The following is a 56,461-nucleotide window of genomic DNA, read 5'->3' on the forward strand; positions in this document are numbered from 1 at the left end:
GGGCAGCCGGGTACGTCGCCGTGCGGCGACGTACCCGGCAGTTCCGGTCATTGCGAAAGCACGCATGGGCGCGCACCGCGCCCGTCCGGGTCAGGCGCTGCCAGCGCAGCCGGCCGCCGGTCAGGGCCATCACCAGCGACTGGATCACCACGAGGTACAGCTGAACGCCAACCCCGGCGCCGGGCGCACCGGGCCGCCGGCGCGATGATGGCGTTCATGGGTATCGAGTTCGTGGTGGATCCGGAACTTGGCGGGGATCTGCGCCGGCGGATCGTGGCGCTCTGGGTCGAGGTCACCAACGCGGGCGGCGCGGTGGGCTTCGTCGCGCCGGTCACCGCCGACGAGGTGCGCCCGGTCGCCGACGCCTCGCTCGCGGCCGTCGCGGACGGCACCGACCGGCTGCTGATCGGTCTCGACGGCGGTGAACTTGTCGCGCTGCTCTTCGTGGCCAGCAACCGGTTCGTGCTCAAGGACCACTGGCGGGTGCTCAAACGCGTGATGGTCACCCCGCGCATCCAGGGGCGCGGCTACGGCGCCGCCCTGATGCGCGAAGCTGAGAAGGTCGGCCGCCAGATGGGTCTCGCGGCCTTCCAGGTCACGGTGCGCGGCGGCGAGAACATCGAGGGCTTCTACGCCCGGCTCGGCTACCGCGAGGTGGGCCGGCTGCCGGGCGCGCTGCGGGTGGCCCAGGACGACGACCGGGACGAGATCCTCATGTGGTTGTCACTCGGCTGAGGACCGCGCAGGCCGCCGGGCGGCGACGCAGCTGGGGGGTGATTGCGTCGCCGCCGGCGGCCTGGCAGCCGCGCACACGCAGGTGGGTGGGTCCGGGTGCGCGGCGGGGGTGGGGCGCGGAAGTCTCAGTCGCAGCCGGCGGCTCCGGCGGCCAGGTCGACCGGTGCCTCGGCGGGCGCCTCGGTGGCGGCCGGTGCCGCCTCGGTCGACTCGAGCAGCGGGGCCGCCGAGGACGCCGCGGGGGCCGCGGACGACAGGCTGGGTTTCGGGGTGGCCTTCTTCTTCGCGGAGGTCGACTCGGCCCCGGGCGCCTTGACCGCCGAGCCCGACGACCCCGACCCGGTCAGGCGGGCCGTCGTCTTCTGGGTGGTGCCGGGCGACAACCTGATGCCCGAAACAGTGGTGCTCCGCCCGTACACGTCAGTGATTTTGATCTTGAATGGACCGCCGCCCGCGCCGGCGTCGATGATCCAGTAGTTGAAGTCCTCGCGATGCGTGCTCTTGCCGTTGACGGTGACCGAGGCGAGTTGGTTGGCGTGATTGTCGATCAGCACGGCCAGCCAGAACTTCGACGAGCCCTCCTTGACCCGGACGCTGATCGGGCCGGGCGTCCCCGGATTGGTGACCGTCTTGTAGCTGATCGGGATGATGCCGTCGATCTCGGCGCCGATCTTCTTGAACGCGGTCCGGCTCAGGTCGATGTGCCCGGGCCCGCACTCGGGGCACTGGTCGGTGACCTTGACCCGCACCTTGCCCTTGGGGCCGGACACATCCAGGTATGAGCCGCAGGCCGCACCGTTCGAGTATTCGTTCGGGCCGAGCGCCACGAACAGGTCGTCGGCCGGCGAATTCGGGAACGAGCAGTTGCCCATGCTGGCGGCCAGGTCGTAGAACGTCGCCTTGCCCTTCTTGGCCGACGTCGACGGCGGGGCGGCGCAGGCCGAGCCCGAGTTCTGCAGCAAAAGCGCGACGCCGAGAACCGCGGACAGGAGCACGGCGCCGCCGGCGGCGAGCCAGCGGGGCGAAAGCAGACGAGGTCCGGTCACGGTGACGGATATTGCGCGGCCGGACCCGTACGCGGCAACGTTCCTAAGAGAGTCCTAAGACATAAGCGACACGAGTCACCGGAGAGAGTGACCGATCAGGTCAATACGGTGACCGGGTCACCAACACGCAGTGATCCACCGTTCGGGTCCATCGGGATCAGCGCGCGGGCAAACAGGAGCCCCCGCGCGAACCTCCGATACCGTCCCAACACGAAGAGTGGCTGTCGGCCCCTCTCCGCGGTGTCCTGATCGATTGTGGTGACTACGCACCGTGGACAAGGGTTGGCCACCCGCAGTGTCAGGTCGCCGATCCGCAGGCGCTTGCCGGTCCACTCGTCCTCGGCCCACGGCGCGGCGCCGGCGATCACCACGTTGGGCCGGAACCGGGCCATCGGCACCGGGTCGTCGCCCGACTCGACCAGCCAGTCGTTGAGCGCGGACAGCGACGCCTCGTTGGCGGCCAGGAGCGGGAAGCCGTCGGCGAAGTTGACCGGATCAGTCGCGTACTCCCGATCGGGAATCGACCGCCCGGTCGGGTCGGCCTGCCAGACCAGCCGCGCCGGCCGGCCCAGGAACGCGCTGACCCAGGCCGCAGCATCGCCGGAACCGGCGACCCGGGCCGGCGCCGCGGCGTGCGCGCGGAAGACCCGGACGAACTCCCCGGACCCGTCGACCGACCCGTCGACCGGCTCGTCGACCACGAACGCGGGCCGGCCGGGCGCGACGAGTTCCAGGCCACCCGGCCGCTCCCGCACGGTGAGCAGGGCGATCCGCGGTTCGTCCCGCTGGGTCAGCCCGACGCCGTCCGCGTCGACCAGCAGCCAGCGCCGGTCGCCGGCCAGGCCCCAGGGCTCGACCACCGCCGCGTCGTGCTCGATCCGGCGACACCCTTTGACCGGGTACGTGAACAACCCCGTGATCCGCATACGCTCATGCGACGTCGCGCAGGACGAGGCCGTCAAGCATCGCGGCCGGTCCGCCGCCGAACGACAGGACCCGGTTGCGCACCGGGCCGGGTAGCCGCGGCAGCAGACGCATCGCCTGCGCGGACAGCCAGACCTGGGCGGCGGTGCGCGGCACGATCGCGTTCAGGATGGTCGGCCCGATCCGCCGGCTGTGCCGGACCGGCTCGGCGAGCACCGCCTCGTACCTCGCCAGGGCGCCGTCGATGCCGTTCCGCAATTCCGAGGCGAGCACGTACGCACCGGCGGCCGCGAGGCTGGTGCCGCCGCCGACCGCCGGCCCCGGGCCGTACCCCGCGTCGCCGACCAGCGTGATCCCCGCCCGCGACCACGAGTCCATCCTGATCTGCGAGATGTCGTCGAGGTAGAAGTCGTCGGCCGCGTCGAGGTGGTCGAGCACCGCGCTCACGCGCGGGCCCAGCGAAGTGCCGACCAGCTGGCGGAGGACCTTCCGCTGGGCGGCCGGGTCACGCCGGTCGTGCGGGATCTCGTCGGGCGTACGCGCGAGAAAGAGCGCCCGGCTCAGGCCCGGCACCAGCGTGGGGTAGACGGTGGCGGCGAGCCCCGGCGCGGTGAACGCGGCGACCGTGGGCCCGGTCTGCAGCACGTCGGGCACGGTGTAGACGGCCAGGTAGGCGCCGAGGAAGTGGCGGTAGTCGCGCTCCGGCCCGAAGGCCAGCTCGCGCACCCCCGAGTGCAGCCCGTCCGCGCCCACCACCAGGTCGGCGTCGACCGTGCGGCCGTCGGAGAGCAGCGCCGAGGTGCCGTCCAGCCGCTCGATCACGGTCCCGAACCGGTAGTCGACATCGTCCCGGGTGGCCTCGTACAGCAGGCCGGCCAGCGTGCCCCGCATGATCTCGACGTGCTGGTCGGCGATGCCGCCGACCAGGTCCGCGGTGGCCACGGTGATCGGTCTTCCGCCGGGCCGCAGCAGGGTGATGCTGTCATTGCGGGTACGCGCGGCGCGTACCCGGTCCGCCAGGCCCATCCGCGCGATCACCTCGACGGCCGGCCCGAACAGGTCGACGGCATGGCCGCCGTCGCCGGCCCGCATGTCGGCGGCCCGTTCCACCACGGTGACCCGCCAGCCGTAGCGGTTGAGCCAGTAGGCGAGCACCGGTCCGGCGACGCTCGCGCCGGAGATCAGAGCATGCATGGTCCCTCCGTTTGTTTACCTATCGGTCAGTAAACAACCCGGAGTCAATAGAATCCCCTCGTGCCACGAGCCCGGACCACCGAGACCGCCGACCGCATCCGCGACGCGGCGCTGGAGCTGATCGCCGAGAAGGGCCTGCACCAGGTCAGCCTGCGGGAGATCGCCGAGCGGGTCGGCATCACGAAGCCGGCGCTCTATTACCACTTCGCGTCCCGCGAGGAACTCGTGCGCAGCCTGGTCCAGCCGTTCATCGACGACGTGGAGGTGGCACTGGCCCCGTTCGGCCCCGGCGCCGGCCCGCGGGAACTGCTCGGTGCGTACTTCGACGTCACGTACCACCACCGCGACGTCACCGCCATGATCATGCGAGACCCGAGCATCCTGGCCGTGGTCGACCTGACCACCGCCGTCGCACAGTGGCGCCGCCGGATGGTCGCGATCCTGGCCGGCCCGGCGCCGTCGCTGGCCATGCTGGCCCGGGCTCAGATGGCGATCGGCGGCCTCGGCGACTGCACGGTCGTGCTGCCGGACGCGCCGGCCGCCGAACTGCGCGAGGCGGTTCTGGACGCCGCCTGCGACACCCTGGGCTGCGACACCCGGGGTCACACGCAGGAGATCATTTCGGACAGCCGCCAGCCCAACGCTTCGTCGTAGAGGTAGGTCAGCACGCCGGTCACGCCGCCCTTGTCGTCGGTGAACGTGAAGTCGGCCTGCTCCGCCGTCTCGCGCGCCACGTTCAGCTTCCCGGCGAACGCACCGCCCTGCGCGGCCGCGAACGCGACCGCCTGCTCCTTGGCCGGCCGCTCGTCCCGCTTGGTGTCGTCGTGGTCGACCCGGGTCGAGGTGGTGTTTCCACCCGCGCACGCCAGCAGCGACTCGGCCGACGACGGCGGCGCCGCCTGCGGTTGCGGCCCGGCATCGGCCTTCGACTCCGCTCCCCCGCAGCCCGCCATCCCCGCGGCGGCGACCAGAAACACCACGGCGGCTATCCGCAGCCGACTGTCCATCGACGACTCCTCCTACCATGCAGGGCGTGACGCGCAGGTGGATCTTCCCGGTCGCGGCGCTGGCCGTGTCCGGCAGCGTCGCACTTCTGCTGATCAACCCGACGACCCGGCGGATGCCCGAGGTGACGGCGGCCCGCTCGCAATGCCAGCAGTTCCCCGCATCCACCTCACCCGCCGAGACCGCGCTGATCCCGGACCGGCGCTACCACAGCCTGCAACTCTGCCCCGCAGCCTCCACCACCGCCTGGACCCCCACCAAATTCATTGATAAACGTGAATCTATCAACCTCGTGAGACGGCTCAGCAGCCTCCCCACCACTCCCGGCGAAGGCCCCTGCCCCGACCCGCCCACCGACCGGTGGGACCTGATCCTGAGCAGCGGCCTGGAGAGGCTGACAATCCGCCTCGACCTGGGCCGCTGCGACACCGTCAGCCGAGCCGGCGTCCTCCGCTACGGCGCCACGGCGCTGCACCGAGACCTCACCACCCTGATCGACGACGGCGGCACCTGACGGCGCTTCCGCTGCTTGAGGTCGCGCTTCCGGGGACCGCCCCGCCCGGTGGCACGGCGCTCGCCCAGCCCTTTTTGCCGCAAACGTCCCCAGCTGGCGCGTGTCCCCGGCGGCCCATCAGCGTCCGGCTAGCCGCCGTCATTGCGGGACGAAAGGGTCGCCGGAACACCGTGCCGCCGAGCCTCTCTGGAGAGGCTCGGAAGCGGGCGTCCGTCCTACGGGGTCGTGCAGGTGAAGGTCGGGGTGGTGGCGGTGCCGGTGGCCAGGAAGCCGAACGTGGCCGAGGCGCCGGCGGCCAGCGCGCCGTTGTAGCTCTCGTTGGCCACCGCGGCGTTTGTGCCGCCCACCGTCAGTTTGCCGTTCCAGACCTGGTTGATGGTCTGGCCGCTCGCCAGGGTCCAGCGGGCCGTCCAGCCGTTGATGGCCGCACTACCGGCGATCACCGTCACCTCGCCCTGGAAGCCGCCCGACCACGTGTTGGTGGTCCGGTAGCTCGCGGTGCAGGCTCCCGTGGCCGGCGGGGTCGTGGGCCCGGTCGTCGGCGGCGTGGTGGGGCCGGTGGTCGGCGCCGTGGTGGGCGGTGTGGTCGGCGCCGTCGTGGGCGGCGTGGTGGGGGCCGTCGTGGGCGGCGTGGTCGGGAGGGCCGGGCTGCCCTGGGCGGCGTAGTCCAGGTACTCCTCGATGTTGCGGTAGCCGTCGTTGTCGGCGTCGCCGTTGTGGTCGGCGGTGGCCGGGTTGAAGCCGTTTGCGGACTCCCAGGCGTTCGGCATGCCGTCGCCGTCGGTGTCCCAGCCGGTGGCGCGGTTGACCTGGGCGGCGTTCCACGCGTTGTTCCACTCGGTGGAGTTCGGCTCGTTCGGGACGGCGCCGCTGGTCGAGCGGGTCTCGCTGACCACGCGGGTGTCTACGGCGTCGCGGGACCACCAGAAGGCGCCGGCGCGGTCGAGGACCTTGGTGAGCGACGCGGACGCCGACTCGGTGGTGACGTTGGGGACCGGGAAGCGTGACGACCGCTGGGTGGGCACCGAGGTGAAGCGGTTCCAGCTCGCGTCGCTGCCGTTGGTCAGGTTCGAGTCGCCGTCGTAGTCGGCCCTGTTGCCGGAGATGTACGCGCTGGTGCCGGCGGCGCCGACGAACACCTCGGGGTTGCTCGAGTTGTGCCGCAGGTACGTGTTGCCGACGAAGTTGGCGTTCGCGTTCTGGTCGGCGCCGCTGTAACCGCCGCCCTCGAACACGACGTTGTTGCTCCACTCCACGTAGTTCACCGCGCCGGTCTCGTTGCCCAGCCTCGGCAGGCGGCTCTTGTGATGCGCGAACAGGTTGTGGGTGTAGGCGATGTTCGAGCCGGTCACATCGCTGCCGACCAGGGCACCGTAGCTGTGCCCGTTGTAGTTCAGGCCGTCCGACACGATCGCGTACTGGACCGAGATCTGGCCGGCCGCGTCGCTGGCGCTGATGCCCTCGTCGTCGTGCCAGCTGACCGACACGTGGTCGACGATGATGTTGGTGCCGGTCAGCCACAGGCCGTCGTTGGTCGCGGTGCCGGGGTTGGCCTGGTCCTTGCCGGGGCGGAACTTCACGTGCCGGATGACGATGTTGCTGCCGGTCACCTTGGTGGCCTGACCCATGATCGTGATGCCGGGCTTGGGGGCGGTCTGGCCGGCGATGGTCAGGTTGCTCTTGCCGATGCTCAGCCAGCCGTTGCGGCCGCCGGGCGAGAGCTTGATGGTGCCGGCTACGTCGAACACGATCGTCCGGCCGGTGCTCGGGGCGTTGGCGATGCCGTAGCGCAGCGAGCCGGGCTGCGGGCTGTTCGCGTTGTCGGTCAGGTTGGTGACGTGGTAGATGTCGCCGCCCCGGCCACCGGTGGCGTTCATGGCCGGGCCGGCGGCGCCGGGGAAGGCCGCAGCGGTCGCGGCACTGGCCGGCGGGCCGGTCAGCACCAGGCCGGCCAGCATGAGCGTGCCGGCCGCGGCCAGGGCCAGGGCGGAGCGGGTGAACGCGGTTCTGTTCACGGGGGGATCCTCCAATGCTTCTCGCATACGTAGATGCACGTCGATCGCCCGCATAACACTCGACAGAACCTAGCCGTATGAAAGTTTTTATGCATACGCTATGGGCGTGAATGACGAAGTGGTCAGAACGGTGGCCGACCTCTTCCTCGGCGCCCGGCTCACGCCGACCCAGCGCCGCATCGCACACTGCCTGGTCGAGCACGCCGCCAAGGCCGCCTACCTGTCCGCCGCCGAGGTGGCCGAGCTGGCCGGGGTGAGCCAGCCGTCGGTGACCCGGTTCGCCATGGCGCTGGGCTACGAGGGCTATCCGGCGCTGCGCCGCGAGCTGCGCTCGCTGACCGGGCCGCAGGCGGCTGCGCCGGCCGAGGGCAACCCCATGCAATTGGCCGTACGCGCGGAGGCCGCGCACCTCGAGCGGCTGCACCACGACCTGGCCCGCCTCGACGACGTGCAGCGGGCCGCCGGCCTGCTGGTCCGCAGCCGGCCGCTGCCGGTGCTCGGGCTCCGGGCGGCGGCGCCGCTGGCCGGCTACTTCGGGTACTTCGCGGCCAAGGTCCATCCGGACGTCCGGGTGCTGGACAGCGGCGGCACCCAGCTGCTGGACCGGCTCGATCAGGCCCGCGCGGCCGGCGCCGGTGCGATGCTGGCCGTGGTGCTGCCGCGCTACCCACGCGAGTCGCTGGACGCCGTCCGGGAGGCCCGCGCGAGCGGGTACGCGGTGGTGGCCATCACCGACTCGGCGGTCAGCCCGGTGGCCGAGGCCGCCGACGTGGTGCTGCCCGCCGCGGTCGGCACGCAACTGGTGTTCGACCTGCACACCGGCCCGATGGCGATGGCCATGGTGCTGTTGCAGGCGATGTGTGACGCCGCGCCGGAACCGGTGCAGCGACGGCTGGAGGAGTTCGAGGCGACCGCGAGCCGCCGGCACATATTCGAGGCGTGAAGGAGGGCGACGATGCCGGAGATCCGCGCCGCGCACGGCAGCGCGTACACCGCAATGGGTTGGCCGCAGGAAGCCGCCAAGCGGATGCTGATGAACAACCTGGACCCCGACGTGGCCGAAAGGCCTCAAGATCTTGTGGTGTACGGGGGAACCGGGCGCGCCGCTCGGGACTGGCCCTCGTTCCACGCGATCGTGCGCGAGCTCGACCGGCTGCGCGGCGACGAGACGCTGCTGGTGCAGTCCGGCAAGCCGGTCGGGGTGTTCCGCACGCACGAGTGGGCGCCGCGGGTGCTGATCGCCAACTCCAACCTGGTGGGCGACTGGGCGACCTGGCCCGAGTTCCGGCGGCTGGAAAAGCTCGGGCTGACCATGTACGGGCAGATGACCGCGGGCTCGTGGATCTACATCGGCACCCAGGGCATCCTGCAGGGCACGTACGAGACGTTCGCGGCGGTGGCGGCCAAGCGGTTCGGCGGCACGCTGGCCGGGACGCTGACGCTGACCGCGGGGTGCGGCGGGATGGGCGGGGCGCAGCCGCTCGCGGTAACCATGAACGGCGGGGTCTGCCTCGTCGTCGACGTGGACCGCGCGCGGCTTCAGCGCCGGGTCGAGACGCGGTACCTGGACACGATCGCGGACAACCTGGACGCGGCGTTAAAGCAGGCTATGTCGGCTAAATCGGACCGACGGGCAGTCTCGATCGGGGTGGTCGGGAACGCCGCCGAGGTGTTCCCCCGGCTGCTCAATTCCGAGATCGACATCGTCACCGACCAGACCAGCGCCCACGACCCGCTCAGCTACATCCCGCTCGGCGTCGAGGTCGGCGACGCGGCCGGCTACGCCCACGACAAACCGGATGAATACACCGACCGGGCCCGGCAGAGCATGGCCGTCCACGTCGAGGCCATGGTCGGCTTCCTGGACCGCGGCGCCGAGGTGTTCGACTACGGCAACTCGATCCGCGGCGAGGCCCAACTGGCCGGCTACGAGCGCGCCTTCGCGTTCCCCGGCTTCGTCCCCGCGTACATCCGACCGCTTTTTGCCGAAGGCAAGGGACCCTTCCGGTGGGCCGCGCTCTCCGGTGACCCCGCCGACATCGCCGCCACCGACCGGGCGGTGCTCGACCTCTTCGGAGAAAACGAGGCGCTGGCCCGCTGGATCCGGATGGCCGGCGAGCGGGTGGCGTTCCAGGGCCTGCCCGCCCGGATCTGCTGGCTCGGTTACGGCGAACGCGACAAGGCCGGCGTCCGGTTCAACGAGATGGTCGGCAAGGGTGACCTCAAGGCGCCCATCGTGATCGGCCGCGACCACCTCGACGCCGGGTCGGTGGCCTCGCCGTACCGGGAAACCGAGGCGATGCTCGACGGCTCGGACGCGATCGCCGACTGGCCGCTGCTGAACGCCATGCTGAACACGGCCAGCGGCGCCACCTGGGTGTCGCTGCACCACGGCGGCGGCGTCGGTATCGGCCGGTCGATCCACGCCGGGCAGGTGTGCGTGGCCGACGGCACCGCGCTGGCCGGCCAGAAGATCGAACGGGTGCTCACCAACGATCCCGGAATGGGCGTGATCCGGCACGTGGACGCGGGCTACGAGTCGGCCGCCGCGGCCGGCGTGCAGATTCCGATGAAGCCGTGACCGGCGAGTCCCGGGCCCAGGGCTTTCCGGCGCTGTGGGGCGAGATCGCGGAGATCGGCCGGACCGCGGGCGGCGGCTATCTGCGGTACGCGCTGACCGAGCCCGACCTGACCCTGCGCGACTGGTTCCGGATCCAGGCGCACCGCCGGGACATGCCGGTCACCGACGACGGCAACGGCAACCTGTTCGCCTGGTGGGGCGACCAGTGGGGGCGCGGCGCCGTGCTGACCGGCTCGCACTTCGACTCGGTACCGCACGGCGGCGGCTACGACGGGCCGCTCGGCATCGTGAGCGGCTTCCTCGCGGTCGACCGGCTGCGCGCGGCCGGTCACGCGCCCAGGTCGCCGCTGGCCGTGGTGGCGTTCGCCGAGGAGGAGGGCGGCCGGTTCGGACTGCCCTGCCTGGGTTCCCGGCTGCTCGCCGGCGCGATCGAACCGGCCGTCGCGGCCGCGCTCACCGACCGCGACGGGGTGACCTTCGGCGAGGCGCTCGGCGGGCTGCCGGCCGGTCCGCTGCCGGGGCTCAAGGACCGGGTGAAGGCGCTTGTCGAACTGCACATCGAGCAGGGCCGGCAACTCGAGGTGCCGGTCGGGGTGGCCAGCGCGATCTGGCCGCACGGGCGCTGGCGGTTCGACTTCACCGGGCACGGCGACCACGCCGGCACCACCCGGATGGCCGACCGCCGCGACCCGATGCTGACCTTCGCGTACACCGTGCTGGCCGCCAACGAGGAGGCCCGGCTGACCGGCGCGCACGCCACCATGGCCCGGGTCGAGGCCGAGCCGAACGCCACCAACGCCATCCCGTCGCTGGTCCGGGGCTGGCTGGACGCCCGGGCCGCCGATCCGGCCACGATGGACGCCCTGGTCGAGGTGGTGGTGAAGCGGGCCACCGAACGCGCCGGCCGGGACGGCACCGAAGTGGTGGTGACGCCGGAGTCGCTGAGTGCCGAGGTCACGTTCGACACGGCGCTGGCCGGCCGGATCGCGGAGCTGCTCGGCGGCGCCCCGATCCTGCCGACCGGCGCGGGTCACGACGCGGGCGTGTTGTCGGCGCACGTGCCGACGGCGATGCTGTTCGTGCGCAATCCGACGGGCATCTCGCACTCGCCGGCCGAGCACGCCGAGGACGCCGACTGCGAGGCGGGGGTCGAAGCGCTGGCCACGGTGCTGGGCGAGCTGACATGAGTGCCTATTTCGCGGAGTATGCATTTCTCGGCGGGCAAATCGCCCGAGACGTTCGCATTGAGGTCGCGGACGGCGTTGTCAGTGCGGTCACGGCCGGGGCGGCGCCGGCCGGGGAGATGCTCGACGGGCTCGTGCTGCCCGGATTTGCCAACGTCCACTCGCATGCCTTTCACCGGGCCCTGCGCGGGCGCACGCACGCCGGGCGGGGCAGTTTCTGGAGTTGGCGGGAACGGATGTACGAGGTGGCCGCCAGCCTCGACCCGGACAGTTATTTCGCGCTGGCCCGGGCGGTCTATGCCGAGATGGCGCTGGCCGGCATCACCGCGGTCGGCGAGTTCCACTACCTGCACCACGCGCCCGGCGGTGCCCGGTATGCCGATCCGAACGCCATGGGTCACGCGCTGATCGCCGCGGCCGCCGAGGCCGGAATCCGGATCACCCTCCTGGACACGATCTACCTTCAGTCCAGTGTGGACGGCGCTCCCCTGGCGGGCGTCCAGCGTCGCTTCGGCGACGAGACCCCCGAGCGCTGGCTGGGGCGGGTGGCTGAGCTCTCTGCCGCGCCGCATGCCCGGGTGGGTGCGGCAATTCATTCCGTACGCGCATTGGCAGCGCACCACCTCAAAGAATTGGGCGGCCACCGGCCCTTGCACGTCCACCTGTCCGAGCAGGTGGCCGAGAACGACCAGTGCCGGGCCGTGCACGGCTGCTCCCCCACCGAGTTGCTGGACCGCCACGGCGTGCTGGGCCCGGACACCACCGCGGTGCACGCCACCCACCTGACCGACCACGACGTGCGCCTGCTCGGCGGCTCCGGCACCGGGGTCTGCCTGTGCCCCACCACCGAACGCGACCTGGCCGACGGCATCGGCCGGGCCCGGGACCTGGCTGACGCGGGCGCACCGCTGAGCCTGGGCAGCGACAGCCACGCGGTGATCGACATGTTCGAGGAGATCCGCGGCGTCGAGATGAACGAGCGCCTGGCCAGCCACGAGCGCGGCCGGTTGACGGTGGCCGAACTGATCGCCGCCGCGACCGCGCACACCGCGCTGGGCTGGCCGGACGCCGGCGCGATCGCCCCGGGCCGGCGCGCCGACCTGGTCTGCGTGCGTCTCGACTCGGTACGCACGGCCGGCACCGACCCGGCCGAGGCGGTCCTGGCGGCCACCGCAGCCGACATGACTCGCGTGATCGCGGACGGCCGCACGATAGTCGCCGACAGCCGGCACACCACGATCGACGTGCCGCGCGCCCTGGCCGAGGCCATGCCATGAAAGCCGCGCCCGTGACGCTGCTCATCGACAACATCGGCGAACTCGTCACCAACCACGACGGCGACGGGCTGCTCGGGCTGCGGCACGACATGGCCGTACTCGTCGACGGCGAGCGGATCGCGTGGGTCGGGCCACACGCGGAAGCCCCGGCCGCGGACCGGCGGATCGACGCGGACGGCGCCGCGGTGCTGCCCGGGTTCGTGGACAGTCACGCCCACCTGGTTTTCGCCGGTGATCGGGCCGGGGAGTTCGCGGCGCGGATGGCCGGGGAGCCGTACACCGGCGGCGGCATCCGGACCACCGTGGCCGCCACCCGGGCGGCGAGCGACGACGACCTGCGCCGGCGCGCGGGCCGGCTGGTGGCCGAGTGCCTCCGGCAGGGCACCACGACCGTCGAGATCAAGAGCGGGTACGGGTTGAGCGTCGCGGCGGAGGCGCGGTCGCTGCGGATCGCCCGGGAACTGACCGAGGAGACGACCTTCCTGGGTGCGCATGTGGTGCCGGCCGGCGACGACCCCGACGAGTATGTGGACCTGGTTCGCGGCCCGATGCTCGACGCGTGTCTCGCGTACGCCAAATGGGTTGATGTTTTCTGTGAGCGGGGAGCCTTCGACGAGGACCAGTCGCGCGCGGTGCTGACCGCCGGTGCGAAACACGGGCTCGGGCTGCGGGTGCACGCGAACCAGCTGGGCGTGGGGCCGGGCGTGCGGCTCGCCGTCGAACTCGGTGCCGCCAGCGCCGACCACTGCACCCACCTGAGCGGCGCGGACGTGGACGCGCTGGCCGGCTCGGCGACGGTGGCCACGCTGCTGCCGGGTGCCGAATTTTCGACCCGCTCGCCCTATCCGGACGCGCGCCGGCTGCTCGACGCGGGCGTGACCGTGGCGCTGGCGACCGACTGCAACCCCGGCTCGTCCTACACCTCCTCGATGCCGTTCTGCGTCGCTCTCGCCGTACGGGAAATGCGAATGACACCTGCCGAGGCCGTGCGTGCCGCCACTCTCGGCGGAGCCCGCGCGCTGCGGCGCGACGACATCGGGCTGGTGCGTCCGGGTGCGCGCGCCGACCTGGTCGTGCTCGACGCACCCTCGCACCTGCACCTGGCTTACCGGCCGGGTGTGCCGCTGATCGAAACCGTCGTGCACAACGGAGTCCCACGATGATCGTCACAGTCCAGCCCACCGGCGTGACCCCGGCCGACGTGCTCGCGGTCGCGCGCGGCGACGCCCGGGTCGAGATCGCCGCCGCCACCGTCGCGGCGATGGCCGCCAGCCGCGCCATCGTCGACCGGATCGAGGCGTCCGGCCGGCCCGTCTACGGCGTGTCCACCGGATTCGGCGCGCTGGCCGGCACCTCGATCGCACCGGCACGCCGGGCCGAACTTCAGCACGCGCTGATCCGCTCGCACGCCGCCGGGATCGGCGCGCCGATGCCGCGCGAGGTGGTGCGGGCCATGATGCTGCTGCGGCTGCGGTCGCTGGCGCTCGGCCATTCCGGGGTGCGCCCGGCGCTCGCGCAGGGGCTGGCCGACCTGCTGAACAACGACGTGACCCCGTGGGTGCCGGAACACGGCTCGCTGGGCGCGTCCGGCGACCTGGCCCCGCTCGCGCACTGCGCCCTGGTGCTGCTCGGCGAGGGCTGGGTGCTCGGCAAGGACGGCGCCCGGGTGACCGCCGCCGAGGCGCTGCACAACGCCGGCCTGGCCCCGCTCGGCCTGGCCGCCAAGGAGGGCCTCGCACTGATCAACGGCACCGACGGCATGCTCGGGATGCTGCTGCTCGCCCTCGACGACGCCCGCCACCTGTTCGCCATGGCCGACCTGACCGCGGCCCTGGCGATCGAGGCGATGCTCGGCTCGGAGCGCCCGTTCCGGCCGGAGCTGCACGCCATCCGCCCGCACCCCGGCCAGGCCGTCTCGGCCGCGAACATCCACCGCCTGCTACAGGACTCGACCATCATGGACTCGCACCGCGACGACCTGGCGCACGCCGTGCAGGACGCGTACTCGATGCGCTGCGCTCCCCAGGTGGCCGGCGCGGCCCGGGACACCCTGGACTTCGCCGCCACGGTCTGCGCCCGCGAGTTGGTCTCGGTGGTCGACAACCCGGTGGTGCTGCCGGACGGCCGGGTCGAGTCGACCGGCAACTTCCACGGCGCACCGCTGGGCTTCGTCGCCGACTACCTGGCGATCGCGGCCGCCGAGGTGGGCGCCATCGCCGAACGCCGGGTGGACCGCCTGCTGGACGTGACGCGATCCCGCGACCTGCCGCCGTTCCTGTCCCCCGACGCCGGCGTCAACTCCGGCCTGATGATCGCCCAGTACACCGCCGCCGGCATCGTCGCCGAAAACCGCCGCCTGGCCGCCCCCGCGTCGGTCGACTCCCTGCCCACCAGCGGCATGCAGGAGGACCACGTCTCGATGGGCTGGGCCGCGACCCGCAAGCTGCGCACGGTCCTGGACAACCTGACCAGCCTGCTCGCGGTCGAACTGCTGAGCGCGGTCCGGGGCCTGCAGCTGCGGGCGCCGCTGGTGCCGTCCCCGGCCGGCCGGCTGGCGATCACCGCGGTGGCGCCGTTCGCCGGCGAGCCCGGCCCGGACGTGTTCCTGGCCCCGGTGCTGGAACAGGCCCGCGCGGTGGTGCGCGGCCGGGAACTGCGCACCGAAGTCGAGGCGGCAGTGGGCGAGCTGTTGTAGTTAACGTTCACCGGGTTGACCCGGGTCGATTTGTGGATCCTCGTCCGCCGGCCATCGGACCGGTGCGTCGCCGGTGGTCGGCGGCGTGGGTCACGCCGTGCTGAACGTCCGGGTAGGTGTCGTCCGGCTCGACGGCGCGTGACCCCATCCAGCGTGCAGGTGGGTGGGGTGGTGGCGCCGCCCGGGGTGCGGGTGGCGATGGTGAACGCCGCAGCAAGGTCACGGTGCCCGGCGAACTGGCAGTGCGGGCAGCCGGCGGTGGTTGAGGGTGAAGGTGCCGTGGTACCAGCGGATCGGCATCAGGCCGCGGCGCCGGCGCGGGTATCGCACCTCGACGTCGCCGGCTTTGCGTCACGACATCTAGGCACATAGCTAGTATGGCGCGGCCCGGTCGACACCGGCAACCTTTGTGGCCACCGCACGAGAGAGGCTTCCACTGTGGACGACAGAGCCATCGTCATCGGGGCCGGCATCGGCGGGCTCGCGGTGGCGCGCGTGCTCAGCAGCCGGTACTCGCAGGTCACCGTGCTCGACCGGGACACGTTGCCGGACGGGGTCGCGCCCCGCCGCGGGGTGCCGCAGGGCGCGCAGCCGCACCTGCTGCTGATCGGCGGGCAGCGGGAGTTTGCCGACCTCTTTCCGGGACTTGAGGAGGAACTGATCGGTGCCGGCGGGGTGCCCTTCGACACCGGGCGCGACCTGGCGACGTTCCGGTTCGGGCGGCGGTGGCCCAGCGCGCCTACCGGGCTGGCGCCGGTCGGAGTGACCCGGCCGCTGCTGGAGGCGGCGGTGCGGGCCCGGGTGGCGAAGCTCGGCGGGGTGGCGTTCCGGGACCAGATCGCGGTTTCCGGGCTGGCCGGGGCGGACGGCGCGGTCACCGGGGTGGTCCTGGACACCGGCGAGACGTTGGAAGCGGCCATCGTGGTGGACTGCACCGGCCGGGGTTCGCGCTCCGACCGGTGGCTCGGTGCGCTGGCCCTGCCCGTACCGGAGCAGGTTGAAGTGAAGGTCGGGGTGAGTTACTCGACCCGGATCTACCGGCGCCGGCCCGGTGATCTGCCGGAGCCGTGGAAAGCCGCGTTCGTACTGCCCACCCCGCCCGGCGAGCGGATGTCGGGGGTGGCCATGCCGATCGAGGGCGACCGGTGGCTGGTCGGCATCGGTGGCTGGCACCTGCCGGACCCGCCGGCCGACGAGGCGTCCTTTGTGGCGTGTGCGCGGGCGCTGCCCGATCCGATCGTGGCCGACCTGATCGACCGGGCCGAGCCGCTCGGCGACGTGCAGGTGGCCAAGTTTCCGTCCAGCCGGCGGCGCCTGTTCGAGCAGATCGAGCAGCCGCCTGGCGGATACCTGACGGTGGGCGACGCGATCTGCAGCTTCAACCCGATCTACGGGCAGGGCATGAGCTGCGCGGCCATGGAGGCCACCGCGCTGGGCGCGGCGCTCGACCGGCACGGCCGCGCGGCGAGCCCGGAACTGGCCCGCGAGTTCTACGCGGCCGCCGCCGAGATCATCGCGACGCCGTGGCGATTCGCGGTAGGCGGGGACTTCAACTTTCCGGGCACGACCGGGCCGCGGCCCCGCGGGCACGCTTTCGGAGCCTGGTACGGGCGGCAGATCGCGTACGCCTCCCAGGTGGAACCGGCGATCAACACCGCGTTCGCCCGGGTGCAGCACCTGATCGAGCCCGCGTCGACGCTGTTCCGGCTCCGGTTCGCGGCCCGCGTGCTGCGGCTGGCGAGAAAACGGAGGCGCGAAAAGGCCCCGGCGGCGTAACTTCCCGATATGACGGACTACGACTTTCACGCCCTGCAGGCCCGCTGGCAGCCGGTGTGGGAGTCGCTCGACCTCTTCGGCGCCGGCCGCCCCACCGGCGGTGCGCGGCGCTACCTGGTCGACATGTTCGCCTATCCGTCCGGCGACCTGCACATGGGGCACGCCGAGGCGTACGCGATCGGCGACGCCCTGGCCCGGTACTGGTTCCAGCGCGGCTACGACGTGCTGCACCCGGTGGGCTGGGACGCGTTCGGGCTGCCGGCCGAAAATGCGGCCATCCGGCGCAACCAGCACCCGGCCGACTGGACGTACGCGAACATCGCCACCCAGGCCGCCTCGTTCCGCCGGTACGGCCCGTCCTTCGACTGGCGCACCCGCCTGCACACCAGCGACGAGTCGTACTACCGCTGGACCCAGTGGCTGTTCCTGCGCTTCCAGCGGCGCGGACTGGCCTACCGGCGGCTGTCCGCGGTCAACTGGTGCCCCGCCGACGGCACCGTGCTGGCCAACGAACAGGTGATCGCCGGCCGCTGCGAGCGCTGCGACACCGAGGTGACCAAGCGCGACCTGACCCAGTGGTTCTTCAAGATCACGGCGTACGCGGACCGCCTGCTGGACGACATGACCAAGCTGGAGGGCCACTGGCCGGCCCCGGTGCTGACCCAGCAGCGCAACTGGATCGGCCGGTCCCGCGGCGCGTATCTGAACTTCGGGACCATCGAGGTCTTCACCACCCGGCCGGACACGGTCTCCGGCGCCACCTTCCTGGTGGTGGCCCCCGACTCCGCGCTGGCCGACGAGCTGTGCGCCCCCGGCCAGCGCCCGTCGTTCGAAACCTACCGGACCGAGGTACGCCGCAAGTCCGAGCTGGACCGGATGGCCACCGACCGCCCGAAAACCGGCGTATTCCTGGGCCGGTACGCCCCCCATCCCTTCACCGGAGCCCCGGTCCCGATCTGGACCGCGGACTATGTGCTGGCCGCCTACGGCACCGGCGCCATCATGGCCGTACCGGCACACGACCAGCGAGACCTGGATTTCGCCCGCACTTTCGACCTGCCGGTGATCCCGGTAGCAGAAGACGTGCCCGATGCCGACGGGCCGGCCCGCGACGCGGCCATCGAGCGGGTCATCGCGGAGGCCGAGGCGCGCGGGGTCGGCCGGGGTGGGGTCAGTTATCGGCTGCGGGACTGGCTGCTGTCCCGGCAGCGGTTCTGGGGTTGTCCCATTCCGATCGTGCACTGCGGGCGGTGCGGTGAGGTGCCGGTGCCGGACGAGCAGCTGCCGGTCCGCCTGCCGGATCTGCGCGGCGCCGCGCTGACCCCGGCCGGAGTCTCACCGCTGGCGGCCGCGCGGGACTGGGTCGAGGTGCCGTGCCCGGCGTGCGGCGGGCCGGCCGAGCGGGACACCGACACGATGGACACTTTCGTGGATTCGTCGTGGTATTTCCTGCGCTACCCGAACCCGGACTACGCGGACGGGCCGTTCGACCCCGAGGCACTGCGCACGTGGCTGCCGGTCGACCAGTACGTCGGCGGCAACGAGCACGCCATCCTGCACCTGCTGTACGCCCGGTTCTTCACCAAGGTGCTGAAGGACCTGGGCCTGGTCGACTTCGACGAGCCGTTCCGCGCGCTGCTCAACCAGGGCCAGGTGATCCTGAACGGCGCCGCCATGAGCAAGTCCAAGGGCAACATGGTCGACCTGGGCGAGCAGCTGGACACGTACGGCGTGGATGCGATGCGGCTGACCATGCTGTTCGCCGGGCCGCCCGAGGACGACATCGACTGGGCCGACGTGTCACCGGCCGGCTCGGTGCGCTTCCTGGGCCGGGCGCTGCGGCTGGCCGGCGAGGTGCGGTCCGCCCCCGGCGCCGACCCCGCCACCGGTGACCAAGCGCTGCGCCGGGCCACCCACCGCCTGGTCCGGGTGATCACCGAGCTGATCGAGGCGCACCGGCTGAACGTGGCGGTGGCCCGCACCATGGAGCTGGTCAACGCGGCCCGCAAGCAGATCGACGACGGCCACGCCGGCGACCCCGCGGTGCGCGAGACCGTCGAGGCCGTCACGATCGTGCTGTCGCTGTTCGCCCCGTACCTGGCCGAGGAGATGTGGTCGCGCCTGGGTCACGAGCCGGGCGTCGCACACGCCGGCTGGCCGGCCGTGGACCCGGCGCTGGCGGCCGAGTCCACGGTGGTCTGCGCCGTCCAGGTCAACGGCAAGCTGCGCGACCGCATCGAGGTCCCGGCCGACATCACCGAGGCCGACCTGACCGCGCTGGCCCTGGCCTCCCCGGCCGCCGCCGGCCGGGCGGTGACCCGCACGATCGTCCGCCCGCCGAAACTGGTCAATCTGGTGGTGCAGCCCTGATCGCCGGCTCTAGCCGAGCAGCTCCTTGGCGATGACCTTGGACAGCTCGCGGAACGCCTTGCCGCGGTGGCTGATCGCGTCCTTCTCCTCGGCGGTCAGCTCGGCGTTGGTGCGGTTCTGGCCGTCGCCCAGGAAGATCGGGTCGTAGCCGAACCCGCCCTCGCCGCGCCGGGCCCGCAGGATGGTGCCGCGCTGCTTGCCCTCGACCAGGTGCTCGCGGCCGTTCGGCAGCACCAGCGCCGCGGCGCACACGAAGGCGCCGCCGCGCTGGCCGTCCGCCACGTCGGAGATCTGGGCCAGCACCAGGTCGAGGTTGGCCTGGTCGTCGCCGTGACCGCCGGACCAGCGGGCGCTGAACACGCCGGGCATGCCGTTGAGCGCGTCGACCGCCAGGCCGGAGTCGTCGGCCACGGTGGCCAGACCGGTCCGTGCGGCGCCCTCGCGGGCCTTGATCAGGGCATTTTCGCCGAACGTGAGGCCGGTCTCGGGCACCTCCGGGTAGTCCGGGAAATCGGCCAGACCGACCAGTGCGATGCGGTCGGTGCCCAGGGCCACGTCGAGGATCCGCTGGAGCTCGACGAGCTTCTTCTTGTTGGCGGTGGCGAGCAGCAGCCTCTTACTCACGACGCGAGCGCCTTCTGCTGGGCGGCGGCCAGCTCGGTGCAGCCCAGCAGGGCCAGGTCGAGCATGGCGTCCATCTGGTCGCGGCGGAACACGCCGTTTTCCCCCGTGCCCTGCACCTCGACGAAGTCGCCGTCGCCGGTGGCCACCACGTTCATGTCGACCTCGGCGGCGACATCCTCCACATACGCCAGGTCGAGGCGCGGCTCGCCGTCGATGATCCCGACGCTGACCGCCTGGATCGAGCGGTGCACCACCCGGTCGGACTTGCCGGCCAGCGCCTTCTTGTCGGCCAGCCAGGTCACCGCGTCGACCAGAGCCACATACGCCCCGGTGATCGCGGCCGTCCGGGTGCCGCCGTCGGCCTGCAGCACGTCGCAGTCGAGGACGATCGAGTTTTCGCCCAGTGCCTTGAGGTCGATGCAGGCCCGCAGGCTGCGCCCGATCAGGCGGGAGATCTCGTGCGTACGGCCGCCGATTTTGCCTTTGACGCTCTCCCGGTCACCGCGAGTGTTGGTGGCACGGGGCAGCATCGAATATTCGGCGGTGACCCAGCCGAGGCCGGACCCCTTGCGCCAGCGTGGCACCCCCTCGGTGACGCTGGCGGTGCAGAGCACCCGCGTGTTGCCGAACTCGACGAGGACCGAGCCCTCCGGATGGATGCTCCAGTGCCGGTTGAGGGTCACGGGACGCAGTTGATCGGCCGCTCGGCCGTCGGGTCGTGCCATGCCCCAAACCTTATTGGTTCGGTGCCGGGGCCGCTCCTTGTACCCCGCCGCCTGTGGATAACGTCGGCACCGCGGGGCGCAGGCGCTGCCGGCTGACCGCCGCGCCGGCCGTGCTCCGCTCGGGCAACGCGCCGTGCGCCCGCAGGAACCCGTCCACCGCCTGCTGCCAGCCGAACCCCTCGGCCCGGGTGCGCGCGGCCGCACGTCGCTGCGCCTCGGGCCGCGCCATCAGGACGCGTACCCCCTCGGCGAAAGCCTCCCCGGTGCCCGGCACCGCCACGCCGGCGTCACCCACCACCTCAGGCAGCGCGCTTGTCTCGTTGACCACCACGGGCGTGCCGCAGGCCAGCGCCTCGAGCGCGGCCAGGCCGAACGTCTCCACCGGACCCGGCGACACCACCACGTCGGCGCTGGCGAGCAGCGCGGCGACGGCGGCCCGGTCGGCGATGTGCCCGGCGAAGCGCACCGGCAGCCGGGCCGCCCGGTAGGCCAATGCGGCCCGGCGGGCGCCGTCACCGGCCACCACCAGGACGGCCGGAGCCTTGTTGGTGCGCAGGGCCGCCACCGCGTCGACCGCCAGCTCGGGCCGCTTCACCGCGGACAGCCGGCTGCAGAACACCACCATGAGCTCGTCGGGACGGGCGTAGCGGGCCCGGACCGCGGCGTCGGCCCGGCTCGGATGGAACGCCTCCAGGTCGACCCCGAGCGGGACCTCGACCAGGTTGGGGACGCCCAGGCGGCGGAACTCGGCGGCCGCGAACGCGGTGGTGCACACGATGGTGTCGAACGTCTCGGCGGTGCGCAGGTTGAGCCGGTCGGCCAGCGAGTCGCGCTTGGGCATGCCCCAGACGCCGAGCAGCGCGGCGAGACTCTCGTGCGACACCATCATCGAGCCGACGCCGCGCTGCCGGGCCCAGCGGCCGGTCCAGCGCAGGGTGGCCCGGTCGGACACCTCGATGCGGTCCGGCTCGAGCTCGTCGAGCAAGCGGGTGAGCTGACGGCGCCGGGCCATGACCCGGAAGCCCCCGGTGCGCGGCAGCGGCGCGCTGGCCAGCGTGATGACACGGCCCTGCGAGGTCATTGTGTCGGAGGCTTCGCGGCCGGGGACGATCAGCACCGCCTCGTGACCGGCCCGCTGGTAGCCCTCACCGAGCTGACGCAGGGCGGTGCGAAGCCCACCAGAGTGCGTCGTCACGAAGTTGGCCAGGCGAACGATGCGCATGCAGCAAACTCCAAGCGTCCACGATCCGGTGGTGGTGCCACGGTGCTCGATCCGACCCCCGCACCCGGTCCGGGCTCAGAGATCGTAGCGGGCGCCAGGCCGTACGACCTCAACCGGCCCGGCGAACGCGGCGGTGGCCGCATCCACAATAGATGCCTCGGAGAACCATGCAGGTATCAAATGGGTGAGTAACAGTCGTCCGACGTCGGCCTTGGTGGCCGCCTCGCCCGCTTCGCCGCCGGTCAGGTGCAGGCCGGGCGGATTGTCGGCACCGTCCAGGTAGCTTGCCTCACACAGGAACAGGTCGGCGCCGGCCGCCAGGCGCAGCAGCGGTTCGCACGGGGCGGTGTCCGACGAGTACGTGATCACCCGTCCGCCGTGCTCGATGCGTACGCCATAAGTCTCGATCGGATGGTTGACCCGGTCCACCGTGACCTGAAAGGGCCCGATCGGGAAGGTGCCCGGCTGGAGGCCGTAAAAGGTGTAAACGTCGTCGACCGACTCATTGTCCGAGCTGTACGCCGCGGAGATCCGTTCGGCGGCACCGAGCGGCGCATAGACGGGCAGAGCGGGCTTGGCACCGGTCGGGTCATAGCGACGAACCACCACATAGAGGCACGCATCCAGCATGTGGTCACTGTGCAGATGGGTGAGGACGATCGCATCGATGGAGTTCGGGTCGGAGTACCGCTGCAGAGCCGAGAGAGAACCCGATCCGAAATCAATCAGGAGCCGGAAGCCCTCAGCCTCGACGAGGTAGGCGGAACAAGCCGACTCGGGGCCGGGAAAACTGCCGGCACAGCCGAGAACGGTCAGTCGCATGCGGGTCCCTTTGCCTCACGCTGGGTCGTCCACGCCCCGCTGGACCGGTCCGTGGCGGCGTCGTCAGACCAGTCAATCACGGAGCGAAGCGTACGTCGGGACCTGCGACCCCTGTAAACGTCTGATCGATTTGTCGCTAAATCGACAACGTACATCACACCGCCCGTGACCTCGGTCATTAGCTCAATTCCCGTTACGTCCGGTGAGTCGTTTGCGTTGCACAAAGTGAGGACTTCTAGGGACGGAACAGACGGAGGCAGCGTGACAACGGTCGAGCAGAACCGCGGCACGCGGACCGAGGCGGCAGAGATCATGCCGTTCGGTGGCTGGGAGAGTACACCGGCCGCCGAGGTATTCGGTGACCGCAAGACGCTCTTCCGCTTTCCGGCCGCTGACGATCCAGCACCGGCACCCGGACGCCTGCTCGCCATGGCCCTTTTCGGCGCCGCGCTCGGCCTAGCGGGCGTCGGTGTGGGGCTGCGTGCAATGGTCACGGTAATCGGCGGCGCGGCCTTCTGGTACGTCCCGGTGCTGTCCTTTTTCGGACTCATCAGCGTGGCTCTGGCGGTCGGATCGTTCCTCTCCATCCACCGCCCGACACTGCCCTGGGCACTCCTGATCGCCGCGACGATTCCGCTCACGATCGACATTCTGGTGGCGGCCCTCTACTGAGGCCGCCCCATCACGCCCAGAGTTGCCCTTCGAGGGCTTCTTCGGCCTCGTTGAGGGTGCCGCCGTAGGCACCGGTCGACAGATATTTCCAACCGCCGTCAGCGATCACAAACGCCACATCGGCCCGGCGGCCGGCCTTGACCGCCTCGTGCGCCACGGCCAGTGCCGCGTGCAGGATGGCGCCGCTGGAGAAGCCGGCGAAGATGCCCTCCACCTCGACCAGCTGGCGGGTGCGCAGGACGGCGTCGCGGGTGCCCACCGAGAAGCGGCGGTCCAGCACGGTGGCGTCGTACAGCTCGGGCACGTAGCCCTCGTCGATGTTGCGCAGCCCGTACACCAGCTCGCCGTACCGTGGCTCGGCCGCGACGATCTGAATGCCGGCGACCTTCTCCTTCAGATACCGACCGGTGCCCATCAGCGTGCCGGTGGTGCCCAGGCCGGCCACGAAGTGGGTGACGGTGGGCAGGTCGTGCAGCAGCTCGGGGCCGGTGGTCTCGTAGTGCGCCCGGGCGTTGGCCTGGTTGCCGTACTGGAACAGCATCTTCCAGTCGGGGTGCTCGGCGGCGATCTGCTTGGCGGTGGCGACGGCCTGGTTGGAGCCGCCCGCGGCCGGCGAAAAGATGATCTCCGCGCCGTACATGCGCAGCAGCTGGATCCGCTCGGCCGAGACGTTCTCGGGCATCACGCAGACCAGTCGGTACCCGCGCAGCTTGGCCACCATGGCCAGCGCGATGCCGGTGTTGCCGCTGGTCGGCTCGAGAATGGTGTCGCCCGGGCGCAGGTGGCCGGACTCCTCGGCCTCGCGCACCATGAACAGCGCCGGACGGTCCTTGACGCTGCCGGTGGGGTTGCGGTCCTCGAGCTTGGCCCAGAGCCGCACCGGCGGTGCCCCGTCGGGCACCGTCGGCGATAGCCGGGGCAGGCCGACAAGCGGCGTGCCCCCACAGGCGTCCAGCAGGCTCTCGAAGCGAGCCATCGTGTTACTTGCCTTCAGTCCGATTAAGGGTGGCGGCGGGGCGGTTGGACGGGCGGGCGCTGCCGAGCAACGCGGCAGCCGCCGCGAAGCCCAGAGCTCCGCCCGCCACCGCCGGCAGGATGGTGACCGAGTCGCCGTCGCTGAGCTTGGCGTCGAGCGCGCCCAGGAAGCGGACGTCCTCGTCGTTGATGTAGATGTTGACGAACCGGTGCAGCCCGCCCTCGGGCGTGATCAGCCGGCCCTTGAGGCCGCTGTGCTTGGCGTCCAGGTCGTCGATCAGCTCGGTGAGCGTGGCGCCGCCACCCTCGACGACCTTGGCGCCGCCGGTGTAGCTGCGCAGGATGGTGGGAACGCGAACTTCGATAGCCATGACGGTGAATGCTCCTGAGTAAGGGTCGAACGTCGGGAAGGGATCTGCCGGAGTGTCGTCAGCGACACTCGTAGACCACCGACACGGGGCTCTGCCCGAACAGGCACGGCTGCACAACGCTCACACTCACGCGTCCACCGTCGCATCCACGATGTTGATCTCTTCCTCGGCCACCACACCGTCCACGATGCGGAACGACCGGATCTCCTCCGAGTCCGGCTCACGAGTCGACACGAGCAGGTAATGCGCATGCGGTTCGCCGGCGAACGAAATGTCCGTCCGAGAAGGGTACGCCTCGGTCGCGGTGTGCGAGTGGTAGATGACGACCGGTTCCTCGTCGTTGTCATCCATCTCGCGCCACACCCGCAGCTGCTCCATGGAGTCGAACTCGTAGAACGTCATCGACCGGGCGGCGTTGTCCATCGGGATCAGCCGGGTCGGCAGGTCACCGCCGGCCGGGCCGGCGACCACGCCACAGGCCTCGTCCGGGTGGTCCCGGCGAGCATGGGCGACGATCGCGTCGACGATCGCGCTGTCGATGGTCAGCACGTCGTTCACATTACCGTGAGATTTCCACGGACCCGGCGTGGCCGTGCCCACACTCACTTGATCTCGGGCAGCGCATTCAGCAAAGACTCCTGTAGATATCCCAGGTATGCGTACACGCTGAGCTGGAACACCCGGCTCGAGCCCGGGTCGTGGATCACGGCCCGCTCGAGTTCCTCGCTGAGATCGGTGTCGGCGCTGATGTCGAGCCGGGTGCCCATCGCCAGCCGGGCGTCGTTGATGGCCCGCAACCAGGCCTCCGCCGCCTCGCCGTCCAGGCGTACCTCGCCCGCGCCCTCATCCGGCAGTGCCGCGAGAATGGCACCTGCCTGATCGATCTTGCCGGTTTTCAGCTCGCCCTCGGTGTAGAGGCGGAACTCGGCCGAGTCGTCGGGGCGGTCCGGATAGATGTCCGGGAACAGCCGGGACACCACCGGATCGGTGTGGTCCATGCCGTCGGTCAGCAGGCCCACCACCTCGCCGGCGACCTTGCGCAGCACGCGCACCTCGTCGACCGCGAACGTGGCAACGCACTGTGCGCCGTTGCGTCGGAACATCTGCCCTCTCCCGCCGGTGTTCAGGCCCGGTCCACCGTCGCCCAGAGACCGTATCCGTGCAGCCGGTTGGCGTCCATCTCCATGCGCTCGCGCGCGCCGGAGGACACCACGGCCCTGCCCTTGGTGTGCACGTCCAGCATCAGCTGCTCGGCCCTCTCCCGGCTGTAGCCGAACAACTTCTGGAAAACCCAGGTCACGTACGACATGAGATTCACCGGATCGTCCCAGACGATGGTCACCCAGGGGGTGTCGTCGACGGGTGCCTCCTCGACCTCCGGTGTCTCGACGGGAGCAACCTGTGGCAACGCCATGACCCCCATGTTGCCACCGGTTTCGCCGCATCGGTGAACCGGAGCGCCGAACCGCAGGTCAACGCACCGTTAGTAAGGGGCGCTCCCGGCGCAATAGGGTGATGGGGTGAACACCTTCGCCCCCGCGTTGATGACCGACCAGTACGAGCTGACGATGGTCAGCGCCGCCCTGCGCGACGGCACGGCCGATCGACAATGCGTGTTCGAGGTGTTCGCCCGCCGGCTGCCCACCGGCCGGCGCTACGGCGTGGTCGCCGGACCGGGCCGGCTGGTCGAGTTGCTGCACGACTTCCGGTTCCGGTCCGAGGAGATCGACTTCCTGCGCAGGGCGCAGATCGTCGACGAGAGCACCGCGGAGTGGCTGACGGCCTATCGCTTCACCGGAGACATCGACGGGTACGCCGAGGGCGAACTGTTCTTCCCGGGCTCCCCGATCATGACGGTCTCCGGCACCTTCGCCGAGTGCGTGGTGCTCGAGACGCTCATCCTTTCGGTGCTCAACCACGACTGCGCCATCGCGGCCGGAGCGGCCCGGATGGTCACCGCGGCGCGCGGCCGGCCGATCATCGAGATGGGATCGCGGCGTACCCACGAGAACGCGGCCGTCGCGGCGGCGCGGGCGGCCTACCTGGCGGGCTTCGCGTCCACCTCCAACCTGGCCGCGGGAGCGCTCTACGGCATACCCACCACGGGCACCTCGGCGCACGCGTTCACCCTGCTGCACGACGACGAGCCGGCCGCCTTCGCGTCCCAGGTGGCGGCCCTCGGCAAAAACACCACACTGCTGGTCGACACGTATGACATCGCGCAGGGCATCCGGAACGCGATCGCGGTGGCCGGCCCCGGCCTGCGCGCCGTCCGGATCGACTCCGGCGACCTGTCGGTGCTGGCCCAGCACTCCCGCGAGTTGCTCGACTCGCTCGGCGCCGCGGACACCAAGATCATCGTGTCCGGCGACATGGACGAGTACGCGATCGCCACGCTCGCCGCCGAACCGGTCGACCTGTACGGCGCCGGCACCGCGGTGGTCACCGGCTCCGGCGCGCCGACCGCCGGCCTGGTCTACAAACTGGTCGAGGTCGAGGGCAAGCCGGTGGTCAAGCGCTCGGAAAACAAAGCCACGGTCGGCGGCCGCAAGACCGCGGTGCGCCGGCACAAGCCCACCGGCACGGCGACCGAGGAGATCATCGTCTCCCAGGGTGTGCCCGACCACTCCGCCAACGATCGCCTATTGCAGAGGTCGTACGTGGTGGCCGGCGACGTGCTCGAGCCGCCCACCCTCCAGGAGTCCCGCGACCACCTGCGGCAGTGCCTCATCTCGATACCGTGGGAGGGGCTCAAGCTCTCGGCCGGCGACCCGGCCATCCCCGTCACCATCGTCCCGACCGTTTAGGAGTTGCCGTGGCCCGCGCTCTGATCATCGTCGACGTCCAGAACGACTTCTGCGAGGGCGGCTCGCTGCCGGTGACCGGCGGCGCCGCGGTCGCGGCCGGCGTCTCGCAGGCCCTCGCCGAGGGTGCCACCAGGTGGGACCACGTGGTGGCCACCAAGGATTGGCACATCGATCCGGGTGCGCACTTCAGCGATCACCCGGACTACCTGGACTCCTGGCCGGCGCACTGTGTGGTCGGCTCGTCCGGCGCCGAGTTCCACCCGTCGCTGGTCACCGAGCGGATCGAGGCGGTCTTCCACAAGGGCGAGCACAAGGCGGCCTACTCCGGCTTCGAGGGCCACAACGACCAGGGCGAGACCCTGGCGGCCTGGCTGCGAGAGCGCGAGGTCACCGAGGTCGACCTGGTCGGCATCGCCACCGACCACTGCGTACGCGCGACCGCGCTGGACGCCCGCGCCGAGGGCTTCACCACCACGGTCCTGCTCGACCTGACCGCCGGTGTGTCCGAGGGCACCACCGAGGCGGCCCTGGCCGAGTTCCGCACGGCGTCGATCCAGGTCGCGAATTCCTGATCTGTCGTACCCCCGAGGCAGTATGTCCTGCGGAGGTCAGGAACCATGCTGCTCAAGCCCTACCGGGACACGCTCGCGCTCCCCCGCATCAAATCGCTGCTAGCCGTCGCGACGCTGGCCCGCATCCCGATCGCGGCCAGCGCGGTCGTGCTCACGCTGCACGTCGTCACCGACCTTGGTCGCGGCTACGGCGCCGCGGGCCTGATCGGCGCGGCGTTCACGGTCGGCGGTTCGGTGGGCGCCCCCGTGATGGGCCGCCTGGTCGACCGCCGCGGCCTGCGCCCGGTGCTGGTCCTCACCACGATCGCCGAGGTCATCTTCTGGTCCGTGGCCCAGGCTGTGCCGTACTGGACCCTGTTTCTGATGGCTTTGCTGGGTGGCTTCCTGGCCCTGCCCGCCTTCGCGGTGGCCCGCCAGTCGATCGCAGCCCTGACCACCGAGTCCCAGCGCCTCCCCGCCTTCGCCCTAGATTCGATCACCACCGAGATCTCGTTCATGGCCGGCCCCGCCCTGGGCGTCCTGATCGCCACCACGGCAGGCTCCCGCGCCGCGATGCTGGCCATCGGCGCCGGCATCCTGGTCTCCGGCGTGGGCCTGTGGCTGCTGAACCCACCGGTGCGCGCCGCACACGAGGCCCCCATCGAGGCAGGCGTTCGGGTCCCCCGCCGCACCTGGCTCCGCCCCCGCTTCATAGCCGTCCTGGCCGTGACGCTGGCCGCGACCCTGGTCCTGGCCGGCACCGACGTGACGGTGGTGGCAGTCCTGCGCGAAAACGGCGAACTCCCCTGGACCGGCCTGGTGATGTCGCTGTGGGCGTTCTACTCCCTGCTGGGCGGCTTCGCCTACGGCACGATGCACCGCCGCCTGCCCGCGGTGGCCCTGCTGACCCCGATGGCCGTGCTCACCGTGGCGGTGGCCCTGGGCTCCGCCCACTGGTGGCTGCTGGCCATCCTGCTGCTCCCGTGCGGCGCCCTGTGCGCCCCCACGATCACCGCAAGCGCCGACGCCGTGAGCCGCATGACCCCTGCCTCGGCCCGAGGCGAGGCGATGGGCTTGCACAACTCATCCTTGACCGTCGGCGTCGCCTTGGGCGGCCCACTGGCCGGCTTGGCCGCCGACACGTGGTCCCCCGCGTGGGGCTTCGTAGCGGTAGGCGGCGTGGGCACCCTGATAGCCGCAGCAGTCCTCCTCCTGGAACTACACCACCGCCGCCACCCCGACCCACCCTCAGCCCTATCCGCCACCGCACCCGCCGACCTCCCGGTCCCGGCCGCCAGAGCCACCGAGCCCGCCACCTTGGCCAACACCATGAACGCCCAATCCACCCGCCCCTGACCACTCCCATCCCGCCGCCCAGCATGATCTTGCGGAGTTGGTGCGCTCCGGCAACGCGAATTCGACACTCCTGAGGCCCGGCCGGCTGGGCAGCCGCCGATCTGGAATTCGCGTTCGCGGATTGCGGCAGGTCGACAAGATTGACGGCCGTGCGCGGCCGCGGTTGCTCAACCCCTGCCTATCGGCGGCGGAAATCGGGTTGTGAGCGTTTCGGCACGCTCCTGTACGATCGTACTTGTACGAACGTACAAGAAGAGGTGTCACCGTGCCGTACGTGTTTTTGATGGCTGCTATCGCCTTTGAGATTGCGGCCACCAGCCTGATGAAGTCGACCGAGGGGTTCACGAAGTTGTGGCCCACCCTGGCCTGCCTGTCGGGCTACGCGATTTCGCTGCTCGCGCTCTCCCAGGCCGTCAAGGGCGTGCCGGTCGGCGTGGCCTACGCGCTGTGGTCGGCCCTCGGCACCGCGGCCATCGTTGCGATCGGCGCCGCCTTCCTCGGCGAGCCGATCACCGTGGTCAAGGTCGCCGGCATCAGCCTGATCATCGCGGGCGTGGTCACTCTCAACCTCGGCGGTGCGCATTGAGTTCCCTGCCGGGGGCTACCCGGCCGGCCCGGCGCACTCGCGATCCGCAGGCTCGGCGGGAAGCGCTGGCGGCCGCCGTCCTCGAGGTCATCGCCGAGAACGGGATCGGGCGGACCACCCACCGCGCGGTGGCGGCGCGGGCGGAACTGCCGCTGGGCGCCACCACCTACTACTTTCCGACGCTCGACGCGCTGATCGCGGCGGGGCTGGAGCGGGCGGCCGCGGCGCAGGATGCCGATCTCCAGCTGTGGGCGGAGCGGCTCGGCGGGACGACCGATCTGGCGGGGACGCTGGTTGCGCTCACCGCGGACTATCTGGCCGACCGCCAAAGAGCACAGATCGAGTACGAGTTGTGCGTCGCGGCCGCCCGGGATGTGGCCCTGCGCCCCCTCGCGAGCCAATGGCTGGACGGGGTGCACAGCCTCCTCGAGCCCCGGGTCGGCAGTGCGGCGGCCCGCAACATCTCGGCACTGCTCGACGGGGCCATGCTCCAGGTGCTGGTCACCGGCTCGGAACTGGACGCCGAAGGCCTGGCCAACGCGATCCGGCGACTGGCCGCAGCCTAGATCGAACGGGCCAGCCGGAACGAGACGTCGTCAACCGTGAAGTCCGGATGACTGCGCCGGCGCACCGAGGCGCGGCAACTCCAGTGCTCGTCGAACCAGCCGCCACCCCGCAGCACCCGGTAGGACCCGTAGACCTCGGCGTCGTACACATCCCAGCACCAGTCCCACGTGTTGCCGAGCATGTCGTACAGCCCCCAGGCATTCGGCAGCTTCCCGCCAGGCTCGTGCAGCCGCTCGCCGGAATTGTCCCGATACCAGGCAATCTTCCCGAGTTCGCCATAGCGCGGCTCAGCGGTGCCGGCCCGGCAGGCGTGCTCCCACTCCGCCTCGGTGGGCAGCCGGTAACCGTCCGCCGCCTCGTCCCAGACAACCGATTCGCCATCGATCAGGTACGGCGGGGCAAGCCCCTCACGCTCCGACAACGAGTTGCAAAATCGAACCGCGTCCCACCACGACACGTTGACGGCAGGCAGCCGCCCGGCCCGCCCTTCAGCCGAGGCAGAGGGACCGGCCAACGCAGAAGGCCCGCCGGCGGACGGATCGGCCGGTGAGCGGGTGTCGTGGCCGTACCGCAAATTGGTTGTCACCGGGACCGCGGCCAAGTGGAAGGGGCGCAGGTCCACCTGCCAGCGACGCTGTAGGCGGCGGTCGGAGAGGAGCACTCGGCCGGGTGGGATGGGGAGCAGCTCGCGGCCGGTGAGGATGGTGGTCATCGTGGCGGTATGCGGAACGGCCCGCTCCGGGCGGGAGCGGGCCGTTGGCACTTGCTAGCGGTCGCGGTCGGAGGCTATGTCTTCGGCGTAGGTGGCGCCGCCGTCGGACTCGCTGGTCAGCGGGCGGGCGCCGCCCTCGGGCGGGCCGGCCAGGGACTGCTCGCCGGCGGCCAGTTCGGGGAACTTGGCATCGAAGGCGGGGCGCTCCGAGCGGATGCGGGGCATGCGGTCGAAGTTGCGCAGCGGGGGCGGGCTCGACGTGGCCCACTCCAGCGAGTTGCCGTGGCCCCACGGGTCGTCGACCGTCACCACCTGGCCGACCTTGTAGGACTTCCAGCAGTTGTAGAGGAACGGCAGCGTGGACAGGCCCAGCACGAACGAACCGATCGTGGAGAACATGTTCAGGAACGTGAAGCCGTCGCTCGGCAGGTAGTCGGCGTACCGGCGGGGCATGCCCTCGGTGCCGAGCCAGTGCTGCACCAGGAAGGTGGCGTGGAAGCCGAGGAACGTGAGCCAGAAGTGCAGCTTGCCGAGGCGGTCGTCGAGCATCCGGCCGAACATCTTGGGGAACCAGAAGTAGATGCCGGCGAACACCGCGAACACGATCGTGCCGAACAGCACGTAGTGGAAGTGCGCGATGACGAAGTAGGAGTCGCTCACGTGGAAGTCGATCGGCGGGGAGGCCAGCAGCACGCCGGACAGGCCGCCGAACAGGAACGTCACCAGGAAGCCGAGCGCGAACATCATCGGCGTCTCGAAGCTGATCTGGCCGCGCCACATGGTGCCGATCCAGACGAAGAACTTCATGCCGGTGGGCACCGCGATCAGGAAGCTCAGGAAGCTGAAGAACGGCAGCAGCACCTGGCCGGTGGCGAACATGTGATGCGCCCACACCGACATGGACAGCGCCGCGATCAGCAGGGTGGCCGAGACCAGACCCTTGTAGCCGAAGACGGGCTTGCGGCTGAAGACCGGGATGACCTCGGTGATGATGCCGAAGAACGGCAGCGCGATGATGTACACCTCGGGGTGGCCGAAGAACCAGAAGAGGTGCTGCCACAGCATCGGCCCGCCGGTCTCCACGTCGAACACGTGGGCGCCGAGCACGCGGTCGGCGGCGAGGGCGAACAGCGCGGCGGCCAGGAACGGGAAGACCATGATCACCAGCAGGCTGGTGACCAGGATGTTCCAGGTCATGATCGGCATCCGGAACATGGTCATGCCGGGCGCCCGCAGGGTCAGGATCGTGGTGATCATGTTGACCCCGCCGAGGATGGTGCCCAGGCCGGACAGCGCCAGGCCGACCACCCACATGTTGCCGCCGATGCCCGGCGAGTGCAGCGAGTCGCTCAGCGGCGTGTACGCGAACCAGCCGAAGTCGGCCGCACCACCCGGGGTCAGGAAGCCGCAGATGGTGATCGTGCCGCCGAACAGGTAGAGCCAGTAGGCGAACGAGTTGAGCCGCGGGAAGGCCACATCGGGCGCGCCGATCTGGATCGGCACCACGAAGTTCGCGAAGGCGAACACGATCGGCGTCGCGAAGAACAGCAGCATGATCGTGCCGTGCATCGTGAACAGCTGGTTGTACTGCTCGGGCGAGAGCATCTGCATGCCCGGACGGGCCAGCTCAGCTCGCATGAGCAGCGCCATCAGGCCGCCCAGCAGGAAGAACACGAAGGACGTGATCATGTACATGATCCCGATTTGCTTCGCATCCGTCGTGCGCAGAGCCCGGGCGAGTGCCGAGCCCTTGACCTGCCGCCGGACCGGGTAGGGCCGGGTCACGATCGGCTTAGGCGCAACGGTCGTCACGAATAGCCTCCGTTGTCTCGTTTGTCCCACTCAGTACGTCTGAAGGGAAAGACGCACCTCGCAGGCAGAATAGTCCCCGGCCCACCCCCTCCGGGCGCGGGGTTGCCAAAGAGGTGATCGAGGTCAGGGCGCGGGGTGCCACGCAGGCGCGGGCTCCAGGCAGGAGCACACCACAGTGGCGATGGAGGTCAGGAGGCCCGGTGACGCGATCGGACGCAACCGGGGCAAGGGCCGCGCGGCGGCTCCAAAGAGGCCCGTGAGGCCAGCGCGGAAGCCGGGCCGGGCACCCGCCGGCGAGTTGAGGCCGGCGAGCCTCAGACTGGAGGGACCAGGGGGCGGTAATGCTCCGCGAAGATGCGCAAGCCTCGCCGGCGCAGCATCGGGTCGCGCAGTGCTGGGGGGACGTCGCGGGTGCGGTCGCGTTCGCGGGTGCGGTCGCGGACGGCGCCGCAGCGGGGGCGACGGCGGAGTTCGTAGGCGTACAGGGCGGCGGGGACGTCGCCGCCGGTGCGTTTCAGCTCGTCGCCCAGGACCACGGCGTCCTCGAACGACATGGCGGCGCCCTGGGCCAGCGTGGGCGCGGTCGCGTGGGCCGCGTCGCCGACCAGCAGGACCGGGCCGCGGGACCAGGAGTCGATCACGACCTCGTCGGTGCGGGCTACCGAGACTTTTTCGACGGCTGACAGGATCGCCGGGACCGGGCCGCCGAACGATGCGAAGATGTTTCGCAGGTGGGCCCGCGGGTCGTCGGGGTTGGGCGCGTCCGGTGCTGTCTCGTCGGCCAGGCAGTAGAGCTTGCGGCCGCCCATCGGCATGGCCACGAAGGAGGACCGCCGGCCGAGCAACGCGGTCCAGTCGCTGAGCGGGGGCCCGCCAGTGACGACCGAGCGGTAGACGATCTGGCCGGTCGGCACCGCGGCACCGCCCAGGCCGGCCTTCGCCCGGATCGTCGAGCGGCGGCCGTCGGCGCCGATGACCAGGTCGTACTCGGCGACGCTGCCGTCGCCGAACTCGACCTTGGCGGCGCCGTCGAAGATCTCCAGGTCGCGGACGGACGTCTCGTACCGGACTTCGCCGCCCACCCCGGTGAGCAGCACCTGCTGGAGGTCGGCCCGGGACATGGCGCGGGACTCGCCGACACCGGCCCACAGGCCGGCCACGTCCATCTCGAACAGCTGGCGGCCGCGGGAGTCGAGGAAGACCTGACGGAAGATCAGGTCACCGAGGGGGCGCAACGGTGCGTCTAGGCCCAGCTGGCGCAGCGCCCGCGAGGCGTTGCCCGGCAGGTAGATGCCCGCGCCCGGCGACATGGTCGCGGGAAGCTCCTCGACCACGTCCGGCCGGTACCCGGCGAGCCGCAGCGCCCGAGCGGTGGCCAATCCGGCAATTCCGGCGCCCACCACGAGGATGCGCAAGGTCATCGCGGCACTGCCTCCCAGCGGTCGGACACGCGTCGGAGCCAGAACACTACCCGGTGCCACCGGCGCGGAAAACCCTCGATCATGGACGCGTCCGATTTGTTCAAGACGGCGCGAACCGCCGCCCGTAGCGTCGGCCGCATGACTCCGAAACTCAACGGGATCGGCCTCGCAGTGGCCGACATGGCAACCTCCCTTGCCTTCTATCGTCGTCTGGGGCTGGAGTTCCCGCCCGGGGCGGACCGCGAACCGCACGCCGAAGTGGAACTGCCCGGCGGCATCCGGCTGATGGTCGACACGGTCGCGTCACTCCAGTCGTTCGATCCGTCCTTCACCGTGAGCAAGGACAAGGACGGGCCCAGCCTCGCCTTCCTCTGTGCGGACGCGGCCGAGGTGGACGCGGTCCACGCCGACCTCGTCGCGGCCGGCTATGTCAGCGTCAAGGAACCCTGGGACGCCGACTGGGGCCAGCGATATGCCCTGATCACCGACCCGGACGGCAACCAGGTGGATCTGTTCGCCTGGGTCAAGGCCCCGGGCTGAGCAACTCGCCGAGCGGGACGCCGGCCAGGGCACGGACCTCGCGCGCGAGGTGGGCCTGGTCGGCGTAGCCCGCCTCGGCCGAGACCGTGGCGAAGGGCGTCCCGGAGCGGGCCAGCCGGAGCGCGCGCTCGAGGCGGAACACCCGAGCCAGGGTCTTGGGGCCGTAGCCGAAGGCGGTGTGGCTGCGCCGCTGCAGCTGGCGCGGACTGAGGCCGCAGTCGTCGGCGATCGCGCCCACCGAACGGCCGGCCCGGGCCGCCTCGGCCAGCGCCACCATCGCCCGGTCAGGTGACTGCCAGCGCTCGCGGGCCGCCGCGGTCAGCGCGGCCAGCGGGTCGGCGGCCTCGGCGAGCGCCCGCACCGCAGCGGCCGGCCACAGCGCGTCGAGCGGCACCCGCTGGTCGACCACCTCGGACGCCGGCAGCCCGAGCACGCCCGGCCCGGTGCCCGAGCCGAACCGCAGCGCGACCATGCGGCTGCCCGGCGGCGGCCGGCCGACCTGGGCAATCGTGTCGGGACCGGCCACGAACACATGGCCGTCCTGCCAGATCAGATCGAGGCAGCCGTCCGGCAGGATGCGTTTCGGGCCCGCCCCCGGTGGCGTCACGCTCCACCAGGCCGTCACGTGCGGCAGGGCTGAGGCGAATTCCGAATACATGGGCCTACCCTGGCACGGGGGTACGACAGAAATTCGCGGGGAACAATGAGGGTATGACGGATCGGCTGGGCGAATACCGCCGCAAACGGGACCCGAAGCGCACCCCGGAACCGATCCCCGCGGCCCATCCCGGCGAGACCGAGCGGAACCGGTTCGTCATCCAGCAGCATCACGCCCGCAGCCTGCACTGGGACGTCCGGCTGGAACGCGACGGCGTGCTGGTCTCGTTCGCCGTCCCCCGCGGCCTGCCCCGCGACCAGGGCCGCAACAACCTGGCCAAGCACACCGAGGACCACCCGCTGGAGTACCTGGACTTCGCGGGCGAGATTCCGGCCGGCGAGTACGGCGGTGGCCGCATGATGATCTTCGACCGGGGCACGTACGAGACCGAGAAATGGCGGGACGACGAGATCGCGGTGGTCTTCCACGGCGAGCGCGCGACCGGCCGGTACATCTTCTTCCAGACCGGCGGCGCCGACTGGATGGTGCGCCGGATGGACCCGCCGGAACCCGGCTGGGAGTCGATGCCCGAGGTGGTGCCGCCGATGCTGCCCGGCGAGTCCAGCCGGCTGCCGGCCGACGACGACAACTGGGGTTTCGAGATGGCCTGGGGCGGGCGCCGCATCTCGGCGTACGTCTCCGGCGGTCGCGTACGGCTGATGGAAGCTGACGCCGGCGATGTGACCTCGTGGTACCCGGAGGTTCGGGCCCTCGGCCCGGCGCTGGCGCCGGTCGAGGCCGTGCTGGACGGCGAGATCCTGGCCTTCGACGGCACCCGGCCGGACCCGGACCTGCTCGCCCGCCGGAAAGCGCCGAAGGACTCCGGTGCGGCCCGGCGCGCGGCCGAGCGGACCCCGGTCCAGTTCCTCGCCTACGACCTGCTCTGGCTGGAGGGACACAGCACGGTCGAGCGAATTGGTTACGCCGAACGCCGGGAACTGCTGGACGGACTGGCTATTTCCGGCGAACACTGGCAGACACCACCGTACTTCGCGGGCGGCGGCGCCTTCGCGGTTGACGCCGCTCGCGCCCAGGGCCTGTCCGCCGTGGTGGCGAAGCGGCTGACCTCGCCCTACCGTCCGGGCCGGCACAGCCGCCTCTGGCGCACCATTCCCGTTACCGGCTAGCGCACCACGAGGTAGGGAAGAGATGCACGAGGAGATGTCGGCCGACCTCTGGAACTCCGCCGTCCGCGTCCTCGAGACGAACTGGACCGGGCACCATATGGTGCCCTCCCGCCGGCTCTATCCGCATCAGTGGAGCTGGGACGCCGCCTTCATCGCGATCGGCCTCGCCTACGCCAACCCCGGCCGCGCCTGGCGTGACCTGCGCAGCCTGTTCGAGGCGCAGTGGGCGGACGGCCGGGTGCCGCACATCGTGTTCGACCCGGCGACCGCCGAGGAGGACTACTTCCCCGGGCCCGCGTTCTGGGACGTGCCCGGCCGGGGCAGCACCGGCATCGTGCAGCCGCCGATGCACGCGGTCGCCGCCTGGGAGGTCTACCGGCACGCGGCGGCGCACGGCGCGGACTCCGCCCTGCAGGCCCGGATCGAGCTGGAGTGGCTCTACCCCCGGCTGGTGGCCCAGCAGGACTACCTGACCGGTTCGCGCAACCTCGGCGGCGCCGGTCTGGCCTGCATCGTGCATCCGTGGGAGTCCGGCCTGGACAACAGCCCGGGCTGGGACGCCGCACTGGCCGGCGTGCCGGCCGACCCCGACCTGCTCAGCACGTACCGGCGGCGTGACCTGGCCAACGCCGACGCCGCGCACCGGCCTACCGACCTCGACTACTCGCGGTACGTCGGCCTGGTGCTGAACTACCGGGCCGAGGGCTACTCGGACGAGGGACTGCTGAGCCGGCACACCTTCGCGGTCGAGTGCCCGGCGTTCAACGCGATCCTGGGCACCGCCGAGCTGGCCCTGGCACAGATCGCCGGTGAGCTGGGCCGCGCCGCCGAGGCCACCACCCACCGGGAGCGGGCGCACCGGATCACCGCGGCCATCGCCGAGCGGCTGTGGGACCCGCGGACCCGCACCTTCCACTGCCGCGACCTGCGCACCGACCGGCTCAGCCCACTGCACTGCGTCAGCGGCCTGCTGCCGCTCATGCTGCCCGACCTGGCCGCCGACCAGGTCGAGGCGGTCCTGGGCCAGGCCCGGTCGGCACGGTTCGGACTGCCCGAACAGACCGGTCTGCCGGCGCCCAGCTACGACCGGACCGCGCCCGAGTTCGACACCCTGCGCTACTGGCGCGGACCGGTCTGGATCAACGTGAACTGGCTGCTGCGCCGCGGTCTGCTGGTGCACGGCTTCCGGGACGAGGCCGAGGACCTGCGCACCGCCATGGTCCGGCTGGTGCACCGCAACGGCCACTTCGAGTATTTCCACCCGGCGACCGGCGAGGGCCTCGGCGCGCCGACGTTCAGCTGGACCGCGGCCCTCTCCCTCGATCTGCTGGCCGACCGGTCGGTGCCGGCCTACGCGCGGGCCGCCTAGAAAATTACGACGGAGCGCAGGACGCCGCCGGTGTGCATCTTGCCGAAGGCGTCCTCGACCTGATCCAGCGCGATCTCCTCGGTCACGAACGCGTCCAGGTCGAGGCGGCCCTGCCGGTAGAGCGCCGTGAGCATCGGGAAGTCCCGGGTCGGCAGGCAGTCGCCGTACCAGCTGGACTTGAGCGCCCCGCCCCGGCCGAAGACGTCGAGCAGCGGCAGCTCGATGGTCATCTCGGGGGTGGGCACGCCCACCAGAACCACGGTGCCGGCCAGGTCGCGGGCGTAGAAGGCCTGCTTGTACGTCTCAGGGCGGCCGACCGCCTCGATCACCACGTCGGCGCCGAACCCGCCGGTCAGCTCGCGCACCTTTTCCACCACGTCGACGTCCTGGGCGTTCACCGTGTGGGTGGCGCCGAACTGCCGGGCCCAGTCGAGTTTCCGGTCGTCGGTGTCGATCGCGATGATCGTGGTGGCGCCGGCCAGCGCCGCACCGGCCACCGCGCCGTCGCCCACCCCGCCGCAGCCGATCACCGCGACCGAGTCACCGCGGGTCACGCCGCCGGTGTTGATCGCCGCGCCGAGGCCGGCCATCACGCCGCAGCCGAGCAGGCCCACCGCGGCGGCCCGGGCCTCCGGGTCGACCTTGGTGCACTGGCCGGCCGCGACCAGCGTCTTTTCCACGAACGCGCCGATGCCCAGGGCCGGGGACAGCTCGGTGCCGTCCTCGAGCGTCATCTTCTGCTTGGCGTTGTGGGTGGCGAAGCAGTACCACGGCTTGCCGCGGTTGCAGGCCCGGCAGTCGCCGCAGACCGCGCGCCAGTTGAGCACCACGAAGTCGCCGGGCTCGACGTCGGTGACGCCGTCGCCGACCGACTCCACCACGCCCGCGGCCTCGTGGCCGAGCAGGAACGGGAAGTCGTCGTTGATGCCGCCCTCGCGGTAGTGCAGGTCGGTGTGGCACACCCCGCACGCCTGGACCTTTACCACCGCCTCGCCGGGACCAGGGTCGGGAACGACGATCGTCGTCGTCTCGACCGGCGCGCCCTTGGCCCGGGCGATCACGCCCCGCACCCGCTGACTCATCACGCAGCACCCTTCGTCGCCGTTGACCTGCCTTCGCCCAGCGTAGGGGCGCCGGAACCCGGCGTCAGCCCGGAGGACGCACCTCGACCGGGGATTCCAGCAGCGCATCGGCCAGCTTGGCCATCTGGCGCACCTGGGCCGGGCTGAGGCGGTCGAAAATCAGCTGCTGTACGGCGTCCGCGTGTCCCGGCGCCGACGCGACCACCTTGTCGTAGCCGGCGTCGGTCAGCTCGGCGATCTGCACCCGGCCGTCCTCGGGGTCGCGCACCCGGCGCACCCAGCCCTGTGCCTCGAGCCGGGCCACCACGTGCGACAACCGGGACAGCGAGGCGACGACCAGCTTGGCCAGTTTGCTCATGGCCAGCCGCCGGTCGTCCCGCTCGGAGAGGGTGAACAGCACGATGTAGCCCATGTGGGTCAGGCCGGCGTCGCGTTGCAGTTGAGCCTCGAGAGCGGCGGGAACCCGGACGAGCACCTCGACGAAACGGCGCCAGGCCTGCTGCTGCTCGTCGGTCAACCACCTCGGCTCGTCCATGGTGGAAGGTTAGCCGGTCTGTCGTTTCGCACATTGACGCTAGTACTCTGCCGCGGGGGCTCTGCCCCCGCGTGGCGCCGGGACCGGCTGGCTGGGGGGCCTCGGCCGGTTCCGGCGCCGCGTCAACTACTGCTGCGGGGGCTCGTCCTTGCCCTGCTCCTCGAGCCGGTCCGCCTCCTCCTTGGTGCGGTGCACCGCACCGTCGGCGTGCTCCGGCGGCCCGTACACGGTGTAGAGGACCAGCGGGTTGGGACCCGTGTTGAGGAAGTTGTGCTTGCGCCCGGCCGGGACGACGACCAGGTCGCCCTGCGCCACGTTCCGGGTCTCGCCGGAGACGATGGCCTTGCCGACCCCGCTCACGAAGGTCAGGATCTGGTCCACCTCGTGGACCTCCTCGCCGATCTCGCCGTCCGGCGGGATCGTCATCACGACCAGCTGAGTGTGTTTGCCGGTCCACAGGACGCGGCGGAAGTCGGGGTTCTTCTCGGCAACGGTGGCGATGGTGTAGTGCTCCATGACCGGACGCTTACCCAGGTCAGGCCCCCGGCAACCGTCCCGGCAGCACCGGAGCGGGACGGCCGATCAGATAGCCCTGCACGTAGTCCACGCCCAGCTCGCGCAGCAGCCGCAGGGTGGGCTCGTCCTGCACGTACTCGGCCACGGTGTGGATGCCGTATGCCTGACAAACCTGGACCAGCGCGCGCACCAGTACCTGGTCCTGCGGATTGGCGACCAGGTCGACCACGTACTCCCCATCGATCTTGACCAGGTCGATCGGGAAGATCCGGAGATAGCGGAACGACGCATAGCCCGAGCCGAAGTCGTCCAGCGCCAGCTCGCAGCCGAGGTCCCGGATCCGGTCGGCGAACCGGCGGGCCTCCAGCAGGTTGCCGATCAGCGCGGTCTCGGTGATCTCGAAGGTGAGCTGGGCCGGGTTGACCTCGTAGTGCTGGATCAGCCGCTCCACCTCGTCGGTGAGCCGCGGGTCGCCCACCGACCGGCCGGACAGGTTGATCTGCAGGCAGGTGTCGGGCTGCTCGGCGGCCAGCTGCATGGCCCGCTCGACCACCCAGAGGTCGATGTCGTAAACCGCGTCCAGCCGCTCCGCGGTGTCCAGCACCTGGATCGGCGACTGCGGGCCGTCGGTGTCGTCCAGCACCCGCAGCAGCAGCTCGTGCCGGGTCACCTTGTTGGTCTGGAGCTCCAGGATCGGCTGGGAGTAGAGCGTGAACCGGTCGGTGCCGAGCGCGTCGGCGACCCGGCTGCGGTAGGAGCCCTGCCGGTCACGGACCGGCACCGGGTGGGCCACCAGGGTGAGCGGCCGTTCCGCGTCCCGGGACTGACGCCAGGCGTGCTCGGCGTCGATCAGCACCTCGTGGCTGCCGGCCTCGGCGTCCGGGGTGAACCGCACCAGGCCGCCCCAGGCCTGGGCGCGCAGCCAGCTGTCCGGCAGCACGAACGTCTGCGAGCGCAGCGCCTCGACCAGCAGTTCGGCCTCGCGCCGGGCGGTGGGCCAGGACGTGCCGGCCAGCAGCAGGCCGATCTCGCTGGTGCCGACCCGGCCGAGCAGCGCACCCCGCTGGACCACGCCCTCGAGCACCCGGGCGGCCCGGTGCAGCAGGTCGGCGTTGCGGTCGGGGCGGGCGTCCTCGGTGTCGCCGGCCCGCTCGGACTGCACCCGGATCACCAGGATGGCGCCGCCGCCGCGCCGCTGGGCGCGGTCGATCTCGTCGATGAACCGGGCCCGGGTGAGCAGGCCGGTGGCCGGATCGGGGTCGGCCAGCGAGTCCTGTACGGTCTCGTCGCGCCGGGCCAGGCGGGCCATCTCGCGCCGGGCCCGCTCCCGGGCCGACACGTCGGTGACCACGCCGCGGACACCGCGGACGGTGCCGTCGGCGTTCTTCACCGGCTCGAGCCGGCAGTCGACGTCGAACCAGCCGCCGTCGGCCCGCATCAGCCGGACCGTGGTGCGCACCGGGACCCGGCTGGTCCACGCCTGGGTGATGGCGCTCAGCGCCTTGGCGTGATCCTCGCGGTGCACGTACCGGGCCAGGACCTTGCGGCTCACCTCGTGCTGGGCGTGCGAATGGCCCAGCATGCCCCGCAGCTGGGCGGACCAGACGATCTCGTCGCCCGTTGCGGTGTACGAGAACCAGGCGTTCCCGGCCGCGGCGGGCCGGTCGTCGGCGGGCGTACGCGGCTCCGGGAGGACGGAAGGCAGCAGTTGCCGCTCCTCGGGCGCAGCCATGCGCCATCCACCCCCTCACCTGTGCCATCCCCGGAACTATTACGACCCGTCACGCGGCCGATATAACAGAGGACGTCCGCGTCAATGTTTTGACGGACCGCCCGGCAAACCCCGGAACTGCGGTTTCTCGCCCGATCAGAGTAGGGAATCAACCGATCGGATGACCACTGCGCTGCGTGATATTCGCCGCAGATTAGCGTCGACTCCATGACGGACAGTTACTGCCAGTGCTGACTGTGGAACCTTCCGCAGTTCCTACCCCTCGACCGCCCGATCCATGCACGGAATGCATCGTCGCGGACGCGCCGCGTAACGAGATCGGGAACCGATGGATATGGTGGCGATTGGACCAACGCGGAGCGAGGACGAAGCATGGGCATCATTCGGGACATGCAGCGGGTGCGCGCCACGCAGGTGGCGGCTGACCAGCGGGCGAACACGGCCGCGGCGCAGCAGCGCGACATGATCCGGCGCAACGCCGACCTGGCCATCGCGGCGGCGCAGCAGGCGGCGTCCGACGTGGAACGGCAGCGCGAACGCCAGCGGCTGTACGCCGAGGCGCGCACCGCGGACGCGGCGGCGGCGAACGCCGAGGTGCGCGCGCGGCTCGGCGACCTGGACAGCCTGCTGTTGTCCACGCTGGACGTGGACGACCACATCGACCTCGACCAGTTCAAGAAACCGCTCGCGGTACCGCCGTTCGACCCGGGTCCGCTGAGCCGGCCGCACCCCGAGCCCAGCTGGCAGAGCTATCAGCCGCCGCAACCGCGCGGGGTCGGCAAGATTATCGGCGGCGACCGGCTGCACCAGCAGCAGACCGCCCAGGCGAGGCGGGCGTACGAGCAGGCGCGGGCCCGCTGGCAGGCCGACGAGGACCGGCGCAGGCAGCGCCTGGCCGAACGCCGCCGGGCTTACGACGAACACCGGCGCAAGTACGAGGCCAAGATGGTCGCCTACAACGCCGAGGTGGACCGGTTCGCGGCCGCGGTCGCCGGCGCCGACCCGGCCTCGGTAGTCGAGTACTTCGCCATGGTGCTCGGCAACTCGGTGTATCCGGATGACTTCCCTCAGCACTTCCGGCTCGCCTACCTGCCCAAGCAGAAGCACCTGCTGATCGAGTACCACCTGCCGCCGATCGAGGTGATCCCGGTGGTGAAGGAGTATCGGTACGACCGGGTCCGCGACGACCTGTCCGCCATCCCCCGCGACGAGGCCGAGATCCGGCACCGGTACGTCGACGTCATCGCCCGGGTGACGCTGCGCACCATCCACGAGATCGTCGAGTCGGACCGCGGCGCCCTGGTGCGACAGATCTCCTTCAACGGCATCGTCGACACCATCGACCGCCGCACCGGCCGCTTCATCCGCCCCTGCCTGGTGTCGGTCAAAACGGATCGGGACACGTACGCGGCCATCGAACTGCGCCGGGTCGACCCGGTCGCCTGCGTCAAACACCTCCAGGGCGCGCTGTCCGGAGAACCGGACACGCTGGCCGCGGTGACCCCGAAAATCGACTTCGACCGGGACGCCGACCTCGACTTCACCGAGGAGTTCAACGTGCTCGCCGACATCGACGAGCGGCCCAACCTGATCACGCTCCCCGACCAGGCTTGGGAACAGCAACTGCACGACCTGTTCGGGGTGATGGGCCTCGAGATGGGCGCCCCGGTCCGCACCGACAGCGGCGCCCGCTGGCTGGCCACCGACCCGCGCCCCATCTTCGGCGGCAAGGTGGTGCTGCACGCCACCCGCAGCGGCCCGGCCGGCGCCGCCGCGGTGCACGCCCTGGCCGGCGCGGTCACGGCGGCCGGCGCCACCAAGGGCATCCTGGTGTCGCTGTCCGGCATCGACGCCGAGGCGTACGAGGCGCTGGCCGGCCGCCCCCTGGAACTGATCGACGGCCCGGCCCTGGTGACCCTGCTGGCCAACCACTGCCGCATCAAGGCCCGCATCGAGCTGACCGGACCCTGGACAGACCAGAGAGGCGCATCGATGTAGCGTCCGCCCGTGACCGATCAGACGCCGCCCAGCACCTACCCACCCGCCCCGCCGCAGGCTCCGCCGCCGCCCGCCTACCCGGCACCCCTGCGGGAGCGTGCGGAAGGCGTCTGCGCCGCCAATTTTGCGGACCGGGTCCGGGATCCGCACGTCGTGTCCAGGGTGGACACGCGTTATCTGTTTCCGTCCGAGGGCGGGTGGGCGACCGACCGCTCCACGATCTGCATCGTCACCGACCCGATCGGGCGGACGACCGGCTCGGTCATGGACTGAGCAGCGCCGGGATCAGCGCCGCCAGCACCGCCCGGTCCGCCGGGCGGTCCGGTTCGTACTCGGTGATGCCGAGGCCGGCCAGCGGGAACCGGTCGGTCAGCGCGCGCACCGCCGCCGCGAGTTGGTCGGGGGTCACGCCGTCCGGTTCGGGCGCGCCCACCGCGGCGAAGCTCTCCGGGTCGAGCACGTCCAGGTCGATGTGGACGTACACCGCGCGGGCACCGGTCGCCTCGACCACCGACGGCAGCGACGCCAGGCCGGCCACCTCGACGTGGGCGAGGCCGGCCTCGGCCACGTACTCCTTCTCGGCCGGGTCCAGCGCCCGCACCCCGGCCAGCACGACCTGCTCGGGACGCAACCGCCGGCGCGGCAGCAACTCGGGGTGGCCCTCGCCGAGCAGCGTGCGCAGCACCATGCCGTGGAACGCGCCGGACGGCGACGACTCGGGCGTGTTCAGGTCGGCGTGCGCGTCGAACCACACCACCGCGAGACCGTCGCCGTGCCGGGCCAGCGCCGCCTCGATCGGCGCCACCTCGACGCCGCAGTCGCCGCCCAGGGTCACGAGCGGCGGGTCGCCGAGCGACGACCGGATGGCCGCCAGGTTGGCGGCCAGCAGCGCCACCGAGGGTTCGCCGTCCGCGAGCGGCACCCGGACCCGCTGGTCGCCGGGGATGAGACCGGCCAGTTCGGCGGCACCGGCCGTGAGCCGCCGGGCGGTCGGCGAGCCCGAGCCCTGCCACTGGCCGATCTCGACCACCGTGCGGCGCGGCACCGGCTTGATCTCCAGCTCCTCGATGCGTTGCCAGACGGGGCGCATGGCGGCGTCCGGCTCGCGGGCGTAGATGCTGCCCCGGATGCGCACGAACACGCAGTTGCCGACCCGTTCCAGGACGGCCTGCCGGCGCATGTCGCTCTCCCACTGCTCGGGGCCGTGGTAGCTGTCGCCGTCGCACTCGATCGCGAGCCGCCGGCCGTCGGGGGCGTTCAGCACGAAGTCGATCCGGTAGGCGCCGATCCGGAACTGCGGGATCGGCCGGAAGCCGCGCGCCATCAGTCGCTTGAGGACATCCCGCTCGAAGTCGCTCTCGCAGCGGGCGGCCAGGTCGGTGACCTCCTCGGCGGGGGCCAGGTTGAGCGCGTACGAGAGCAGCATGGCGCGCGGGTCGTCGGCGAGCAGCGAACCCGGCCGCACCGAGTGGAACACCCAGAGTTGGTCGCGGGCCCGGGACGCGGCCACGTTGACCCGCCGGTGATATTCGCGCTTGGTGAACGCCGCCACGCGGGGATCGTTGTCGGACACCACCATGGACACGAACACGATGTCGCGCTCGTCGCCCTGGAACGTGTACGCGTCGCCGACCCGCAGCCGGCGCGCCTGGATCTCGTCCTCGCCGATCTCGTCGCGCAGCAGTTGCAGCAGGTAGGCGGCCTGGCCGCTGCTGCTGAGCAGGGAGATGACACCGAGCGTCTTGCCGTCATATTTCGGATCTTTAACCAATGCGGCGATTTGGCTGGTAAGAGCGGATGCTTCGGACACGTTCACGTCGCCGAACCCGGGCAGCGGCTGACGCACCCCGTCCGGGAGGAACACCGTGCGGATCGGCGCGAGCGACGGCCGGTCCGCGCGCAACGGCATGATCTTGCCGTCGTAGTAGTGCCGCGAGGAGAACTCAATGATCTGCGGTACGCAGCGGAAGTGCTCGGTCAGCAGGATCCGCTCCGGCGACCGGCGCACCGCGTGGTCGTACAGCGACGACTCGGGGTCGAAGTGCTCGGCCGACGGCACGTCGTCGAGGTGGCTGTGGATCAGGCCGGACACCGAGCCGACGAAGCCCAGCTGCGGTCCGATCTGCTGGTCGTCGCCGACCACCACGGCCCGTTCGGCGAGCGCCAGCACCGGCAGCGCGAACAGATCGGCCTGCGACGCCTCGTCCACGATCACCACGTCGAACCGGGCGCCACCGGCGAACTGCTCGATCGCCCGGTCCACCGACATGACCCAGACCGGCACCGCCTCGACCGCCGACTCCATGGCCCGTTGCGCGTGCGCCTGCCAGGCCGCCGCGGTCCGTCCGGTGCCCTTACCGATCTTGCGAAGGGCGGTGGTCCAGTCGGCCAGCGCGGCCTTGCGCCGGTCGTCCAGGCTGCGGGAGACCTCGAGCCAGGCCGACGCCACCACCAGTTCGGCGGTGCGGCGGCGGATCTTGTCGCGGGTGTTTTCCACCCGCTTGGCCAGCACGGCCGGGTCGACGCTGCCGATCACCTCGTCGAACCAGGTCTGCGCGCGCCGCCAGGCCCACGCGTCCAGGCACGCCTGCCCGGTCACCGCGGGCACCAGTCCGGCCTCGACCTGCGCGGCCCACTCGGGTGCCGCCTCGGCCAGCCGGTCCCGCAGTTCCACGTACCGCCGAACGGAAGGTCGCAACCCGGTCAGCCGGCGCACCTCGGCCACCGCGTCATCCCAGCCGTCCAGCGTCGACCAGGCCTTGCCGAGCCGCGGCCAGGGTGCCAGCCGCTCGGCCACCGCACGATCCGCCGCGGTCATCGCGTCCAGTTCCAGGACCGCGGGCGCCGCGTCGAGCAGGCTTTCGACCGCGGCCAGGGCCGCCGGATCCAGGTCAAGATCATGCTGGGGTACGACGACAGCCAGCCGATCGGCGAGCGCCGGCCAATGCCGTACGTCCCAATCCAGGGACTGACCCGCGTCGGCCAGCAACGTGCCCGCCCAGATCTCCGGATCTCCCCAGCCGTCCGGCGGGGTGGCGATCTGCAGCCGGTCGATCCACTCCGACCAGTGCCCGCCCAGCCGGCGACGAGTCTGCACCCGGCGCACCCAGGCCGCCACCACGTCGACGTCCTCGGCGGTGCGCAGCGGCTCGCCGTCCACCCGCATGTCGTCGGCCACCTTGAACAGGGCGGCCTGCATGAGCCGGCTCAACCCGCGACCGGCAGCAAAGCGCTGCCTGATCTCGACGAGCTGAGCCAGGAGGCGTTTCGGCTCATGGGCGTACGTGTCCGGCACCGCCACCCGGTGCCCGGCCAGCTGGCGGGTCAGCGCGGCGAGTTCGGCCAGCAGCGTCTCGGTGGCGGCCACGTGATCGGCCCAGACCGAGCGCCAGTGCGGGTCGTTCAGCAGCCGGCCGAGCCGATCGGTCCACGCACCCTCCCGGCGACGGAGCCAGGTCAACGCGTCCCGTAGGTCACCGCGCAGGGCGTCCAGGTCTGCCTCGCGTACGGCATCAAGATCTAAGCCATCCGCCGCCAAGCGGGACACCCGGTCGTGGAGTGAGTCGCGCTCGGCCCGGGTCTGCGCCGCTGTGGCGGCATCGGGCAGGTCGGCGGTCTCCGGCAGCGACCGCAGCGCCGCGGCCCGGTCGGCCGGCACCAGGCGCCGCGCCAGGTCGAGCAGCGCGGCGAACTCCTCGCCGGACAGCGGCGGCGGCACCCAGACCGGGTCCGGGATGCCGCTCTGCGTCGCCGCCCGCTCCCGCAGCCAGGCGCCCACCTCGACCGGCGGGTGCGGAACACCGTCGATCAGGTACGTGACCGCCTCGTTCTCGGCGATCGACCGCAACCCGCCGAGCGCCACGGCCAGCTCGCGCTCGGCATCCTCGAGCAGCCCGGTGAGCCGCTCGACCCGCCGCGCCTCGGCCACCTTGTCCAGGGTGGCCGCCCGATCGGCGAGTTCCCGGGCGGCCAGCTGCAACTGGACGAGCTGGTCGGTGGTGCGGCCGAGCACGGCCAGACAGAGCGACCGGATCTCCTCGGGCAGGCCGTCCCGGAGCACCCGCAGCGGGTCCTCCTTCTGCGCCACCACGAGCACCCGCTTGCCGTTCGCCATCAGGTGACAGATCAGGTTGCGGATGGTGTGCGTCTTACCGGTGCCCGGCGGCCCCTGAACCGCCACGTTGCGGTGCTGGGCCAGCCGCCGCGCGATCGACTCCTGCGCCTCGTTGGTGGGCAGCGGCATGAGCAGGCGCTCACCCACCCGCCGCCACTCCTCGGGCCGGTCGTCCGGCATCCGCAGCCGGCTGGGCTCGTGCGCCACAATCGCGGCGAGCGCACCGATGCTGGCCGTGTCACCCGCGAGCAGCCGGTCGCGGAGGCTCTCCAGGAAGCCCCGGAGCAGCCGCTGCTTGGGCCGGGCAAAGAGGACGCCGACGTCCTCGATATGCGGCCGCGTCAGCTCCTGCTGCCGCCCGTCGGTGACGATCCGGTCATGACCGAGGCGACCCAGCGCCCGCTCGAAGAACTCCCGCCGATCCAGGTCGTTCCACAGGTCGAGCTCCAGCGTGCCGGCCGGCCCGGCGAGCGCGAGAAGCTGCCCGAGGTACCGCTCGTCGGTCCCGTTCAGGGCGTCGGTCTGCAGCCGCGATGGCCCGGCCGGCGAGACCGTGATGAGGGACTGGTCCGGTTCGTACTCGATCAACACCGGCGTGGCGACGAGCGGGTAGCGGACCCGTTCGCCGTTGATGGTGACGTTCAGGATGCCGTGGCCCCAGACCAGCTCGGTGGTGGCCGCGGTCATGTCCAGCTGATGCATCAGGTCGAAGAGCCGCCGATGCAGCACGCGGGTCTTCTCCGCCTCAGCGGTGGCGTGCGCCCACGGTCGCCAGGCGCGGTCCCGCCAGTCCGCAAAGTCGTCCGGGTCGGTGGGGGTGTTGTCGTGCTCCGGCGCTTCCCCAGCCCCTTCGCCCGCTTCGGTCGCCGCCTCCGTCGCCGCGGGCTCTGCGGTGGCGGTGATGTCGCCGCGGAGGCGGCGGCGCAGGGCGGCCGGGACGGCGACCGGTGGGGGCAGGTCGGGCAGGCCGACGCGCAGCCAGGAAGTGGCGTCGGCGGACGGGCCCACCTGGCAGGCCGGATGGTCGGGCCGGGCGTCCAGCCAATGCGCATCGGCCGGGACGGTCCGGGCGGGGCGCTCCATCTGAGCGCGGACGGCCAGCAGGTAGTCGGCCACCGCAACGGCCCGGTCCCGGATCGTCGTGGGCGATTCCAGCTGCTCGGACATCCTCCCAATTCTAGGCCGCGCTGTCTCGTGTCCACCCGTTGTGACCCGCGCACGGCGGTGGCCGACCGCCCGTACTGTGATAACCGGCGATATGGTGTCGCCGCTGATCATGCTGGATGAAGGCGGGGGAACCGTGAGCGAGCAGCCACCGAGCCGACCGGATGACGACCGCTCGAGTCCGCACGACCCGACGTCCCTCCCGCCGCCGGTGGACCCGTTCGGCCCGCCCGCGGGCAGCAGTCCGGCCACACCTGGCGGCTACCCGCCGCCGGGCTACGACCCGCAAGCTTCCGGACCGCCACCCGGTTATGGGCCGCCCACTTATGGGCCACCTGCTTATGGGCCACCTGCTTATGGGCCACCTGCTTATGGGTCGCCGCCCGGATACGGCGCTCCCGCCGGCGGCCTGCCGCCCACCTACTACGCCGGCCCGCAGGATCCGCTGGTCAGCGCCGACTTCAGCGGCTGGTGGGACCGCAGCTCCCGGCTGATCCGCGCCGCCTGGCAGCCGCTCGCGCTGATCCAGCTCATCGCGGCCGTCCCGCTCTTCGTGGTCTCGGTCGCCACCACCCTGGTCACCAACAGCGACGTGGTGGTCAGCGAAAGCACCGACTTCGACGCCGCGACCTTCTTCGGTGCGCTGTTCGGGATCTTCGCGCTGTTCCTGATCCCCGTGGTCCTCGGTCTGATCACCCAGTTGGCCGCGCTGCGTTACCTCGTACAACTTGCTCTTGGTCAGCCCATCACCATCGGCCAGGCTCTGCGCAGCGTGCTCGGCCGCGCGCCCGCCCTGCTCGGCTGGGCCATCGTGGCCGGCCTGATCATACTGGTCGGCTTGATCCTCTGCGTTCTGCCCGGCCTCTACATGATCGCGGTCGTCGCGGTGCTGCCCGCGATCGTCCTGCTCGAACCCGGCAAGGGCCTGGGTCGCGCGTTCGAACTGTTCCACGCCGACTTCGGCGCCGCACTCGCCCGGATCGCGACCCTGATGGGCATCACCATCGGCATCAGCTTCGCCACCTCCTTCATCCTGGGCGCGCTCACGCCGGCCACCGACCCGGCCGTCGCGACCGTGGTCCTGACCGAACTCGTCACCGCGGCGTTCTCGGTCGCCATCGGCATCGTCTTCTCGCCCATGCTGCTGACCGCGTACGCCGACATGCGCGCCCGCAAGGAGCCGTTCTCCACCGCCTACCTGGCGTCGGAGCGGTAAGGGTCCACCTCCTCGGGGTCCCGCCCCACCGCCGAGCGGCCGCCGTCGACCGGGATGATCGCCCCGCTGACGAAGGCGGCCTGCTCGGAGAGGAGGAAGGCCACCACGTCGGCGACCTCGGTGGTCCGTCCCATCCGGCCGAGCGGCTGCAGCAACCGGATCTCCCGCTCGAAATGGGCACGTTCCGCGGCGGCCAACCCGGCCAGGTGACCCTCGGACCGCTCAGTGGCGACAGAGCCAAGGGCAACAGCGTTTACCCGTACGCCCAAAGGCCCGTAATCAACCGCCAAAGCGCGAGTCACCCCCTCGATCGCTGCTTTCGCCGTCGCGTAGGCGAAGGCGCCACGAACGGCCCGCTGCCCCTGGTGGGACGACACGTTCACGATCGACGTACCGGCCGGATCCCCAGACAGGAAGTGCCGGATCGCCGCGGCGCACCCCACCACCACCGGGTCCAGGTTGCGCCCGACCAGGTTCAACACCTCACGCGCCGGGGTCTCGTGCAGCCACGCGTCCCGGAACACCGCCGCGTTGTTGACCCACCCGCGCAGCGGCGCCATCCCCGCCGCCGCCCGGGCCGCCCGGTCGGCCACCTCCTCGCTGGACGCGTCGCCCACGATCGGCAGCAGCCGCGCGGCCGCGGGATGGTCCTCGGCCCACTCCAGCGCCGACGCGTCGAACTCCACGATCGCCACCGCGTCGCCCGCAGCCGCGAGCCGCTCGACGATTGCCCGGCCGACGCCCCGGCCGCCGCCGGTCACCACGTAAGAGGCACCCACCCGTCGATTCTTCTACGACGAGCGGCCCAGCGCCTCTTCCGGGTGGCTCGGCATGCGCCACTCCTCGGCACGACTTCCGGGAACGCCCTGAACCGCCCGCTCCATCGCCTCGTCGAGCCGGGTCCGTGTTAGCTGCGACCTCGTTCCATAGCCGGGGCGTTCCCCGGGGCCGGGCGGCTGAACGGTACAAACCGTCCATGTCGCCCGGCGGCGCTCGGGGGACGGCGGTCTATGGGAACTGCATCCGACGTGGGCGGGGAATGACCGGGGGCGGAAGGGGCAGGTCGTCCAAGTGGCTCCAGTTGAGCGAGCCGTTGTCGGTGGACTTGATCTCACCGAGGCAGGCGCGGAGCAAGCCGAGGTGCGGAGCACCGGCGAAACCGGCGATCACCACCTCGGGTCTGGGGTTCATCTTGGCGATGGCCGCGCAGATCTTGGCGACTTCACGCTCATCGACGGCGTCGAGGGGAAGCGGCGTTTCGGCCTGGGAACGGCGCCACGGCGGCCCGAAGCGGCGCAGCAACTCCCGGGCGAGCCGGCCGAACGAGCGGCCGACCTCGGCATCCTTCATGGACAGCCGGGCGGACTGCCCGTAGCACCAGGGCACCACGACATGTCCGTTGATCACGACGAGTTGGTAGACGGATTTGGGAACACTGATGATCTCGGCGCCGGGGAGCGTGCCCAGGAACAGCACCAACTCCTCGTACGGAAGCGGCCATCGCGGATTCGCGAGTACTCGTTCCATGGTCTGCGTCATAGCGGGGTGGGCGTTGACCTCGCGGTCGATCGCGGTGCTCAACGCCTCCGGTACCCGGGTCCACAGTTCGCCGGCAATCTTTTCGCCGAACTGTTCGACCACCCACTCGCTCGGACCGACCAGAACGTCTGGGCGCATTCGTTACCACCACCGTCCGTGTCGCGGGCGTTACTGCTGGCTTAGAAGAGTTCCACTTCCAGTGATCGACTGGAAGGGTCCACTTCCCACATCGCAGAAACGCTCATGAATGAAATCCAGCGCGACGATCAGAACTGAGCCACGACGACGGAGCCGCAGGTCCAAGCGGTGCAAAACATGCAACTTGCACGGCGAACCGCGCGTGCAAGTTGCATGTCGGCCTCATAATTCGAACCGCACCCATAGTGAATCACCGCCTTATTTCAAAGTCGTGACCACCACGCAAACTTCCACCCACAGTTACGATCCACATTGCCCTCACCAGCACCACCATCCTCATGATCATGAATCCTCCATGACCATGGGCGCGCTCCCATTCGATCACCCCGTCGCCGCACCCCCCGATCCCTCAAGATCAACCACAGAACCCGCAGCCACCCTCTTAACCACCCACCTGTCAGATTTCCGTCACTTGCCCAGCGACACGGCCCAGCGGGCACCTTTGTGTCCCTATAGGCCGCATTTATCCGTTGCAGCCAGACGGTCCAAAGTCCACTACGTGGACAAGATCTCCACCCAGATACCGGGACGCCGCCTGGGCCCGACGGAAATCTGCGTCGCTGCCTTCGACCCCGCGTCAGGCCGCTGGGACCAACCCGACCATCGGCCCCGACTCACCCTCCGACCACGACTTCGGCTCGTCCAGAACAGCGGCCGGCAACGGCCCGTCGATCACCTCGAGCGCGGGCCACGAAACCGCGAAGATCTGCGCCGCGCCCCGGTCGACCAGCCGGCGCACCACCCGCCCGGCCAGGGCGATGGCTTCGGCGTCGGTCAACCCGAAGTGCGCGCCGCGCATGCCCCACACCAGCTCGTAGAGCCCGAATGTGCCCTGTTCCAGCAGATCCTGCGCCTGCTGCGTGAGCCACGATTCGGCGTCGTTCTCGCTCACTTGGGTCCTCACAGGGTCGGATTGCCGGCAAGGGGAATCTTCAGCGCGACACCATTCTGGCAAACCTCGGCGTACGGCCCCCAGGTCACCGGTTCGGGCCGGCTCCCCGGCGGATAGCCGGGCATGATGCGCACCTGGCGGCCTCGGTTGTGCGGGTCACCGTAGACCGACCCACCGCCGGCCCGGCTCGGTCGAGCCACCCAGTCGGCCGGAATCCGCGCCTTCACGTCGTCCGCGGTAAGGCCGCGCAACTCGTCCGGGTCGAAGTCGGTGGGCGCGCCGATCTTCTTGTTTGGTTCGCGAGGCGCCTCCGGGACACCGCTACCACGGCCGTGCAGCAGCCTCTTGAGCTTGTCGATCAGCCTCGTCAGACGATCGCCCTCGCTCACCAACCTCCGCAAACTCGCGATCAGATCCCGCAACCACCCCGCGATCCGCGCCCCCCACGAAGCGCAGAGCGCCCCCACCTGCCCCACCACAACCGGAGCAGCCAGCCCCCCGGTGGCGAGCAACTCCCCCGCGTACACCACCAACCGGGAAACCACCACCGCGACCGCATCCCGAACCATCAGCCGCACAGTCCCGATGAGAACCCCGGCGCCCTCGGTCATCGCCGCCATCGCCTCGGCGGCCTGCCCCAGGGCCGCAAGAGTCTGCCCCCGCCCCGAAGCCCAGGCCCGATACGCATCCCCCGCCGCGCCGGCCCACTCGGTCGTGTCCCAGCGGACCGCCCGCTCCAGCCCTTCCGCCTCACTCCCCAGCGAAGCCGCCACGTTCCGCCAGGTCTGCGCATGTGCCGCGATCTCGCCCGGATCGCCTGCCAGCCAGTCCAGCGCCTCCGCCAGCGGCTCCACGTGTTCGAGCAGCCACGCGATCCCGTACTGGAGCAGCACCCCCACCGGATCCACCGCCAGCGCCAGCGCGTCCAGCCCGCCGCCCGCCACGCCCAGGGTGTTCTCGACCCAGTTGCCCGAGCGGACGCCGGCCGCGATCATCTCGATGTCCTCGGCGATCCAGATGCCCGCCCAGGGCGCCGGCCCGGCGTCGGCAACCGGCGCTGTCACCGGCCCGGCCGGAAGGTCTGCCGAAGGTCCGCCGCCTCGTACTCCTGCGCCGTCGTGCGGACCCGCTCCGCCGTGTCCCGCACCGAAGCCGCCGCCTGGTCGATGCCGTCCACCAGCACGTCCTGCAGTGCGCCCAGCATCAAGGGCAAGATCAACCCCATTTCCCCGTACGCGTGAGAGCTCGGCCGGACGACCCGGCCGGCTCGGGCGGCGGTGGTCACCCGATCGGCGATGGCCGCGACCGTGCCGGCATGGGTGACCAGGTCGGGATGCCGCACGCCGACGTACCTATGCATCCGGGTCACCGAGCCGGCCGGTGTAGGACGCGATGATCGCCCGGCCGGTCGCCGAGTCCGTTCCGACGGTTTCGTCGGTGGCCGCGGCGACCGCCGTGACCAGGGCCGCCCGGGCCTGCCGCAGGGTCGCCATGATCTCCCGGGCGGTGTCGGCCGCCGGGCGCTGCCGGATGCGCTCGTCCAGGGTCAGCGCCACCAGGTCACCCGTCGCACCGACGGTGACCTCGACCAGGTTGTCGTCGCTGCGGGCCGTGGCCAGCAACCGGGTGAGCCGCGCCGACAGGTCCCGGGTCTGAGCGGCGCGCGCCTCGATCCCGGCCTGCCAGTCGTCGACCCGGCGCTCGGCCGCCTCGAAGTCTCGACCGTCGAACATGGACGACCTCCATCGAGAGTTACCAAGTCGGCACACACGGTAGCCACACGTGCCAAGCCTGCGCGGAATTGTCGGAGCCCCGCGCTACCGTCGCCGGGTGACACCGAACGCCCTCAGCCCGGCCGTCGAGGCCGCCCGCGTCGTCGATGCGGTCCTGCGTGACCTGCGCACCGGTGACCATCGCGGGGTGGTGGTCGACTCGCCGCCGGGCGCCGGCAAGTCGACCCTGGTGGTGCGGGCCGCCGGCGAGCTGGCCGCGCCGGGCGCGCCGTTGATGATCGTGGCGCAGACCAACGAGCAGGTCGACGATCTGATCGAGCGGCTCGGTCAGCGGTCGCCGGGTGTCCTGGTGGGCCGGTTGTCCGCGGTCGACTACGCGCCGAGCGACCGGGTCCGTGAGCATCCGGCCTGCCGGGTCGGCGCCAAGGTGGCCGATCTCGGCGCGCCCGCGGTCACCATCGGCACGGCCGCAAAGTGGGCGACCGTGTCCGAGGGCGTCTGGCCGTGGGCGATCGTCGACGAGGCGTACCAGATGCGCTCCGACGCCCTGCTCCGGGTCGCGCCGCGGTTCGAGCGGGCACTTTTCGTGGGCGACCCGGGCCAGCTCGACCCGTTCTCGACCGTCGAGGTCGACCGCTGGACCGGCCTGTCCTGGGACCCGATGCAGTCCGCCGTGGCCGTCCTGCTGCGACACAACCCCGACCTGCCGGTGCACCGCCTGCCGGTGTCGTGGCGCCTGCCGCACACCGCCGCCCCGGTGGTGGCCGAGGCGTTCTACCCGTTCACCGGCTTCCGCTCGGGCACCGGCCCGGGCGACCGCACCCTGCACTTCGACACGGCCGGGTCCGGTCCGCTCGACGACGCCCTCGACGCGGCCGCCGCCACCGGCTGGGGGTTGCACGAGCTTCCGGCCCGGTTCACCATCCGCACCGACGCCGAGGCCGCGGCGGCCTGCGCGGCGCTCGCCGGCCGGGCCCTGTCGCGGGGCGCCGGCACCGCGTCCGAGTCGGGCGGCGGCCCGCTCACCGCCGGCCGGCTCGCGATCGGCGCGGCCCACCGTGACCAGGTGGCGGCGATCCGGGCGCTGCTCCCACCCGAGGCGGCCGGCGTCACGGTCGACACGGCCAACCGCCTCCAGGGCCGGGAGTACGACCTGACCGTCGTCCTGCACCCGCTGTCCGGCCGGCGCGACGCGACCGCGTTCCACCTCGAGTCCGGGCGGCTGTGCGTGCTCACCTCCCGGCACCGGCACGGCTGCGTGGTGGTGGCCCGGGCGGGCATCGCCGAGTTGCTCGACGCGCACCCGTCGACCGAGCCGGTGCATCTGAACGTGCCGGTGAAATTCCCCGACGGCTGGGAGGCGAACCAGTCGATACTCACATATTTACATCAAGGAGTGTCGCGAAGACGACACAAGTCGCTACTTTAAGTGAATGGCGGTCTTCACGACGGCGGGGTCCATTCGCGACGACGCCTACCGGCCCATCCTCCGCCCGCGGCGCGGGGAAC

Annotated in this window: 53 protein-coding genes and 1 pseudogene (1 of these 54 cut by a window edge); 25 read left to right on the forward strand and 29 right to left on the reverse strand. The window is 71.2% G+C overall.

Annotated elements, in window-relative coordinates:
* Positions 1–216: 216 nt before the first annotated feature.
* Positions 217–735, forward strand: coding sequence for a GNAT family N-acetyltransferase (locus tag Ari01nite_RS15815; protein WP_203782007.1), 519 nt, complete (start codon positions 217–219; stop codon positions 733–735).
* A 125-nt stretch (positions 736–860) separates the two neighbouring features.
* Here Ari01nite_RS15815 and Ari01nite_RS15820 read toward each other — a convergent pair whose 3' ends face one another.
* The 3 genes from Ari01nite_RS15820 to Ari01nite_RS15830 all read right to left on the reverse strand — a co-directional run bounded on the left by Ari01nite_RS15820 (position 861) and on the right by Ari01nite_RS15830 (position 3,899).
* Positions 861–1,781 (reverse strand): expansin EXLX1 family cellulose-binding protein, encoded by a 921-nt coding sequence (locus tag Ari01nite_RS15820; RefSeq protein ID WP_203782008.1) that lies wholly within the window; start codon positions 1,779–1,781, stop codon positions 861–863.
* A gap of 95 nt (positions 1,782–1,876) precedes the next feature.
* Positions 1,877–2,707, reverse strand: coding sequence for an MOSC domain-containing protein (locus Ari01nite_RS15825; protein ID WP_203782009.1), 831 nt, complete (start codon positions 2,705–2,707; stop codon positions 1,877–1,879).
* A 4-nt stretch (positions 2,708–2,711) separates the two neighbouring features.
* A complete protein-coding gene (locus Ari01nite_RS15830) occupies positions 2,712–3,899 on the reverse strand; it encodes an FAD-dependent monooxygenase (RefSeq protein ID WP_203782010.1) in 1,188 nt (395 codons plus the stop codon).
* 60 nt (positions 3,900–3,959) lie between these two features.
* Between Ari01nite_RS15830 and Ari01nite_RS15835 the strand changes: the two genes are divergently transcribed.
* On the forward strand, positions 3,960–4,553 hold the full coding sequence (locus tag Ari01nite_RS15835) for a TetR/AcrR family transcriptional regulator (protein WP_203782011.1): 594 nt from the start codon (positions 3,960–3,962) through the stop codon (positions 4,551–4,553).
* Here Ari01nite_RS15835 and Ari01nite_RS15840 read toward each other — a convergent pair.
* Positions 4,502–4,906 carry a hypothetical protein gene (locus Ari01nite_RS15840; protein ID WP_203782012.1) on the reverse strand — a complete coding sequence of 135 codons (405 nt, stop codon included), beginning with the start codon at positions 4,904–4,906 and terminating at the stop codon, positions 4,502–4,504. The two genes, Ari01nite_RS15835 and Ari01nite_RS15840, sit on opposite strands and share 52 nt — an antisense overlap.
* A 26-nt stretch (positions 4,907–4,932) precedes the next feature.
* Between Ari01nite_RS15840 and Ari01nite_RS15845 the strand changes: the two genes are divergently transcribed.
* Entirely contained in the window at positions 4,933–5,418 is a 486-nt protein-coding gene (locus Ari01nite_RS15845) for a hypothetical protein (protein ID WP_203782013.1), read from the forward strand.
* A 215-nt stretch (positions 5,419–5,633) separates the two neighbouring features.
* Here Ari01nite_RS15845 and Ari01nite_RS15850 read toward each other — a convergent pair whose 3' ends face one another.
* The gene (locus tag Ari01nite_RS15850) at positions 5,634–7,433 is read right to left on the reverse strand and encodes a cellulose binding domain-containing protein (protein WP_239162788.1); all 1,800 of its coding nucleotides are present in this window, start codon (positions 7,431–7,433) and stop codon (positions 5,634–5,636) included.
* Positions 7,434–7,533: 100 nt separating this feature from the next.
* Between Ari01nite_RS15850 and Ari01nite_RS15855 the strand changes: the two genes are divergently transcribed.
* The 8 genes from Ari01nite_RS15855 to leuS all read left to right on the forward strand — a co-directional run bounded on the left by Ari01nite_RS15855 (position 7,534) and on the right by leuS (position 19,316).
* The gene (locus Ari01nite_RS15855; RefSeq protein WP_203782014.1) at positions 7,534–8,376 is read left to right on the forward strand and encodes a MurR/RpiR family transcriptional regulator; all 843 of its coding nucleotides are present in this window, start codon (positions 7,534–7,536) and stop codon (positions 8,374–8,376) included.
* A gap of 12 nt (positions 8,377–8,388) precedes the next feature.
* The gene (gene hutU / locus Ari01nite_RS15860; RefSeq protein WP_203782015.1) at positions 8,389–10,014 is read left to right on the forward strand and encodes a urocanate hydratase; all 1,626 of its coding nucleotides are present in this window, start codon (positions 8,389–8,391) and stop codon (positions 10,012–10,014) included.
* Entirely contained in the window at positions 10,011–11,201 is a 1,191-nt protein-coding gene (locus tag Ari01nite_RS15865) for an allantoate amidohydrolase (RefSeq protein WP_203782016.1), read from the forward strand. The genes hutU and Ari01nite_RS15865 overlap by 4 nt, the downstream gene beginning before the upstream one ends.
* Complete coding sequence (locus Ari01nite_RS15870) at positions 11,198–12,475, forward strand: formimidoylglutamate deiminase (RefSeq protein WP_203782017.1); 1,278 nt, start codon at positions 11,198–11,200, stop codon at positions 12,473–12,475. Before Ari01nite_RS15865 ends, Ari01nite_RS15870 begins: the two co-directional genes overlap by 4 nt.
* The gene (gene hutI, locus Ari01nite_RS15875; RefSeq protein ID WP_203782018.1) at positions 12,472–13,638 is read left to right on the forward strand and encodes an imidazolonepropionase; all 1,167 of its coding nucleotides are present in this window, start codon (positions 12,472–12,474) and stop codon (positions 13,636–13,638) included. Before Ari01nite_RS15870 ends, hutI begins: the two co-directional genes overlap by 4 nt.
* Positions 13,635–15,170, forward strand: coding sequence for a histidine ammonia-lyase (gene hutH, locus Ari01nite_RS15880; RefSeq protein ID WP_203782019.1), 1,536 nt, complete (start codon positions 13,635–13,637; stop codon positions 15,168–15,170). Before hutI ends, hutH begins: the two co-directional genes overlap by 4 nt.
* Before the next feature lie 438 nt (positions 15,171–15,608).
* Entirely contained in the window at positions 15,609–16,946 is a 1,338-nt protein-coding gene (locus Ari01nite_RS15885) for an FAD-dependent oxidoreductase (protein WP_203782020.1), read from the forward strand.
* Between the two features lie 9 nt (positions 16,947–16,955).
* A complete protein-coding gene (gene leuS / locus Ari01nite_RS15890) occupies positions 16,956–19,316 on the forward strand; it encodes a leucine--tRNA ligase (RefSeq protein ID WP_203782021.1) in 2,361 nt (786 codons plus the stop codon).
* Between the two features lie 9 nt (positions 19,317–19,325).
* On the opposite strand, the gene rdgB is transcribed toward leuS, so the two are convergent.
* The 4 genes from rdgB to Ari01nite_RS15910 all read right to left on the reverse strand — a co-directional run bounded on the left by rdgB (position 19,326) and on the right by Ari01nite_RS15910 (position 22,709).
* Complete coding sequence (gene rdgB, locus Ari01nite_RS15895; protein ID WP_203782022.1) at positions 19,326–19,940, reverse strand: RdgB/HAM1 family non-canonical purine NTP pyrophosphatase; 615 nt, start codon at positions 19,938–19,940, stop codon at positions 19,326–19,328.
* Positions 19,937–20,665 (reverse strand): ribonuclease PH, encoded by a 729-nt coding sequence (gene rph, locus Ari01nite_RS15900; protein ID WP_203782023.1) that lies wholly within the window; start codon positions 20,663–20,665, stop codon positions 19,937–19,939. The genes rdgB and rph overlap by 4 nt, the downstream gene beginning before the upstream one ends.
* A 10-nt stretch (positions 20,666–20,675) precedes the next feature.
* Positions 20,676–21,887: a glycosyltransferase gene (locus tag Ari01nite_RS15905; RefSeq protein WP_203782024.1), complete on the reverse strand. Its 1,212-nt coding sequence runs from the start codon at positions 21,885–21,887 to the stop codon at positions 20,676–20,678.
* A 75-nt stretch (positions 21,888–21,962) separates the two neighbouring features.
* Positions 21,963–22,709: an MBL fold metallo-hydrolase gene (locus tag Ari01nite_RS15910; RefSeq protein WP_203782025.1), complete on the reverse strand. Its 747-nt coding sequence runs from the start codon at positions 22,707–22,709 to the stop codon at positions 21,963–21,965.
* A gap of 261 nt (positions 22,710–22,970) precedes the next feature.
* Here Ari01nite_RS15910 and Ari01nite_RS15915 point away from each other — a divergent pair, with 261 nt between their 5' ends.
* Complete coding sequence (locus Ari01nite_RS15915; RefSeq protein ID WP_203782026.1) at positions 22,971–23,381, forward strand: hypothetical protein; 411 nt, start codon at positions 22,971–22,973, stop codon at positions 23,379–23,381.
* 10 nt (positions 23,382–23,391) lie between these two features.
* Here Ari01nite_RS15915 and Ari01nite_RS15920 read toward each other — a convergent pair whose 3' ends face one another.
* The 5 genes and pseudogenes from Ari01nite_RS15920 to clpS all read right to left on the reverse strand — a co-directional run bounded on the left by Ari01nite_RS15920 (position 23,392) and on the right by clpS (position 26,141).
* Positions 23,392–24,357 (reverse strand): PLP-dependent cysteine synthase family protein, encoded by a 966-nt coding sequence (locus Ari01nite_RS15920; RefSeq protein ID WP_203782027.1) that lies wholly within the window; start codon positions 24,355–24,357, stop codon positions 23,392–23,394.
* Positions 24,358–24,361: 4 nt separating this feature from the next.
* The gene (locus Ari01nite_RS15925; protein ID WP_203782028.1) at positions 24,362–24,727 is read right to left on the reverse strand and encodes a MoaD/ThiS family protein; all 366 of its coding nucleotides are present in this window, start codon (positions 24,725–24,727) and stop codon (positions 24,362–24,364) included.
* 58 nt (positions 24,728–24,785) lie between these two features.
* Positions 24,786–25,276: pseudogene (locus Ari01nite_RS15930) on the reverse strand (M67 family metallopeptidase).
* 53 nt (positions 25,277–25,329) lie between these two features.
* Positions 25,330–25,875, reverse strand: a complete 546-nt coding sequence (locus Ari01nite_RS15935) for a DUF2017 domain-containing protein (protein ID WP_203782112.1) — start codon at positions 25,873–25,875, stop codon at positions 25,330–25,332.
* Positions 25,851–26,141, reverse strand: a complete 291-nt coding sequence (gene clpS / locus Ari01nite_RS15940; RefSeq protein ID WP_203782111.1) for an ATP-dependent Clp protease adapter ClpS — start codon at positions 26,139–26,141, stop codon at positions 25,851–25,853. The genes Ari01nite_RS15935 and clpS overlap by 25 nt, the downstream gene beginning before the upstream one ends.
* Positions 26,142–26,247: 106 nt before the next feature.
* Here clpS and Ari01nite_RS15945 point away from each other — a divergent pair, with 106 nt between their 5' ends.
* The 5 genes from Ari01nite_RS15945 (at position 26,248) to Ari01nite_RS15965 (ending at position 30,593) form a co-directional block, all read left to right on the forward strand.
* A complete protein-coding gene (locus tag Ari01nite_RS15945) occupies positions 26,248–27,534 on the forward strand; it encodes a nicotinate phosphoribosyltransferase (protein WP_203782030.1) in 1,287 nt (428 codons plus the stop codon).
* An 8-nt stretch (positions 27,535–27,542) separates the two neighbouring features.
* On the forward strand, positions 27,543–28,106 hold the full coding sequence (locus tag Ari01nite_RS15950) for a nicotinamidase (RefSeq protein ID WP_203782031.1): 564 nt from the start codon (positions 27,543–27,545) through the stop codon (positions 28,104–28,106).
* 45 nt (positions 28,107–28,151) lie between these two features.
* Entirely contained in the window at positions 28,152–29,441 is a 1,290-nt protein-coding gene (locus tag Ari01nite_RS15955; protein WP_203782032.1) for an MFS transporter, read from the forward strand.
* Between the two features lie 265 nt (positions 29,442–29,706).
* Positions 29,707–30,027 carry a DMT family transporter gene (locus Ari01nite_RS15960; protein WP_203782033.1) on the forward strand — a complete coding sequence of 107 codons (321 nt, stop codon included), beginning with the start codon at positions 29,707–29,709 and terminating at the stop codon, positions 30,025–30,027.
* On the forward strand, positions 30,024–30,593 hold the full coding sequence (locus tag Ari01nite_RS15965) for a TetR/AcrR family transcriptional regulator (protein ID WP_203782034.1): 570 nt from the start codon (positions 30,024–30,026) through the stop codon (positions 30,591–30,593). The genes Ari01nite_RS15960 and Ari01nite_RS15965 overlap by 4 nt, the downstream gene beginning before the upstream one ends.
* Here the strand turns inward: Ari01nite_RS15965 and Ari01nite_RS15970 are convergent.
* From Ari01nite_RS15970 to Ari01nite_RS15980, 3 genes are all read right to left on the reverse strand, one after another.
* Complete coding sequence (locus tag Ari01nite_RS15970) at positions 30,590–31,306, reverse strand: formylglycine-generating enzyme family protein (protein WP_203782035.1); 717 nt, start codon at positions 31,304–31,306, stop codon at positions 30,590–30,592. The genes Ari01nite_RS15965 and Ari01nite_RS15970 overlap by 4 nt on opposite strands.
* A 54-nt stretch (positions 31,307–31,360) precedes the next feature.
* Entirely contained in the window at positions 31,361–33,118 is a 1,758-nt protein-coding gene (gene ctaD, locus Ari01nite_RS15975) for an aa3-type cytochrome oxidase subunit I (RefSeq protein ID WP_203782036.1), read from the reverse strand.
* 314 nt (positions 33,119–33,432) lie between these two features.
* Entirely contained in the window at positions 33,433–34,539 is a 1,107-nt protein-coding gene (locus Ari01nite_RS15980; RefSeq protein ID WP_203782037.1) for an FAD-dependent monooxygenase, read from the reverse strand.
* Positions 34,540–34,677: 138 nt separating this feature from the next.
* Between Ari01nite_RS15980 and Ari01nite_RS15985 the strand changes: the two genes are divergently transcribed.
* Entirely contained in the window at positions 34,678–35,079 is a 402-nt protein-coding gene (locus tag Ari01nite_RS15985) for a VOC family protein (RefSeq protein ID WP_203782038.1), read from the forward strand.
* Here the strand turns inward: Ari01nite_RS15985 and Ari01nite_RS15990 are convergent.
* A complete protein-coding gene (locus Ari01nite_RS15990) occupies positions 35,063–35,737 on the reverse strand; it encodes a helix-turn-helix transcriptional regulator (RefSeq protein WP_203782039.1) in 675 nt (224 codons plus the stop codon). The genes Ari01nite_RS15985 and Ari01nite_RS15990 overlap by 17 nt on opposite strands.
* A 53-nt stretch (positions 35,738–35,790) precedes the next feature.
* On the opposite strand from Ari01nite_RS15990, the gene Ari01nite_RS15995 reads away from it, so the two are divergent.
* Positions 35,791–36,864 (forward strand): DNA polymerase ligase N-terminal domain-containing protein, encoded by a 1,074-nt coding sequence (locus Ari01nite_RS15995; RefSeq protein ID WP_203782040.1) that lies wholly within the window; start codon positions 35,791–35,793, stop codon positions 36,862–36,864.
* Positions 36,865–36,886: 22 nt separating this feature from the next.
* On the forward strand, positions 36,887–38,233 hold the full coding sequence (locus tag Ari01nite_RS16000) for an MGH1-like glycoside hydrolase domain-containing protein (protein ID WP_203782041.1): 1,347 nt from the start codon (positions 36,887–36,889) through the stop codon (positions 38,231–38,233).
* Here Ari01nite_RS16000 and Ari01nite_RS16005 read toward each other — a convergent pair.
* From Ari01nite_RS16005 to Ari01nite_RS16020, 4 genes are all read right to left on the reverse strand, one after another.
* Complete coding sequence (locus Ari01nite_RS16005) at positions 38,230–39,315, reverse strand: S-(hydroxymethyl)mycothiol dehydrogenase (RefSeq protein ID WP_203782042.1); 1,086 nt, start codon at positions 39,313–39,315, stop codon at positions 38,230–38,232. The two genes, Ari01nite_RS16000 and Ari01nite_RS16005, sit on opposite strands and share 4 nt — an antisense overlap.
* Before the next feature lie 64 nt (positions 39,316–39,379).
* On the reverse strand, positions 39,380–39,850 hold the full coding sequence (locus Ari01nite_RS16010; protein ID WP_203782043.1) for a MarR family winged helix-turn-helix transcriptional regulator: 471 nt from the start codon (positions 39,848–39,850) through the stop codon (positions 39,380–39,382).
* A 126-nt stretch (positions 39,851–39,976) separates the two neighbouring features.
* Positions 39,977–40,366 (reverse strand): cupin domain-containing protein, encoded by a 390-nt coding sequence (locus tag Ari01nite_RS16015; protein ID WP_203782044.1) that lies wholly within the window; start codon positions 40,364–40,366, stop codon positions 39,977–39,979.
* 19 nt (positions 40,367–40,385) lie between these two features.
* Positions 40,386–42,098 carry an EAL domain-containing protein gene (locus Ari01nite_RS16020; protein WP_203782045.1) on the reverse strand — a complete coding sequence of 571 codons (1,713 nt, stop codon included), beginning with the start codon at positions 42,096–42,098 and terminating at the stop codon, positions 40,386–40,388.
* A 372-nt stretch (positions 42,099–42,470) separates the two neighbouring features.
* Here Ari01nite_RS16020 and Ari01nite_RS16025 point away from each other — a divergent pair, with 372 nt between their 5' ends.
* Entirely contained in the window at positions 42,471–44,096 is a 1,626-nt protein-coding gene (locus Ari01nite_RS16025) for a restriction endonuclease (protein ID WP_203782046.1), read from the forward strand.
* A gap of 9 nt (positions 44,097–44,105) precedes the next feature.
* Positions 44,106–44,369: a hypothetical protein gene (locus Ari01nite_RS16030; RefSeq protein ID WP_203782047.1), complete on the forward strand. Its 264-nt coding sequence runs from the start codon at positions 44,106–44,108 to the stop codon at positions 44,367–44,369.
* On the opposite strand, the gene Ari01nite_RS16035 is transcribed toward Ari01nite_RS16030, so the two are convergent.
* The gene (locus Ari01nite_RS16035; protein WP_203782048.1) at positions 44,359–49,377 is read right to left on the reverse strand and encodes an arginase family protein; all 5,019 of its coding nucleotides are present in this window, start codon (positions 49,375–49,377) and stop codon (positions 44,359–44,361) included. The two genes, Ari01nite_RS16030 and Ari01nite_RS16035, sit on opposite strands and share 11 nt — an antisense overlap.
* A 133-nt stretch (positions 49,378–49,510) precedes the next feature.
* Between Ari01nite_RS16035 and Ari01nite_RS16040 the strand changes: the two genes are divergently transcribed.
* A complete protein-coding gene (locus tag Ari01nite_RS16040; RefSeq protein WP_203782049.1) occupies positions 49,511–50,590 on the forward strand; it encodes a hypothetical protein in 1,080 nt (359 codons plus the stop codon).
* Here the strand turns inward: Ari01nite_RS16040 and Ari01nite_RS16045 are convergent.
* The 6 genes from Ari01nite_RS16045 to Ari01nite_RS16070 form a co-directional block, all read right to left on the reverse strand.
* Positions 50,569–51,369, reverse strand: coding sequence for an SDR family NAD(P)-dependent oxidoreductase (locus tag Ari01nite_RS16045; protein ID WP_203782050.1), 801 nt, complete (start codon positions 51,367–51,369; stop codon positions 50,569–50,571). The two genes, Ari01nite_RS16040 and Ari01nite_RS16045, sit on opposite strands and share 22 nt — an antisense overlap.
* 229 nt (positions 51,370–51,598) lie before the next feature.
* On the reverse strand, positions 51,599–52,267 hold the full coding sequence (locus Ari01nite_RS16050; protein WP_203782051.1) for a hypothetical protein: 669 nt from the start codon (positions 52,265–52,267) through the stop codon (positions 51,599–51,601).
* 637 nt (positions 52,268–52,904) lie between these two features.
* Complete coding sequence (locus Ari01nite_RS16055) at positions 52,905–53,219, reverse strand: hypothetical protein (RefSeq protein WP_203782052.1); 315 nt, start codon at positions 53,217–53,219, stop codon at positions 52,905–52,907.
* Between the two features lie 8 nt (positions 53,220–53,227).
* Entirely contained in the window at positions 53,228–54,283 is a 1,056-nt protein-coding gene (locus Ari01nite_RS16060; RefSeq protein WP_203782053.1) for a WXG100 family type VII secretion target, read from the reverse strand.
* Positions 54,280–54,579 (reverse strand): type VII secretion target, encoded by a 300-nt coding sequence (locus tag Ari01nite_RS16065; protein WP_203782054.1) that lies wholly within the window; start codon positions 54,577–54,579, stop codon positions 54,280–54,282. The genes Ari01nite_RS16060 and Ari01nite_RS16065 overlap by 4 nt, the downstream gene beginning before the upstream one ends.
* Positions 54,572–54,952, reverse strand: a complete 381-nt coding sequence (locus Ari01nite_RS16070; RefSeq protein ID WP_203782055.1) for a YbaB/EbfC family nucleoid-associated protein — start codon at positions 54,950–54,952, stop codon at positions 54,572–54,574. The genes Ari01nite_RS16065 and Ari01nite_RS16070 overlap by 8 nt, the downstream gene beginning before the upstream one ends.
* A gap of 97 nt (positions 54,953–55,049) precedes the next feature.
* Between Ari01nite_RS16070 and Ari01nite_RS16075 the strand changes: the two genes are divergently transcribed.
* A complete protein-coding gene (locus Ari01nite_RS16075; protein WP_203782056.1) occupies positions 55,050–56,381 on the forward strand; it encodes an AAA family ATPase in 1,332 nt (443 codons plus the stop codon).
* A 4-nt stretch (positions 56,382–56,385) separates the two neighbouring features.
* Positions 56,386–56,461, forward strand: partial view of a beta family protein gene (locus Ari01nite_RS16080; protein WP_203782057.1) — the beginning only. The gene runs 953 nt beyond the window's last position; 76 of the gene's 1,029 nt are visible here — the first part of the coding sequence; its start codon is at positions 56,386–56,388; the stop codon falls past the right edge of the window.

This window comes from Paractinoplanes rishiriensis (assembly GCF_016862375.1).
GTDB classification, from domain to species: Bacteria; Actinomycetota; Actinomycetes; order Mycobacteriales; family Micromonosporaceae; genus Actinoplanes; species Actinoplanes rishiriensis.

What these genes read in the sequence shown, in the direction of transcription:
- Ari01nite_RS15815 (WP_203782007.1), top strand. Translation starts at nt 217, where the DNA reads ATGGGTATCGAGTTCGTGGTGGATCCGGAACTTGGCGGGGATCTGCGC.
- Ari01nite_RS15825 (WP_203782009.1), bottom strand. Translation starts at nt 2,707, where the DNA reads ATGCGGATCACGGGGTTGTTCACGTACCCGGTCAAAGGGTGTCGCCGG.
- Ari01nite_RS15830 (WP_203782010.1), bottom strand. Translation starts at nt 3,899, where the DNA reads ATGCATGCTCTGATCTCCGGCGCGAGCGTCGCCGGACCGGTGCTCGCC.
- Ari01nite_RS15840 (WP_203782012.1), bottom strand. Translation starts at nt 4,906, where the DNA reads ATGGACAGTCGGCTGCGGATAGCCGCCGTGGTGTTTCTGGTCGCCGCC.
- Ari01nite_RS15855 (WP_203782014.1), top strand. Translation starts at nt 7,534, where the DNA reads ATGGGCGTGAATGACGAAGTGGTCAGAACGGTGGCCGACCTCTTCCTC.
- hutU (WP_203782015.1), top strand. Translation starts at nt 8,389, where the DNA reads ATGCCGGAGATCCGCGCCGCGCACGGCAGCGCGTACACCGCAATGGGT.
- Ari01nite_RS15870 (WP_203782017.1), top strand. Translation starts at nt 11,198, where the DNA reads ATGAGTGCCTATTTCGCGGAGTATGCATTTCTCGGCGGGCAAATCGCC.
- hutI (WP_203782018.1), top strand. Translation starts at nt 12,472, where the DNA reads ATGAAAGCCGCGCCCGTGACGCTGCTCATCGACAACATCGGCGAACTC.
- hutH (WP_203782019.1), top strand. Translation starts at nt 13,635, where the DNA reads ATGATCGTCACAGTCCAGCCCACCGGCGTGACCCCGGCCGACGTGCTC.
- leuS (WP_203782021.1), top strand. Translation starts at nt 16,956, where the DNA reads ATGACGGACTACGACTTTCACGCCCTGCAGGCCCGCTGGCAGCCGGTG.
- rph (WP_203782023.1), bottom strand. Translation starts at nt 20,665, where the DNA reads ATGGCACGACCCGACGGCCGAGCGGCCGATCAACTGCGTCCCGTGACC.
- Ari01nite_RS15905 (WP_203782024.1), bottom strand. Translation starts at nt 21,887, where the DNA reads ATGCGCATCGTTCGCCTGGCCAACTTCGTGACGACGCACTCTGGTGGG.
- Ari01nite_RS15910 (WP_203782025.1), bottom strand. Translation starts at nt 22,709, where the DNA reads ATGCGACTGACCGTTCTCGGCTGTGCCGGCAGTTTTCCCGGCCCCGAG.
- Ari01nite_RS15920 (WP_203782027.1), bottom strand. Translation starts at nt 24,357, where the DNA reads ATGGCTCGCTTCGAGAGCCTGCTGGACGCCTGTGGGGGCACGCCGCTT.
- Ari01nite_RS15925 (WP_203782028.1), bottom strand. Translation starts at nt 24,727, where the DNA reads ATGGCTATCGAAGTTCGCGTTCCCACCATCCTGCGCAGCTACACCGGC.
- clpS (WP_203782111.1), bottom strand. Translation starts at nt 26,141, where the DNA reads ATGGCGTTGCCACAGGTTGCTCCCGTCGAGACACCGGAGGTCGAGGAG.
- Ari01nite_RS15955 (WP_203782032.1), top strand. Translation starts at nt 28,152, where the DNA reads ATGCTGCTCAAGCCCTACCGGGACACGCTCGCGCTCCCCCGCATCAAA.
- Ari01nite_RS15970 (WP_203782035.1), bottom strand. Translation starts at nt 31,306, where the DNA reads ATGACCACCATCCTCACCGGCCGCGAGCTGCTCCCCATCCCACCCGGC.
- Ari01nite_RS15980 (WP_203782037.1), bottom strand. Translation starts at nt 34,539, where the DNA reads ATGACCTTGCGCATCCTCGTGGTGGGCGCCGGAATTGCCGGATTGGCC.
- Ari01nite_RS15985 (WP_203782038.1), top strand. Translation starts at nt 34,678, where the DNA reads ATGACTCCGAAACTCAACGGGATCGGCCTCGCAGTGGCCGACATGGCA.
- Ari01nite_RS15990 (WP_203782039.1), bottom strand. Translation starts at nt 35,737, where the DNA reads ATGTATTCGGAATTCGCCTCAGCCCTGCCGCACGTGACGGCCTGGTGG.
- Ari01nite_RS15995 (WP_203782040.1), top strand. Translation starts at nt 35,791, where the DNA reads ATGACGGATCGGCTGGGCGAATACCGCCGCAAACGGGACCCGAAGCGC.
- Ari01nite_RS16000 (WP_203782041.1), top strand. Translation starts at nt 36,887, where the DNA reads ATGCACGAGGAGATGTCGGCCGACCTCTGGAACTCCGCCGTCCGCGTC.
- Ari01nite_RS16005 (WP_203782042.1), bottom strand. Translation starts at nt 39,315, where the DNA reads ATGAGTCAGCGGGTGCGGGGCGTGATCGCCCGGGCCAAGGGCGCGCCG.
- Ari01nite_RS16010 (WP_203782043.1), bottom strand. Translation starts at nt 39,850, where the DNA reads ATGGACGAGCCGAGGTGGTTGACCGACGAGCAGCAGCAGGCCTGGCGC.
- Ari01nite_RS16015 (WP_203782044.1), bottom strand. Translation starts at nt 40,366, where the DNA reads ATGGAGCACTACACCATCGCCACCGTTGCCGAGAAGAACCCCGACTTC.
- Ari01nite_RS16020 (WP_203782045.1), bottom strand. Translation starts at nt 42,098, where the DNA reads ATGGCTGCGCCCGAGGAGCGGCAACTGCTGCCTTCCGTCCTCCCGGAG.
- Ari01nite_RS16025 (WP_203782046.1), top strand. Translation starts at nt 42,471, where the DNA reads ATGGGCATCATTCGGGACATGCAGCGGGTGCGCGCCACGCAGGTGGCG.
- Ari01nite_RS16035 (WP_203782048.1), bottom strand. Translation starts at nt 49,377, where the DNA reads ATGTCCGAGCAGCTGGAATCGCCCACGACGATCCGGGACCGGGCCGTT.
- Ari01nite_RS16050 (WP_203782051.1), bottom strand. Translation starts at nt 52,267, where the DNA reads ATGCGCCCAGACGTTCTGGTCGGTCCGAGCGAGTGGGTGGTCGAACAG.
- Ari01nite_RS16065 (WP_203782054.1), bottom strand. Translation starts at nt 54,579, where the DNA reads ATGCATAGGTACGTCGGCGTGCGGCATCCCGACCTGGTCACCCATGCC.
- Ari01nite_RS16070 (WP_203782055.1), bottom strand. Translation starts at nt 54,952, where the DNA reads ATGTTCGACGGTCGAGACTTCGAGGCGGCCGAGCGCCGGGTCGACGAC.